The organism is Kitasatospora purpeofusca, assembly GCF_034043715.1.
GTDB classification, from domain to species: domain Bacteria; phylum Actinomycetota; class Actinomycetes; order Streptomycetales; family Streptomycetaceae; genus Kitasatospora; species Kitasatospora purpeofusca_A.
Window position 1 is genome coordinate 55,915 of record NZ_JAXCLC010000027.1, and the last position, 44,561, is coordinate 100,475.

At 73.9% G+C, this 44,561-nt stretch carries 43 protein-coding genes and 3 tRNA genes (1 of these 46 running past the window's edge); 27 read left to right on the top strand and 19 right to left on the bottom strand.

Going from position 1 to position 44,561, the window contains the following annotated elements:
- Positions 1–294 carry the end of a hypothetical protein gene (locus tag SM793_RS16195; protein ID WP_320438880.1) on the top strand. The gene continues 840 nt to the left of window position 1, outside the view, so only the last 294 of its 1,134 coding nucleotides appear in the window; its start codon lies off the left edge, out of view; the stop codon is at positions 292–294.
- 69 nt (positions 295–363) lie between these two features.
- Here SM793_RS16195 and SM793_RS16200 read toward each other — a convergent pair whose 3' ends face one another.
- From SM793_RS16200 to SM793_RS16225, 6 genes are all read right to left on the bottom strand, one after another.
- Positions 364–789 carry a cytotoxic translational repressor of toxin-antitoxin stability system gene (locus tag SM793_RS16200; protein WP_320438881.1) on the bottom strand — a complete coding sequence of 142 codons (426 nt, stop codon included), beginning with the start codon at positions 787–789 and terminating at the stop codon, positions 364–366.
- On the bottom strand, positions 786–1,202 hold the full coding sequence (locus SM793_RS16205) for a prevent-host-death protein (protein ID WP_320438882.1): 417 nt from the start codon (positions 1,200–1,202) through the stop codon (positions 786–788). Before SM793_RS16205 ends, SM793_RS16200 begins: the two co-directional genes overlap by 4 nt.
- A gap of 174 nt (positions 1,203–1,376) precedes the next feature.
- Positions 1,377–1,453: transfer RNA gene (locus SM793_RS16210), tRNA-Phe, on the bottom strand.
- A gap of 27 nt (positions 1,454–1,480) precedes the next feature.
- Positions 1,481–1,554, bottom strand: a tRNA-Asp gene (locus SM793_RS16215).
- Positions 1,555–1,619: 65 nt separating this feature from the next.
- Positions 1,620–1,692 (bottom strand) — tRNA-Glu (locus SM793_RS16220).
- 128 nt (positions 1,693–1,820) lie between these two features.
- Positions 1,821–2,162, bottom strand: a complete 342-nt coding sequence (locus SM793_RS16225; RefSeq protein WP_320438923.1) for a metallopeptidase family protein — start codon at positions 2,160–2,162, stop codon at positions 1,821–1,823.
- An 80-nt stretch (positions 2,163–2,242) separates the two neighbouring features.
- Here SM793_RS16225 and SM793_RS16230 point away from each other — a divergent pair, with 80 nt between their 5' ends.
- From SM793_RS16230 to SM793_RS16255, 6 genes are all read left to right on the top strand, one after another.
- On the top strand, positions 2,243–2,722 hold the full coding sequence (locus SM793_RS16230) for a fluoride efflux transporter FluC (RefSeq protein ID WP_413815972.1): 480 nt from the start codon (positions 2,243–2,245) through the stop codon (positions 2,720–2,722).
- Positions 2,719–3,174: a DUF190 domain-containing protein gene (locus SM793_RS16235; RefSeq protein ID WP_320438883.1), complete on the top strand. Its 456-nt coding sequence runs from the start codon at positions 2,719–2,721 to the stop codon at positions 3,172–3,174. Before SM793_RS16230 ends, SM793_RS16235 begins: the two co-directional genes overlap by 4 nt.
- Positions 3,171–3,545, top strand: a complete 375-nt coding sequence (gene crcB, locus SM793_RS16240; RefSeq protein WP_320438884.1) for a fluoride efflux transporter CrcB — start codon at positions 3,171–3,173, stop codon at positions 3,543–3,545. The genes SM793_RS16235 and crcB overlap by 4 nt, the downstream gene beginning before the upstream one ends.
- 224 nt (positions 3,546–3,769) lie before the next feature.
- Complete coding sequence (locus tag SM793_RS16245) at positions 3,770–4,573, top strand: hypothetical protein (protein ID WP_320438885.1); 804 nt, start codon at positions 3,770–3,772, stop codon at positions 4,571–4,573.
- 209 nt (positions 4,574–4,782) lie between these two features.
- Positions 4,783–7,008: a DEAD/DEAH box helicase gene (locus SM793_RS16250; protein WP_320438886.1), complete on the top strand. Its 2,226-nt coding sequence runs from the start codon at positions 4,783–4,785 to the stop codon at positions 7,006–7,008.
- A gap of 207 nt (positions 7,009–7,215) precedes the next feature.
- On the top strand, positions 7,216–8,058 hold the full coding sequence (locus tag SM793_RS16255) for a TIGR02452 family protein (RefSeq protein ID WP_320438887.1): 843 nt from the start codon (positions 7,216–7,218) through the stop codon (positions 8,056–8,058).
- Between the two features lie 56 nt (positions 8,059–8,114).
- On the opposite strand, the gene SM793_RS16260 is transcribed toward SM793_RS16255, so the two are convergent.
- Positions 8,115–8,450 carry a hypothetical protein gene (locus tag SM793_RS16260; protein WP_320438888.1) on the bottom strand — a complete coding sequence of 112 codons (336 nt, stop codon included), beginning with the start codon at positions 8,448–8,450 and terminating at the stop codon, positions 8,115–8,117.
- Positions 8,451–8,642: 192 nt separating this feature from the next.
- Positions 8,643–9,863, bottom strand: a complete 1,221-nt coding sequence (locus tag SM793_RS16265; RefSeq protein WP_320438889.1) for a hypothetical protein — start codon at positions 9,861–9,863, stop codon at positions 8,643–8,645.
- Positions 9,864–10,094: 231 nt separating this feature from the next.
- On the opposite strand from SM793_RS16265, the gene SM793_RS16270 reads away from it, so the two are divergent.
- Both SM793_RS16270 and SM793_RS16275 read left to right on the top strand, forming a co-directional pair.
- Positions 10,095–11,303, top strand: coding sequence for a low temperature requirement protein A (locus SM793_RS16270; RefSeq protein WP_320438890.1), 1,209 nt, complete (start codon positions 10,095–10,097; stop codon positions 11,301–11,303).
- Positions 11,300–11,746, top strand: a complete 447-nt coding sequence (locus tag SM793_RS16275) for an RICIN domain-containing protein (RefSeq protein WP_320438891.1) — start codon at positions 11,300–11,302, stop codon at positions 11,744–11,746. The genes SM793_RS16270 and SM793_RS16275 overlap by 4 nt, the downstream gene beginning before the upstream one ends.
- A 55-nt stretch (positions 11,747–11,801) precedes the next feature.
- On the opposite strand, the gene SM793_RS16280 is transcribed toward SM793_RS16275, so the two are convergent.
- From SM793_RS16280 to SM793_RS16290, 3 genes are all read right to left on the bottom strand, one after another.
- On the bottom strand, positions 11,802–12,530 hold the full coding sequence (locus SM793_RS16280; RefSeq protein ID WP_320438892.1) for a tyrosine-protein phosphatase: 729 nt from the start codon (positions 12,528–12,530) through the stop codon (positions 11,802–11,804).
- Between the two features lie 154 nt (positions 12,531–12,684).
- Positions 12,685–13,473, bottom strand: a complete 789-nt coding sequence (locus tag SM793_RS16285) for an SDR family oxidoreductase (protein WP_320438893.1) — start codon at positions 13,471–13,473, stop codon at positions 12,685–12,687.
- 43 nt (positions 13,474–13,516) lie between these two features.
- Positions 13,517–14,734: a DNA glycosylase AlkZ-like family protein gene (locus SM793_RS16290; RefSeq protein ID WP_320438894.1), complete on the bottom strand. Its 1,218-nt coding sequence runs from the start codon at positions 14,732–14,734 to the stop codon at positions 13,517–13,519.
- Between the two features lie 103 nt (positions 14,735–14,837).
- Between SM793_RS16290 and SM793_RS16295 the strand changes: the two genes are divergently transcribed.
- A complete protein-coding gene (locus SM793_RS16295) occupies positions 14,838–15,599 on the top strand; it encodes a DNA polymerase beta superfamily protein (RefSeq protein ID WP_320438895.1) in 762 nt (253 codons plus the stop codon).
- A 402-nt stretch (positions 15,600–16,001) separates the two neighbouring features.
- On the opposite strand, the gene SM793_RS16300 is transcribed toward SM793_RS16295, so the two are convergent.
- Complete coding sequence (locus tag SM793_RS16300) at positions 16,002–16,445, bottom strand: hypothetical protein (RefSeq protein WP_320438896.1); 444 nt, start codon at positions 16,443–16,445, stop codon at positions 16,002–16,004.
- A gap of 34 nt (positions 16,446–16,479) precedes the next feature.
- Between SM793_RS16300 and SM793_RS16305 the strand changes: the two genes are divergently transcribed.
- The 3 genes from SM793_RS16305 to SM793_RS16315 all read left to right on the top strand — a co-directional run bounded on the left by SM793_RS16305 (position 16,480) and on the right by SM793_RS16315 (position 19,256).
- Complete coding sequence (locus SM793_RS16305; RefSeq protein WP_320438897.1) at positions 16,480–16,752, top strand: hypothetical protein; 273 nt, start codon at positions 16,480–16,482, stop codon at positions 16,750–16,752.
- Between the two features lie 140 nt (positions 16,753–16,892).
- A complete protein-coding gene (locus SM793_RS16310; protein ID WP_320438898.1) occupies positions 16,893–18,479 on the top strand; it encodes a hypothetical protein in 1,587 nt (528 codons plus the stop codon).
- A 75-nt stretch (positions 18,480–18,554) separates the two neighbouring features.
- A complete protein-coding gene (locus SM793_RS16315; RefSeq protein WP_320438899.1) occupies positions 18,555–19,256 on the top strand; it encodes a nucleotide-binding protein in 702 nt (233 codons plus the stop codon).
- 118 nt (positions 19,257–19,374) lie between these two features.
- Here the strand turns inward: SM793_RS16315 and SM793_RS16320 are convergent, their stop codons facing one another.
- Positions 19,375–20,262 (bottom strand): macro domain-containing protein, encoded by an 888-nt coding sequence (locus tag SM793_RS16320; RefSeq protein ID WP_320438900.1) that lies wholly within the window; start codon positions 20,260–20,262, stop codon positions 19,375–19,377.
- Between the two features lie 107 nt (positions 20,263–20,369).
- Between SM793_RS16320 and SM793_RS16325 the strand changes: the two genes are divergently transcribed.
- On the top strand, positions 20,370–21,722 hold the full coding sequence (locus SM793_RS16325) for a macro domain-containing protein (RefSeq protein WP_320438901.1): 1,353 nt from the start codon (positions 20,370–20,372) through the stop codon (positions 21,720–21,722).
- A 290-nt stretch (positions 21,723–22,012) separates the two neighbouring features.
- Here SM793_RS16325 and SM793_RS16330 read toward each other — a convergent pair whose 3' ends face one another.
- Complete coding sequence (locus SM793_RS16330) at positions 22,013–25,393, bottom strand: SdrD B-like domain-containing protein (protein ID WP_320438902.1); 3,381 nt, start codon at positions 25,391–25,393, stop codon at positions 22,013–22,015.
- A gap of 82 nt (positions 25,394–25,475) precedes the next feature.
- A complete protein-coding gene (locus tag SM793_RS16335) occupies positions 25,476–26,288 on the bottom strand; it encodes a GbsR/MarR family transcriptional regulator (RefSeq protein ID WP_320438903.1) in 813 nt (270 codons plus the stop codon).
- Between the two features lie 237 nt (positions 26,289–26,525).
- Between SM793_RS16335 and SM793_RS16340 the strand changes: the two genes are divergently transcribed.
- Positions 26,526–27,185 (top strand): DUF4097 family beta strand repeat-containing protein, encoded by a 660-nt coding sequence (locus tag SM793_RS16340; RefSeq protein WP_320438904.1) that lies wholly within the window; start codon positions 26,526–26,528, stop codon positions 27,183–27,185.
- An 86-nt stretch (positions 27,186–27,271) separates the two neighbouring features.
- Here SM793_RS16340 and cydC read toward each other — a convergent pair whose 3' ends face one another.
- The 4 genes from cydC to SM793_RS16360 all read right to left on the bottom strand — a co-directional run bounded on the left by cydC (position 27,272) and on the right by SM793_RS16360 (position 33,439).
- On the bottom strand, positions 27,272–28,981 hold the full coding sequence (cydC, locus tag SM793_RS16345; RefSeq protein ID WP_320438905.1) for a thiol reductant ABC exporter subunit CydC: 1,710 nt from the start codon (positions 28,979–28,981) through the stop codon (positions 27,272–27,274).
- A gap of 104 nt (positions 28,982–29,085) precedes the next feature.
- Positions 29,086–30,912: an ABC transporter ATP-binding protein/permease gene (locus SM793_RS16350; protein ID WP_320438906.1), complete on the bottom strand. Its 1,827-nt coding sequence runs from the start codon at positions 30,910–30,912 to the stop codon at positions 29,086–29,088.
- 82 nt (positions 30,913–30,994) lie between these two features.
- Positions 30,995–32,083, bottom strand: coding sequence for a cytochrome d ubiquinol oxidase subunit II (locus SM793_RS16355; RefSeq protein ID WP_320438907.1), 1,089 nt, complete (start codon positions 32,081–32,083; stop codon positions 30,995–30,997).
- Positions 32,084–32,143: 60 nt separating this feature from the next.
- Positions 32,144–33,439, bottom strand: a complete 1,296-nt coding sequence (locus SM793_RS16360) for a cytochrome ubiquinol oxidase subunit I (protein WP_320438908.1) — start codon at positions 33,437–33,439, stop codon at positions 32,144–32,146.
- A 248-nt stretch (positions 33,440–33,687) separates the two neighbouring features.
- Between SM793_RS16360 and SM793_RS16365 the strand changes: the two genes are divergently transcribed.
- The 12 genes from SM793_RS16365 to SM793_RS16420 all read left to right on the top strand — a co-directional run bounded on the left by SM793_RS16365 (position 33,688) and on the right by SM793_RS16420 (position 44,399).
- On the top strand, positions 33,688–34,611 hold the full coding sequence (locus SM793_RS16365; protein WP_320438909.1) for a LysR family transcriptional regulator: 924 nt from the start codon (positions 33,688–33,690) through the stop codon (positions 34,609–34,611).
- A 250-nt stretch (positions 34,612–34,861) separates the two neighbouring features.
- Positions 34,862–35,185, top strand: coding sequence for a 2Fe-2S iron-sulfur cluster-binding protein (locus SM793_RS16370; protein ID WP_320438910.1), 324 nt, complete (start codon positions 34,862–34,864; stop codon positions 35,183–35,185).
- Positions 35,185–36,450, top strand: a complete 1,266-nt coding sequence (locus SM793_RS16375) for an FAD-dependent oxidoreductase (RefSeq protein ID WP_320438911.1) — start codon at positions 35,185–35,187, stop codon at positions 36,448–36,450. The genes SM793_RS16370 and SM793_RS16375 overlap by 1 nt, the downstream gene beginning before the upstream one ends.
- 320 nt (positions 36,451–36,770) lie before the next feature.
- On the top strand, positions 36,771–37,259 hold the full coding sequence (locus SM793_RS16380; protein ID WP_266311902.1) for a PhzA/PhzB family protein: 489 nt from the start codon (positions 36,771–36,773) through the stop codon (positions 37,257–37,259).
- A gap of 36 nt (positions 37,260–37,295) precedes the next feature.
- Entirely contained in the window at positions 37,296–38,471 is a 1,176-nt protein-coding gene (locus SM793_RS16385; RefSeq protein WP_320438912.1) for a 3-deoxy-7-phosphoheptulonate synthase, read from the top strand.
- Positions 38,472–38,568: 97 nt separating this feature from the next.
- The gene (locus tag SM793_RS16390) at positions 38,569–39,192 is read left to right on the top strand and encodes an isochorismatase family protein (RefSeq protein ID WP_320438913.1); all 624 of its coding nucleotides are present in this window, start codon (positions 38,569–38,571) and stop codon (positions 39,190–39,192) included.
- Entirely contained in the window at positions 39,189–41,153 is a 1,965-nt protein-coding gene (locus SM793_RS16395; RefSeq protein ID WP_320438914.1) for an anthranilate synthase family protein, read from the top strand. The genes SM793_RS16390 and SM793_RS16395 overlap by 4 nt, the downstream gene beginning before the upstream one ends.
- A gap of 321 nt (positions 41,154–41,474) precedes the next feature.
- Positions 41,475–42,311: a PhzF family phenazine biosynthesis isomerase gene (locus SM793_RS16400; RefSeq protein WP_320438915.1), complete on the top strand. Its 837-nt coding sequence runs from the start codon at positions 41,475–41,477 to the stop codon at positions 42,309–42,311.
- Positions 42,304–42,999, top strand: coding sequence for a phenazine biosynthesis FMN-dependent oxidase PhzG (phzG, locus tag SM793_RS16405; RefSeq protein ID WP_320438916.1), 696 nt, complete (start codon positions 42,304–42,306; stop codon positions 42,997–42,999). Before SM793_RS16400 ends, phzG begins: the two co-directional genes overlap by 8 nt.
- 55 nt (positions 43,000–43,054) lie before the next feature.
- The gene (locus SM793_RS16410; protein WP_320438917.1) at positions 43,055–43,546 is read left to right on the top strand and encodes a PhzA/PhzB family protein; all 492 of its coding nucleotides are present in this window, start codon (positions 43,055–43,057) and stop codon (positions 43,544–43,546) included.
- Positions 43,547–43,683: 137 nt separating this feature from the next.
- Positions 43,684–44,220 carry a hypothetical protein gene (locus tag SM793_RS16415; RefSeq protein WP_320438918.1) on the top strand — a complete coding sequence of 179 codons (537 nt, stop codon included), beginning with the start codon at positions 43,684–43,686 and terminating at the stop codon, positions 44,218–44,220.
- Between the two features lie 23 nt (positions 44,221–44,243).
- Positions 44,244–44,399 carry a hypothetical protein gene (locus SM793_RS16420; protein ID WP_157855447.1) on the top strand — a complete coding sequence of 52 codons (156 nt, stop codon included), beginning with the start codon at positions 44,244–44,246 and terminating at the stop codon, positions 44,397–44,399.
- The last annotated feature ends 162 nt before the right edge of the window (positions 44,400–44,561 follow it).

Below are 44,561 nucleotides of genomic sequence, written 5' to 3' on the forward strand. Positions count from 1 at the left end.
GCTACCGAGCGCCGGCGGGGTGCCGAGCGGGTTCGAATCGAGGCACGGGCCAAGAAGCTGACCGCCCTGGCTACCAACGAGGAAGCGATCTGGCGCGAGGTCGAGAACCATGTCGCGCGTAAGCAGACGGCCCGCTACGACACCGCCGTGGCCCTCTTGGTCGAGCTCCGAGACGCCTGTGACCACGTCGGCCGCAGCCTTGAGTTCCGGCAGCGGCTCGCAGCACTCCGCGACCGGCACCAGCGCCTGCCCGGCCTGCTGCGTCGGCTCGACGACCGGGCTCTGCGGGGCTGACGCCCGTCCTTGCCGCGTTCGCGCGCCGAGGGACAGGGGTGAGCCACGGCTGCAATTCGGCAGCCGGGGTCAGTGCCCCTCGGTCCAGAACTGCTGGAGTCGCGCGATCGCCTGGGCCTTGTCCAGCTCGGCGACCTGCTCCTCGGTGAGTCCGACGCGGTTGATCAGCATGTAGACCAGGTCTACGGGAAGCGCCTCGCGTGGCGGCTCGGGCGAGCCTCGATCGGGAAGCGTGCCGTCCAGGACGCAGGGCCAGAAGACATCCTCCGTCACGTCCAGCTGATCGCGGAGGATGTGCGCCCACATGCTCGCGCCGTACGCGGTGCGGTCGATCGGATGCGATACCCGAGTACGCAGGATCCGCCCATCGGGGAGCCCGAACTCGTAGGTGATGTGGTGGGTGCCGGTGCGACCGCGCGCGTCACGTACGCGGTCCCAGCCTTCGACCTTGCAGAACTGCTCGTGTCGTTCGCGGGTCGGCTGAGGCCAGGTCACTTCGCGACTCCGAGAAGCCAATCGCGAAGCTGCGCGTCGTCGCTGATGCCGATCAACTGGACCAGGCCCCAGTTGTCGCGATGGTTGGGCGCGTTCAGGAGCCGGTTCTGCCAGTCCTCTGCGTACTCACGCAGCGCGTCGATCATCTCGTCGATGGCCTCGTCGAACGTGTCGCCATCCGCAGCGACCGGAAGGCCAGGGAAGAATATCGACCAGCCGCCGCCCTCGGCGACCACCTCGGCCTTGGACGGGCACAGCAGCGTGAGGGCATGACGGAGCCGTCCCGCGTCCACCACCGCCGCGTACCCGGTGTCCCGGCGAACGGTCGCGACCCGGCCCTGCCCGGCTGCGTCCAGTAGATCCTTCAGGTGCGCGCGGGCTTCGGTGTAGCTCTTGTAGTGGACCGCTGTCATGGGGAGCCTCCTCGTCCATGAACCAGGATGGCGCTCGCAAGGAAGTACGTCAAGTACGTCACGTACTTCGATCCGGTCGGAGGGATGGTGACCGTCCGCTGTGCCGTTGGCGTCGAACAACGCGAAAATGCCTCCGAAGCGAGCTGCTTCGGGGGCATCGTGCCTGGTCAGGCGTGGTGGCCAGGGCCGGGGTCGAACCGGCGACCTTCCGCTTTTCAGGCGGACGCTCGTACCAACTGAGCTACCTGGCCGTACTGCACCGTCTCTTGCGAGACGAGCGATCCCGACGGGACTTGAACCCGCGACCTCCACCTTGACAGGGTGGCGAGCTAACCAACTGCTCCACGGGACCTTGAAGTGGCGAACCACTCAGGCCTTACTGGGTCTTGCTTCACTGCACTGTACTACGGTACTGCGTGCCCCCAACGGGATTCGAACCCGTGCTACCGCCTTGAAAGGGCGGCGTCCTGGGCCACTAGACGATGAGGGCTTGCGGCCTGTCCCGCCGTTTCCGGCGTTCGGGGACGTCGAGAAGCATATGGGATGTCGGGCCGATCGCCAAAACGGGTTTCGGGCAGGTCGTCGGGCAGGTCGTCGAGCCGGGTTCCGGGGCGGGGTTCAGGACCAGCCGAGTTCGTCGAGCTCGTGGTCGTCGAAGCCGAAGTGGTGGGCGACCTCGTGGATCACCGTGGTGCGGACCTCCTCGACGACCTGCTCGCGCTCCTCGCACAGCCGCAGGGTCGGGCCCCGGTAGACGGTGATCCGGTCGGGGAGGACGCCCGCGTACCACTCGCCGCGCTCGGTGAGCGGGGTGCCCTCGTAGAGGCCGAGGAGTTCCGGATCGGCCGGGTCGGGCTCGTCCTCGACGAAGACGGCGACGTTGTCCATCATCGCGGCGAGCTGCGGGGGGATCAGGTCGAGCGCGTCCGCGACCAGTACCTCGAACTCTTCCGGGGTCATCTCCACCGGATCATTGTCGGGTCTGCGGTGACGGTGTGCCAGGTGGTCGGCGCCGGTGTCCGCCGGTGTTTGATGGGGCCGTGGCGACTTCGGAGGACTTGGTGGCGGACGGTGCCGCGCCCGGCCCGGCGGCGCGGCGACGCCCGCCGGTGCTGCGCGGGCAGGGGCCGACGGTGGCGGTGGTCGCGGCCGGCGGGGCCCTGGGGGCGGCGGCCAGGTACGGGGCGGGGCTGCTGCGGCCGACCGGCCCCTCGGCCTTCCCGTGGACGACCCTGCTGGTGAACGTGGCGGGGTGCGCCGTGATCGGGGTCTTCCTGGTGGTGATCACCGAGGGGCGCCCGGCCCATCCGCTGGTGCGGCCGTTCTTCGGGACCGGTGTGCTGGGCGGGTTCACGACCTTCTCGACGTACGAGGCGGACTTCCGCCGGCTGGTGGCGGAGGGGCGGCCCGGACCGGCCGCGGCGTACCTGGCGCTGACGCTGCTGGCGGCGCTGACGGCGGTCTGGGCGGCGGCCGGGCTGACGCGCGGGCTGCTGCGCCGGACCGGGGCGCGGGCATGACGGCCGGAACGCCCGGGGCTGCCGGCGCGCCCGGAGCAGCCCGGGGGGCCGGCCGGCTGGGCGGGCCCGCGCTGCGGCTGACCGTGCTGGTGGGCGAGAACGACCGCCGGCACCACCGTCCGCTGTACAGCGAGATCGTGCACCGGGCGCGGGCCGCCGGGCTGGCCGGGGCGAGCGTGTTCCGGGGGATCGAGGGCTTCGGCGCGTCCTCGCTGGTGCACACAGCGCGGCTGCTGTCGCTGAGCGAGGATCTGCCGGTGGCGGTGGTGATCGTGGACACGGAGGAGCGGGTGCGGGCCTTCCTGCCCGAGCTGGACGGGCTGCGGCCGGCGGGGCTGGTGACCCTGGAGTGGTGCGAGGTGCTGCGGTACGCGGGGCCCGACGCCGGCGACGGGCTCGGCACCGGCGGGAGCGGTGTCGACGGGAGCGGCGCGGCGGGGGCCGGGGCGTGAACTGGCTGCTGGTGGTGCTCGGCGCGGCGGTGGGCGCGCCGCTGCGGTACCTGACCGACCGGGCCGTGCAGTCCCGGCACGACTCGGTCTTCCCCTGGGGGACCTTCACCGTGAACGCGGTCGGCTGCCTGGCCCTCGGGCTGGTGACGGGGGCGGTGGCGGCCGGTGCGGCGTCCTCGAAGGTCCAACTGCTGCTGGGGACGGGGCTGTGCGGCGCGCTGACCACGTACTCGACGTTCTCGTACGAGACGCTGCGGCTGGTCCAGGGCGGAGCCGGGCGCTACGCCCTGGTGAACGTCCTGGGCAGCGTCCTGACGGGCCTGGCGGCGGTGTACGCGGGTGCCGGGCTGGCCGGGGTCCTCTGGGGCTGACCCGCGCCCGCCTCCGCCCTCGGCCCCCGGGCCTCCGTCGAACCCCTGAGCCCCGAGCGGTCGAATCCCCGAGCGAAGGAGCCCCGCCCGGCGCTCGTTCGAGTGCTCCCGGTGCGTCCACCCGTGTCCGTGCGCCGGGGGCGCGCGTTGGGCACCCGCAAGGGTGGCCGTGCGCGTGTGGTGGGCGGCCCGGGCGGGGCGGGAGAGGGAGCTCGGTGGCGGCGATGCGTGCGATGCGTGCGGTGGCGGAGCGGGAGACGGCGGTGGACCGAGGCGGCCCGGTGCGTCCCGGTGCGGTGCGGACCGGAGCGGTGCGGGCGGTGGCGGCCCTGGCGGTGGCCGGGCTGGGTCTGACCGGATGCATGTCGGTCGGGCCGGGCGCGGACGAGAAGCACCGCACGGTGCCGGTCGGCCAGGCCGGGACGCCGACCAGGCCGGGGCCGACCGCCTCGGCCTCGCCGAGCGGTGGCGGACACCAGGGCGGCGCGGTCGGGCGGTCGGAGCGGACGGGGGGCGCGCAGGCCCAGAGCGCCTCGGCCGGCGGCATGAACGCGGCCCCCGGGGAGTCGGCCGTCGGCGCGAACGGCGCGAACGGTGCGGCGGGCGGCGGGGGCGGAAACGGCGCGGGCGGCGTCAACGGCGCACCCGCCGACGCGGAGCCCGTACCGGCGGCGGCCCTTGGTGAACCCGCGCCCGGCGCGAGCGGCACTGCTGGGGGCGCGAGCGCCAGCCCCGCACCTCGTCCGGGTGGCGTCGCGGCGGGCGGGGCGGCCGGAGGAACGGCGGGCACGGGCGCCGCCGCCGGCGGTACCGGCCACCCCACGGGCGGCACGGGGGCCACCACCGGCACCGGCGACGGCCGCGCCGGGGGAGCCACGGCTTCCGCCCCGGCGGCCAGCCCGTCCGGCCATCCGTCCTCGCCGGAGCCCGGCCACACCACACCCGCCCCGACCGCCAGCCCGGCCCCGGAGCCGACGGTCGCGCCCAGCGCCACGGCGGCTCCCAGTGCCGGACCGGGCGCACACTGAAGGGACCTGAGTCACAGCCTGGGCTCGGCATTTGCCTCCGGTCCCCAGGCTCGTCTATGGTGGTAGATCGTTCGTTTGATTCATTTGTCTGGCGCCCTACATCCATCTGGCGCCCTTGGCGCGTTCCGGCGATCCGTGGCTGACCGCATAGAGGCGGTTGTGAAACAGAACCCCGGACTTTGGCGCGTGCCACTTCCGGAAGGTTTTGCATGTCTCTCGTTGACGACGCCCGCTTCGCCATGCCCGCGAGCGAGTCCGCCGCCGATGTCACCACCACCGCCCCCGAGGCCGACGCCGAGCTGATCGCCGCCGTCGACGCCGTCGAGGACACCGCCGCCGAGGTCGTCGCGGACGACGCAGTCGAGGCGGACGACACCACCGACACCACCGACAGCACCGACGCCGTCGAGGGCGCCCCCGAGGCCGAGGCCGAGCCGACCCTCACCTTCGGCGACCTGGGCCTGCCGGACGACATCGTCCGCGCCCTCGCCAAGCGCGACGTCACCACCCCGTTCCCGATCCAGGCCGCGACCATCCCGGACGCCCTGGCCGGCAAGGACGTGCTGGGCCGCGGCCGCACCGGCTCCGGCAAGACCCTCAGCTTCGGCCTGCCGCTGCTGACCCGCCTCGCCGCCGGCGAGCGCACCCGCGCCAAGCAGCCGCGCGGTCTGATCCTCGTCCCGACCCGCGAGCTGGCCATGCAGGTCGCCGACGCCCTGGAGCCCTTCGGCTCGGTGCTCGGCCTGCGCCTCAAGGTCGTCTGCGGCGGTACCTCGATGTCGAACCAGATCTACGCGCTGGAGCGCGGCGTCGACGTCCTGGTGGCCACCCCCGGCCGTCTGCGCGACCTGATCAACCGCGGTTCCGCCAAGCTCGACGACGTCCAGGTCGCCGTGCTCGACGAGGCCGACCAGATGGCCGACATGGGCTTCCTGCCCGAGGTCACCGAGATCCTCGACCAGGTCCCGGTCGGCGGCCAGCGCCTGCTGTTCTCCGCCACCCTGGAGAACGAGATCGACTCCCTGGTCCGGCGCTACCTGAACAACCCGGTCACCCACGAGGTCGACCCGTCGGCCGGCGCCGTGACCACCATGACCCACCACATCCTCGTGGTGAAGCCCAAGGACAAGGCGCCGATCACCAACGCGATCGCCGCCCGCAAGGGCCGCACGATCATCTTCGTCCGCACCCAGATGGGCGCCGACCGCGTCGCCGAGCAGCTCCTCGAGGCCGGTGTGAAGGCCGACGCGCTGCACGGCGGCATGACCCAGGGCGCCCGCACCCGGGTGCTCGGCGACTTCAAGGACGGCTACGTCAACGTCGTCGTCGCGACCGACGTCGCCGCGCGCGGCATCCACGTCGACGGCATCGACCTGGTGCTGAACGTCGACCCGGCCGGCGACCACAAGGACTACCTGCACCGTTCCGGCCGTACCGCCCGGGCCGGCCGTTCCGGCACCGTCGTCACCCTGGTGCTGCCGCACCAGCGCCGCGGCGTCTTCCGCCTGATGGAGGACGCGGGCGTCGACGCCGGCCGCCACATCCTCGACCACGCCTTCGACCCCGAGGTGGCCCGGATCACCGGTGCCCGCTCGCTGGTCGAGGTCCAGGCGGAGAGCGCGGCGAACATCGCGGGCGCCGCCGAGCGCGAGATCGCCGACATGACCCGTCAGCTGGAGCGCGCGCAGCGCCGCGCCACCGAGCTGCGCGAGGAGGCCGACCGGCTGGCCTCGCGGGCCGCGCGCGAGCGGGCCGAGCTGGGCATCGTGGACGAGGCCCCGGCCGCCGAGGCCGAGGAGACCGCTGCCGCGACCGTGACCGAGCCGGCGGCCGCCGCCGAGCCGACCGAGGAGCGCACGCCGGCGTACCGCGAGGCGCGCACCGAGCGTCCGCCGTTCAACCGCGACCGTGACCGTGGCGAGCGCGGCGGTTCCAGCCGTGACCGTGACGACCGTGGTGGCCGTTCCTTCGGCGACCGTGACCGCGGCCAGGGTGGCGGCTTCAACCGCGGCGGTGGCTTCAACCGTGACGACCGTCCGGCCCGTTCCTTCGGTGACCGTGACCGTGGCCAGGGTGGCGGCTTCAACCGTGACCGTGACGACCGTGGTGGCCGTTCCTTCGGCGACCGTGACCGCGGCCAGGGCGGCGGCTTCAACCGCGGCGGTGGCGACGACCGTGGCGCCCGCTCCTTCGGCGACCGTCCGGCCCGCTCCTTCGGTGACCGTCCGGCCCGTTCTTTCGGTGACCGCGACGAGCGCGGCGGCAGCAGCACCAACCGTCCGTTCGCCCGCCGTGACGACCACCGCTCCGGTGGCCGTCCGCAGTCCGGCGGTGGCTTCAACCGTGACCGCGGCGACGAGCGCGGTGGCCGCTCCTCCGGTGGCTACAACTCCGGCTTCAACCGCGACGACCGCAAGCCGCGCTGGAAGAACTGACGTCGCCTAGCGCCTAGCGCCTAGCCGCTTAGCCGCTTAGCCGCGCACAGCACAGCACCACGGCCACGGGCCCGCTCCGCACCCTCGGAGCGGGCCCGTGGCCGTTCGGCGTTCCCCGGCGGCTACCGTCGGGCGCCCGCAGTCGTTGTTCTGCTGCTGAGAATAACCAGTGGCGCGGCGCCCGCCCCGTCGCCTACGGTCGGTCGCATGAGCAGCAGACTGCGTGATGTGGCGGCGGTGAACGAGGGCATCGCCGAGCGGGGGAGCTACCGCGCGTCCGGGGGCGAACCCGTGGATCTGACCGAGCGCTTGGCGGCGGCCAGGGCCGGGACGGTGTCGTACGACCCGGCCGGTCTCGACGCGCTGGTCGCGCCGGGCGGCCCGGGGCCGACGGCGGGGTCCGGCACCGTCGAGGTCACGGCCGAGGGGAGCGTCCAGGCGGCCCGTCGGCTGGTCGGGGCGGGGGCGGGGCCGGTCGGAGTGCTGAACTTCGCGTCCGCGCGGAACCCGGGCGGCGGCTATCTGCGCGGAGCCCGGGCCCAGGAGGAGGACCTCTGCCGCAGCGCCCTCCTCTACACCTGCCTGCTGGAGGCGCCGGACTACTACGAGGCGCACCGTGCCTCCGGCGACCTCCGGTACAGCCACCGGGTGATCGTCTCGCCCGGGGTGCCGGTGATCCGGGGCGAGGACGGCGGGCTGCTGGCGCGGCCGTACCCGGTGACGTTCCTGACTTCGCCCGCGCCGAACGCCGGCCAGCTCGCCCTGCGGGCCGAGGACGGCGGGGTGGACGTCCGGGGCGTGCTCGCCGAGCGGGCCGAGCGGGTGCTCGCGGCGGCGGCCCGGCACGGGATCCGCGCGCTGGTGCTGGGGGCGTGGGGCTGCGGGGTGTTCCGCAACGACCCGGCCGAGGTCGCGGAGGCCTTCGAGCTGGCGCTGGCCCGGTACGGGGCGGCCTTCGACCGGGTGGTCTTCGCGGTCTGGGACCGGACGCCGGTCTCGCCGAACCGGGCCGCGTTCGAGGCCCGGTTCAGCGGCGGGGAGCAGGGATGAGGGGAGAGGGGTGAGGGGAGAGGGGTGAGGGGGTGAGCGGGTAAGGGCGGTGCCGCTCAGCTCTTCCGGGTGACGAGCAGCGTGGTGGCGGCCGAGGCGGCGGCGACCACCCCGGTGACGGCGAGGACGGCGGGCCAGGCGCCGATCCGCTTCGCCAGCGGGTGCGAGCCGCCGAAGGCCACCACGTAGAGCCCGGTCAGGGCTGCCGCGGCGGGCGCGCCCGAGCGGCGGTGCCACTGCGCGGCGGCGCCCGCGCCGGCCACGGCCAGGACGGCGCCGCCGAGCTGCCGCTTGCCGCTCCACCGGGCGGCGCCGTAGCCGCCGACCAGACCGCCCGCCGCCGTCAGTGCGGCTGGTGCGGTGGCCGTGAGCGTGTTCGGGATCCTCGCCATCGTCGGTTCCACTCCTCGACTCCAGGCGGATCCGGTGCGGATCCGCGGCGGATTCCTCGGGACTCCGGGGCGTCCGGCCCGGACTCCCCGGAGCTCCGACCATAACCCGGCACCTCCGGCGGCCCGCCGGTCGGGCGCCACTCCGCCGACCGCTCCGCCGCTCGCCCCGCTGGGCGGCTACCGCACCGCCGGCTACCGCACGGCCTGCTCGAAGGGGAGTGCGGGCGCGGCCGCCGCCAGCCGCGCCGCCGCCTCGGCCGGCGCCAGCACCCGTTCCAGCCGCAGGTCACCGGGCACCTGCTCGACGAACCGCCCGGCGGCCCAGCTCCGTTCGTACGGCTGCGGGTCCAGCACCAGCGTCCGCACGCCGTCCACCACCGGGATGTCCGCCGGCATGCCCTCGTTCCAGATCCATCCGCCGTCCGGCGCCACCAGGTTGAACGCGCCTGTCGCGATGAACCGGCGACCGTCCAGCCACCGGGTGCGGCTGAGCGCGACCACCTCGGGGTCAGGCCGGGTGCCCGGCAGGTGGCCGCCGCCGACCAGGACCTCGATCAGCAGTGTGTGCAACTGGAAGTTGTCGGTCAGGCCGTCCATCCGGAGCAGGTAGCCGGTGCCGCTCGCGCGGTGCAGGACGAGCAGCGGCTCGTCGTCGAGGGTGGCGGCCAGGTGCCGCAGGCCCTTGAGGTCGTGCCGGCCGGAGCGCTCGCGGTACCGGTCGATCAGCTCGGTGAGGACGCCGCCCACGCCGGAGTCGCGGGCCGCCCGGCGGACGGCGGCGTGCGTGCAGAGTGCGAAAGCGGCCTGCTGCCACAGCTGGAGCGTCCACCAGCCGGCCACGGCCCGGTGGGCGTGCCACCCGTCCGTCCGCCCGGGCTCGGTGATCCGCGCGTGGGCGCGACCGGGGTCCTCCCGGTCCGGATCCGGCAGCGGGTCCTCGTCCTCGTCCCCGTCCTCGTCCCCGTCCCCGTGGTCCCCCGCCGCGCTCCCGGCCGACCTCCCGTCCGCGTCCGCTCCGGTCTCCGCCCACCGCTCGATCAGCAGCAGGGCCCCGCTCAGGGCCTCGCGCAGTCCGGCGAGGACGCCGTCGGCGCAGGCCACCGGGTCGGCCCCGCGCTCCACACAGGCGCCGACCATCATCGCCAGGTGCGCCCGGGGGAACAGCGGGGTGTCCTGGAGCAGCGCGGCCAGCCGGGGGCCGACGGCCGCCGACTCCGCCTCCCCAGCGGGCCCGAACAACCCGCCCAACCGGCGCAGCGCCGCGTCGAAGCGCTCACCACCGCCGTCCGGATCCTCCGCCAGACCGGTCACGGCGGCCTCCAGGGCGGCCACCGCCCCGAGGAGAGCGGACTGCTGACTGTCCGACGGCCCGGTGGGGCGGCCGTCCTGCGCGGAATGAGGGTCGAACACCATTCGCGGCAGCATAGAGGCCCGCCGTCCCCCGGCCTCGCCCGGGTCACCGCTGCCCTGGTCGCCGCCCCGGCCCGCCCCCGCCCCGGCCGGCCCCGCCCCGCCCCGCCCCGCCCCCGCTCCCGCCCGCCGGTGGCCGGACGGCGTCCGGCCGGTGTCGACCGGGCGTCGGACCGCCGCCCGACTGGCGGAAACCCCGGCGGGAACGGGCCGTCGTCCCCCATACTCGCGCGGGTGATCGCGACCAGTACCTCCGCCGCCGGGGGAGCCACCGCCCCCGTTCCCGCCCCCGTCCTCCTCGAAGCCACCGCCGAGCCGTCGCTCCGGGCGGCGCCCTTGGAGCTCTTCCTCGATCTCGTCTTCGTCTTCACCATCACCCAGCTGACCGGCAGTCTGGCCCACCACCTCACCCCGGGCGGCCTCACCCAGGTGGTGGTGATGCTGGCGGTGATCTGGTGGATGTACGACGCCTTCATCTGGCTGACCAACGCCATGCCGCCGCGCACCCACGGCCGGCGCGGCCTGCTGATGCTGGCGATGGCCGGCTTCCTGGTGATCTCGCTCTCCGTGCCGCACGCCTTCGAGGGCAGCGGCGTCGTCTTCGGCTGGGCGTACCTGCTGGTGGTGGCCGTGCACACGGGCATGTTCGCGGTGTCGGGGGTGGCACTGGGCCCGGTGCTCCGGATGGGCGGGCTCAACCTGCTCAACACCGGGCTGGTGGTGGCCGGCGGCTACCTCACCGGCTCGCTCCAGCTGACCTTCTGGACGGCCGCCTTCGCCCTGCAGATCGCGATACCCCGGCTGGTCGACCTGCCCAGCTTCCAACTGCGCGCGGATCACTTCGTCGAGCGCCACGGCCTGGTGGTGATCATCGCGTTCGGCGAGTCGGTGATCGCGATCGGCGTCGGCGCGGGCACCGCCGAGCTGAGCGCCTCCCTGGTCGGTGTCGCGCTGCTGAGCCTGGCCGTCTGTGTGGGGCTCTGGTGGGCGTACTTCGGCCACGACGACGACGCCCGCGCCGAGCACCACATGGCCGCGCTGCCCTCCGACCGGCGCAACCGGCTCGCCGTCAGCGTCTACAACCTGGGCCACTACGGACTGCTGCTCGGGGTACTGCTGTTCGCGGCCGGGGTGAAGTCGGCGGTCGCGCACCCGGCGGCGCCGATCACCGCCGCCCAGGCGGCCGCCCTGGGCGGCGGAGTGGCGGTCTTCCTGGCCGTCAACACCGCCGTCCGCCGTACCTTCGCCCTCGGGCCCAACCTGCCGCGGCTGCTGGCCGCCACCGGCGCGGTCGCGGTCGGCACGCTGCTCGGCACCACGGTCTCGGCCCTGGCGGAGGTCGCCGCGGTGGTGCTGGCCCTGGCCGTGGCCTTCGGCTGGGAGCAGCGGAACCCGGCGCGGCGGGCGGGGCTGTCGGTGCCCGGTGGGACACTCCACGGGTGACCGAGCACAAGATCACCGAAGGCCGCTACCGGATCCGGAACGTCGCGACCGGCCTGCTGCTGGAGGTCCCCGGCGGCAGCCGGCGCAGCGGCGTCAAAGTCCTGCTCGCCCCCGAGGACGGCTCGGACGCCCAGCTCTGGCGGCTGACCGCCGTCCACCCGGGCGGCGCGCTGTTCCACGTCGAGAACGTCGCCGGCGGCAAGCGTCTTGACGTCACCGGCGCCGCGACCGACAACGGCGTGCCCGTCCAGCAGTGGTCCGCCAACGCCTTCGGCGCGCAGGAGTGGCTGGTCGAGCACCACCTCGACGCCCCCGGCACCTGCACCCTCACCAGCTTCATCAGCGGCAGGGCCCTCACCGCCCCGTCCGACCGGTCCGACCCGGTCCACCAGTGGGAGGACACCGACTCCCCGGCCCAGTGGTGGCACCTGGAACGCGAGTAGGCCCCGGCCGGCCGCGTCGCCGCGTGCCGTCCGGGGCCGGGACCGAGGGCGGACCCTACGCGGAGAGGTTGGCCCGGAGGGCGGCGAGGTCCTCGTCGGTGCTGCCGTGGGCGCGCAGGTAGGCGGGAACGGTGCCGTGGTGGTCCCGGATCCAGGCGAAGGAGGAGGCGAGCAGTTCCTCCGAGATCGGGCGGGAGACCCGCTCGGCACCGGTCTCGTCGATGTACGGGGACGGGCCGTCCAGCAGGCCGAGGCCGGTGTTGGAGAGCAGGTAGTCGGCGGTGATGTCGTCCTCGGAGGCGCCCAGCAGGGTCTGGACGATCGCGATGGTGAGACCGGTGCGGTCCTTGCCGACGGCGCAGTGGACGACGGCCGGAAGCGCGCCCGGGGTGCCGAGCCGGCGGATCGCGGCGACCAGCGACGGGCCGGCCGTGAAGGGCATGAACGGGTACAGCTCCTCCTGGCTCGCGGGCCACGGCCGGTCGGTGTCCTCCCGGTCGGCGGGCAGGGTGGGAAGGCTGAGCGTCTCGTGGTCGAGGCCGTGCCGCAGGTCCGGCCAGACCTCCGTCTCCGCCGGGCTGCGCAGGTCGATCACGGTGCGCAGGCCCAGGGCCTTCAAACGCAGGGCGCCCTCCGGGGCGAGCGTGTGGAAGGAGCCGGAGCGGAACAGCACGCCCCGGCGGAGCGCACCGACACCTCCGGCGTCGCGGAAGTTGCGTACGCCGGGGATGTCGATGAAGGAGGACGGCAGGTCGGCTTCACGGTCCGGCAGGTCGTCGGTCATGGCCCCCACCGTAAGGTCGCGGACCGCGCCAGGGGAAGGAATCCCTGGCGCGGTCCGCGACCGCCCGCGCCACCGACTCGCCCGCGCCACCGAACCGCCCGCGCCACCGAACCGCCCGCGCCACCGAACCGCCCGCGCCACCGAACCGCCCGCTTCAGCGCCCGCCGGCGACGTCCAGGAAGGCGCCCGTGGTGTACGAGGAGGCCGGCGACAGCAGGAAGAGGATCGCCTCCGCGACCTCCTCCGGCTGCCCGCCGCGCCGCATCGGCAGGTCCGGCGCGACCCGGTCGACCCGCCCGGGCTCCCCGCCCAGGGCGTGGATGCCGGTGCGGATCAGGCCGGGTCGGACGGCGTTGACCCGGATGCCCTCGTCGGCGACCTCCAGGGCCAGCCCCCGGGTCATCGAGTCGACGGCCCCCTTGGCCGCCGCGTAGTCCACGTACTCGTTGGGCGAGCCCAGCCGGGAGGCGGCGGAGGAGACGTTGACGATCGTGCCGCCCTGTCCGCCGTGCCGGGTGGACATCCGGCGGACGGCCTGCGCGGCGCACAGGAACGGTCCGGTGATGTTGGCGGCCCAGATCCGGTTGAGCCGCTCCTCGTCGATGTCCTCCAGCCGGCTCTGCCGCTCCAGCGTCCCGGCGTTGTTCACCAGAGCGGTGAGCGGCCCCAGTTCGGCGTCGACGGTGGTGAACAGCCGGGCCACCTCGGCACTGCGGCTGACATCGGCGCGGACGGCGAGCGCGACCCCGCCCTCGGCGCGGACGGCGTCCACCACCGAGGCCGCGGCGGCCTCGTCCGACCGGTAGTTGACGCAGACCCGGTAGCCCCGCAGCCCGGCCAGCAGGGCGGTCGCGGCGCCGATGCCGCGACCGGCGCCGGTGATCAGCAGTACGCCGGCCGGGTCGGGCCGGTGCGGCTGGGCGAACTCGTTCGAAGTCGACATGGTTCGTACTGTATGCCGACCCCCGGTGCCCGGCGGGAACTCCTCATTCGCCCGAATTCGCCCGCAACGCCGCGATCTTGGGCGCCCGGCTCTTCGGCGAGTCGAGGCTGAAGCCGCGCGCGTCCCCCAGCTCCGCCCGGACGAACTCCTCCGTCCGGGCCACCGCCGACCGCAGCCCGGCGTTCGACGGCACGAAGGACAGGTGGACGATCTCGGCGCGCTCGGTGTCGTACTCCCAGAAGCCGACGATCCGCCCCCGGTCCAGCACGATGTGCGTCTGCGGGTCGGCCTCGCCGCCGAAGCTCCGCCCGGCCCGGCCGGCCGGCAGCGGCCGGGCCGCGTCGGCCGGGTCGACCAGCCGGGCCAGCTCGCGGTGCAGCAGGTGGATGCCGTCGATCCCGGCCAGCAGCGTGTAGTGCGGTTCGGCCGGCACCGTGAACCCGGCGAAGGCGTCCACGAGTTCGGGCAGCATCAGCAGCTCCGAGCCGGGCGCCACCGGTACCGCGCCCGCTTCCGCGAACGCCTGCCGGGCGGTGGCGGCGCCGAAACCGGAGAACCACCGGAAGTGTTTCAGCGAGGCCGGGCCGGCCCAGGTCAGGTAGCGCCGGGCCAGGTCCGCCGTTCCGCCGCCGACCGGTTGGTCCCACCGCGCGTAGCCGTACCGCTGCTGGTCCAGACGGCCGTTGGCCGGCACCCGGCGCAGCTGCCCGCGCGACTGCATCAGCCCGAGGGCCAGCGGCAGGGTGGTGGACAGCCCGCGCTTGCGCCCCGGCTCGCCGAGCGGCCGGACGGCCTCGCCGACCGCCGCCCGGATCGCCGCCGGGTCCAGCGGCCCCGGTGCTTCGGCGAGCGCGCGGTCCACCGCCAGGCAGAGCCGCTCGACCTCGCCCGCGGTCACCCCCAGGTGCCTCGAGGCCGCCGCCACCTCGCCCTCGGGCACCGCCGCGCCGGCCGCCAGGGCGAGCGCGAAGTCCTCGGCCGGGACGATGTAGGTGCAGCCGCGCGCGGCGGGCAGCTCCTGCGCCTCCAGCCGGGACACCGCCGCGTCCACGGCCGCCCGGCCCAGCCCGGCCCGGGCGAACAGGCCCAGGTAGGGCGCCGCCCCGCCCACCGACCGGGCCCACCCGGTGGCCGCCAGCACCTCGCCGGCCGACGCCTCCGGGTGCGCGCCGTCCAGCCACTGCCGGTGCGACCACCAGGCCCGCAGCTTCGTCGTGCCGATCCCCGCCCCCGCCGCCGGACCGCCGTTCGCCCTCGCCATGCGGCCCAGTATCGGCCCGCGGGCCCGCTCGTCCCCGGAATTCGCTGGCCCGGCGCGGCCCGACCCGGCAGACTCCTGCGGACCGGCCGACGAGAGGAGCCCGATGACCACCCGGCCCACCTCCCCGTCCGTTTCCCCGCCTGCTTCCCCGCCTGCTTCCCCGGCCGTTTCCCCGCCCGGCACCGTCCTGCTGTCCGGCATCGTCGGCTCGACCGCCTACGGACTGGCGCACGCCGGTTCCGACATCGACCGGCTCGGCCTGTTCGCCGCCCCGACCACGGGCTTCCACGGCCTGCACCGCCCTGCGGAGTCGCACGTCTCCACCAAGCCGGACCGCACCCTGCACGAGGCCGCCAAGTGGTGCCGCCTCGCGCTCAGCTGCAATCCCACCGCGACGGAGCTGGTCTGGCTGCCCGACGAGCTCTACGAGGTACGCGGCCCGCTCGGCGAGGAACTGATAGCGATCCGCCGCTCCTTCCTGAGCGCCCGAGGTGTCCGCAACGCCTATCTCGGTTACGCCACCCAGCAGTTCCGCAAGCTGCTGACCCGCGACACCTCCGACCCGGCCGCCCGGGCCCGGGCCGCCAAGCACGCCCGGCACCTGGTCCGGCTGCTCGAACAGGCCGTCCACCTGCACGAGGCCGGCCACAACCTGGTCCGGCTGCCCGATCCGGAGCGCGTCCGCGCCCTCGGCGAGCGGATCGCCGACGACCCCGCCCACGCCGAACGCCTGCTCGCCGCCGCCACCGACCGCCTGGACCTCCCCGGCGTCCTCCCCGACCACCCCGACGAGCGCCCCGCCGAAGCCTGGCTGCACCGCGTCCGCGCCGCCCACTGGACACCCGCCCCGGCCGCCGCCGCGTAGCGGTCCCTGGGTTCAGGGTTCCGACCCTGGTGGCCCGCCTCGAGGGCCCGCGTCGGCACAGGCCGGCGCGGGCCCCTTCGTCGTGCGCGGGCGCCGCCGGAGGAGTGCGGCGCCGCACCCGGCGCCGCACCTGTCACCGGGTCCACCAGCGCATCGGAAGCGGATCGGAAGAGCTCCGGTTGTGGCCGCAGAAGCAGGGGGTCTGGTCGGATCGACCCGAGGGGCGGCGACCGTCGGGTCCGCGGGCCGGGGCAGGACGGCCGGGCGCACGGCCGGACGTGCCGGGTCCCGCCTCCCGATCCGTCGGTGACCGCACAGGAGGTCCGCGTTGAACGACAAGATCCCGGAGCCGTCGGTCCCGGCGGACGCACGGATCCGGGTACCGGGTGCGGCCCGGACCGTTCACCCGCCGCCGTCGCTGCTGCCTCCGCCCGGGACCGTTCGCACGGGGGTGCTGGCCGTCGCGGGGGGTTCGCTGGCGGTGCTCGTGCTGCTGCTCGGGCTGGGCGGCGGCATCTCGTTCGGGACGGACGACGGGGGCGGCATCGACACGAGCCGGCTCACCGGTGGTCCGGGCGTGGGTTCCGGGGGGTGGGACGAGCCGCCGCCGTCGCCCTCGCGGACGGTTCCCACACCCACACCCACACCCACCCGCACTCGCACACCCTCGTCCTCGTCCTCGTCCTCGTCCTCGTCCTCGTTCTCGGCCACGGCCACGGCCACGGCCACGGCCACGGCCTCGGTCACCCGGACGCCTTCGCCCTCGGTCTCGCCGTCGTCGTTCTGGTTCGACGGGTCGCCGTCATCTTCGCGGTCCGCTTCCGCGACGGCGACAACGACGGCCACGACCGCACCGACCGGGGCCGCCCGACCCGACGCGGTGCTGAGCGACTACTTCGCGGCGGTCAACACCGGGGCCTTCCGCACGGCTTGGCAGCTCGGCGGGCGCAACCTCGGCGGCGACTACGACACCTTCGTCGCCGGCTTCGACGGGACCACCTCCACCACGGTGAGTGTGCTCTCGGTCGACGGCGCCGCGGTCACCGCGACGCTGGAGGCCCGGCAGACGGACGGCACGGTCCGGCGCTTCCGCGGCGTCTACACCGTCACCGACGGTGCCATCGCCAAGGCGACCGTCACCCGGACGGGATGACGGCGGACCGGTACACAGGCGCGACGACTCCCCGGCCGCCCGCCGCCCGCCGCCCGCCGCCCGCCGCCCGCCGCCCGCCGTCCACTGGCCGCGGCAGGACCGGACCCCTCCACGACAGCGACAGGAGCTCTGAACGACGGATGACCATCCACGGCGCCTCCCTCGCCGCGCCGCCGCCACCCCCGCCCCCGGGCCAGGACCGGCCCGCCGGCCCGCCGGGGGTGGACGCCCGTAGCCGGGCCACCAGGCTGCTCGCGGCGGGTACCTACCTCTCCCCGGACTACCGCCGTGCGGTGATCAGGGAGCTGCTGACCAACCGGGCCCGGACGGTCGCCCCGTCGTTCGGCTACGACGCCGTCCCGGTGCTCGCGCACGCGCTCGCGGCCCGCGCGCTGCAGCGCAACGCCTGGGTGTACCTCGGGGTCGGGGCCGTCCTCCTGTTCGTCCTCGCCGGCACCGGCGTGATCGGCGTCCTCTCCTTCCTCCTGCTCGTCCTCTGGCTGTGCTGGTCGGCCGACTACCTGCGACGGGTGGCCACCCTGCACACCCTGATCACCAGGCTCAAGGACGGCGGGCCGGGCGGGTTCGACGGCGGCCGTCCGTCGGCCGCCCTCCTCGACGACGAGCTCGTCGGGAAGATCGACCGTGAGCAGTCGGCCCGGGACGGCCTCGCCTACTTCGGCGGCTACCGGCCGTTCGTCGGGGCGGGCGGGCGACTGCGCCGGTGGTCGAGCGCGCAGTTGCTGCTCGGTGCCCCGGAGGACGGGGACGACCTGTCGGAACTGGTCGCCCGGCTCGCCGGCCGGACGGACCCGGCCGGACCCCAGGAGCCTCCCGGTCCGGTCGCCACCAGGCGCCGGTCCGTCGTACCGTTCGACGTCGCGGAGCTGGCCGCCTTCGTCCAGCACCATATCGCCGCCGAACTGCGGGACGAGGCGAGGGAGTCCGAGCGGATCGCGACGCTGGTCGTGGAACGCCGCAGCTACGCCCGGGCGGTCACCGTGCACGACCGGTCCGCGGGAACGGGCTGGACCCCGCTGCCCGCGATCGACGAGGAAGGGCGCGACCACTGGGCGGAGGGCTACCGCGCGTCCCGCGAGTACCTGTGCGCCCGGATCGGTTCCTGGGAGGAGGAGTTGGTCACCTCCGTGTTCGTAGGCTTCGACATCCGCGGCAACACCCTGCACACCGAGTTCCACAGCCACGTGCTGACCCCGGTGATCTCCGAGTTCCACCTGGTCGACCGGCTCCCGGAGCGGCTGGACGGGCGGCTGCTGCTGCGGGCGGCCCGGGACTCCCTGCGCCACGTGCTGGGCAGGTCCTGGCAGGTCCTGCTGCCCCTGCGCCCGCTGGTCTCGGGCTTCGCCCGGCTCCGGCGGCACTACCGGGAGGGCCGGCGCTTCGAGGTCGAACTCGTCGCGGTCGCGGACAGCAGCGAGTTCCACCTCGGCCGGTACGCGACGCTCGCGGTGAACCGCGGCGCGCGCACCAGCATCCGCGAACTGGCCTGCAGCAACGCCTACCACCACTACTTCCAGGAGTCGGACGCCGACAAGTACACCCGGATCGTGGAGCGCCGGCTGCTGCACCTCGTCGAGCGCTTCCTGCGCGAGCACCAGGTCGACCTGGCGGACCACCGGCGGAACCAGACCACCGTCCTGGCCGGCAACCACTTCGGCACCGGTGACATCGACTTCTCGCGCGACAAGCAGGTCAACCACAACTGATCCCCGCACCGCCGCCACCGGGCCGGCCGCGACGACGGCTGCCGCACGAAGACCGAGGACAAGGACACCCGACCCATGACGGATCAGGAAACGGACCGCGGCGCAGCCGTGTACGGCAACCACTTCGGCACCGGGAACATCGACTTCTCCACTGGCAAGACCGTCAACCGGGGCGCCCCCCGGCAGGCCACCGAGGGGGCGACGGAAGCGCAGGCGCCGGTCGGGCCCGAGCGGAGCCGCAACGTGTTCGTGGTCCACGGCCGCGACGAGCAGGTCCGGCGTGAGATGTTCGGGCTGCTGCGCAGACTGGGACTGAACCCCCTGGAGTGGGAGCACTTGGTGGGGGCGACCGGCCTGGCCTCCCCGTTCATCGGCGAGGTGGTGGCCCACGCGCCCTCGGTGGCCGGGGCCGCGCTCGTGCTGCTCACCCCGGACGACGTTGCCGTGCTCCACGACGACCTGAAGGGGCCCGCCGAGCCGCCGCACGAGCGGGCCCCCTCCGGCCAGCCGCGGCAGAACGTGCTGATCGAACTGGGCATGGTGCTGATGGCCTATCCGGAGCGGACCGTGATGGTCGAGTTCGGGGACGTCCGGCCGGCCTCCGACCTGGCGGGCCGCAACGTGATCCGGTTCACCGCGGACGGGAACCCCGTCCTCGCGCTGCGGAAGGTGGCGCAGCGGTTGGAGGTGGCCGGCTGTCCGGTGGACGACCGGGGCGGTGACTGGCTGGACACCGAGCCGTTCCGGGACCTCGGGGCCTACCGCCGCAGGGGCTGACCCCGCGCGGGACGGACCGGCCCGGCCGCGGCGCCCCACTGCGGTCGGGCCGGTGCCGGTCGCCGCGGTCGCCGGTCGGTGCCGTCACCCACCGTCCCCGTCCCCGTGTCCGGCGCCGTCACCGGCCGGCCAGGCCCTCGGCCATGCTCCGCAGGAACGCCCGGACTTCCGGCACGGAGACGTTCGCCAGGTCCGCCGGGCGCAGAACGACCCGTAGCTCCCGGCAGACCGCGCCCTCCCGGGACCGTGCGACGAAAGACATCAGGATCAGCCGCAGCAGGCTGTCCTGGTCCAGGTAGTCCATCCTCGCCAGCCCGGACCCCACCAGCGGCATCGCCACGCAGTCGGTCCGGGCCCGCCGGTCGACGGCGTCCCAGAGCCGGTTGAGGCCGAACCAGAGGTCCTCCACACCGGAGGACGCCACCAGGTCGCGGCCCAGCCTGCTGTAGGCGGTGGCGAAGACCAGCCGGGGCGGCCCGCCGAGGACGGCCACGGTGCCGAGAGGGTAGCGGTCGAGTTTGCCGAGCGGCTTGTCCGCCCTGAGCTCGCGGGACCGCGGGGCGACCGCGGCCAGGGCGGCGGAGAGTTCCGCGTCCAGCCGGTCGAGGTCCCCGTCGTAGCGCCGCCGCAGCAACTGGGCCTGCACGCTGTCCTGGTGGATCAGCCGCCCGTCCGCCGGAGCGGTGTCGAAGGTGTCGCAGAAGCCGACCACGAGGTGCCCCGGAGCGGCGAAGAGGTCACCGGCCTCCACCACCACCGTGGTGTCGGGCCGCCGGAACTCCTGCCGCACCACCGGGACCGGACGCGCCCGGTACGCACCCCAGAGCACGCAGACCCCGGCCGAGCCCGTGGTCACCCAACCGGGAGCGGGCAGGCCGTGGGGAAAGAGCGGTCCGGCGAGCTGGCCGGCCACCGCCACCCCACCGAAGGCGGTCGCGGTGCTGCGCAGGAAGGCGGACGCGGTGCGCCGGGACACCCGCGCAGCGCCCGGCAGTCGGCGGATCATACAACTCGCCGATCATCAACCAGCCTGCCCAGCAAGGTGGTTGCTATCCTGCTCGGTGCTTCGAGGGAGGCGGCTCCCGGCCGCGCCCGAGGCAGGTGGGGGTTCCGATGACGGGTGTCCGGGTGAGCGTGCTGGGGCCGGTGCGGGTGGAGTCCGACGGGGTGCCGGTCCGGCTCACCCCGCTGACCAGGCGGTTGCTGGTCCGGCTGGTGGCGGCGGACGGCGAGGCGGTGCCGGTCCACCGGCTGCGCCGGGACGTCTGGGGCGGGCAGGCCGACCTCCCGGGCCAGGGCGCACGGGGCCGCAACGAGGTGCACAAGAGGGTGGTCGAACTGCGGCGCGCATTCAGCGGGGGCGACCCGGTGTCCGGTGCGCGGCTCCTGCGCACCGAGCAGCTGTCGACCGCGCGCGGCTCGGAAACCGCCTACCGGCTCAGCCTCGCGCCGGCGGAGCTCGACTGCGCCCGCTTCACCGAACTGGTCAACGAGTCCTTCCGGGTCGGACCGGCGATGGCGGCCTGGCAACTGGAGGAGGCGCTGGGCATGGTCCGGGGCAGACCGCTGGCCGAGGCCGCCGACGAGGAGTTCGCCGAACCTCTGATCCGCCGGCTCACCGGCCTCCAGGACACCGCCCGCCGAGAGTTGATCTCCTGCCGGGTCAGACTCGGCCGGCCGGAGCTCGCGCTGCCGGTCGCCGAGGCGGCGGTCCGGGAACGTCCGGACGACCCGTCCTGGGTTTCCGAACTCGGCCGGCTGCGCACCAGGCTGCGCGGCCGCTGGGACGACGAACTGCTGCGCGCCGCACTGCCCGACCGGGCGGTCGAGGTCGTGGTGGTCTGCGGCGACCTCTTCGACCAGGAGGACGCCAACCTGGTGGCGGGCTTCACCGACACCTTCGACACCGAGATCGACCAGGACGTCGTGATCAGCCGGTCGAGCATCCAGGGGCAGCTCGTTGAACGGCTGTTCGACGGTCGCAGCGAGCGGCTGGACGCCGAGCTGGAGCGGGCGTTGAGGCCGGTGTCGGCGGTCGAACGGGAGCGGAGCCGGGACAAGCCCCGCGGGCGCCGACTGCGCTATCCGATCGGGACCACGGTGGCGGTGCCGCACGGCCGCCGGCAGGTCTTCGCGACCGCGTACTCGCGGCTGGGCAACGACATGGTGGCCCGGTCGCGTCCGGAGCACCTCGGGTCGGCCCTGGACCGGCTCTGGGAGGCGGTCGCCCTGCACGGGCGGTACCGCCCGGTCGCGGTGCCGATGCTCGGCTCCGGCCTCGCGCGGATCGTGGACCTCGACCGGGGCCGGCTCGCCAGGATGATCGTGGAGTCCTTCGTCCGGGCCTGTGCGGACGGCACCCCGGTCGCGCCCGAGCTGCGGCTCGTCGTGCACCCGGACGATCTGCGCCGCACGGACCTGCTGGAGCTGGAGCGCTTCCTGCGGGACCCGTACGGGCGGGGTTGACGACCGGGCCGGTACGGCGGCGTTCCGCGGCCTGCGCCTTCGCATGCTGCTCCTCCCGCCGGGGTGGTGGGCGGGAGCGGACCTCGCCGTCCCCCTGCGTGGTCGCGGTCCGCCCCGCCTCCGGGTGACAGCACACCAGTCCGGCCGCTTCCGGGGAAAGACGCCGCCGCTTCCGGCCCGCTTCCGAAGCGGTGCCCACCGCCGTTCCGGTCGCGGGCGGACGCGCCAGTGGCGCCGCCCGGGGGGGCGACGCCACTGGTGGTGCTGCTGTTCAGTTGTTCACCGGTGGATCAGCTGTGCCGTCCCGGGCGGCGGTAGGCGACCAGGCACAGGAGCAGGCCGCCGAGGACGGCGAGGCCGCCGAGCGCCGCGATCAGGCCGTCGGCGGCCGGGCTGCCGGTGTTCGGCAGCGGCTCACCGGTCGGCTTGTGGTGGGTCGGCCGGTGGGTCGGGCTCGGGACCGTGGACGCGGTGGTCGTGGTCGTGGCGGACGGGGAGGTGGCGGACGGGGACGAGGACGTCGGGGACGCGGTCGGCGACGGCGAGGCGGTCGGCGAGGGCGAGGACGTCGGCGAGGGCGAGGCGGTCGGGCTGGGCGAAGAGGTGGGCGACGGCGAGGACGTCGGGCTCGGCGAGGAGGTCGGGCTCGGCGAGGAGGTCGGCGACGGCGAGGACGTCGGGGACGGCGACGGCGACGGGGACGAGCTCTGGAGGACGATGCCCATGTCGAGGTCGAGGTCGCGCTGGCCGCCGGAGACGGTGACGGACTGGGTCACGCCGGTGGTGGGGTCGGCGTCGGAGTCCTTGGTGGGGTCGGTGCCGGCTGCCCGGACGGTGACCTTGGCGCCCTGGGGGAGGGTGGTGAGGTCGAACTGCACCTGGTAGGTGCCGTCGGGGAGCTTGTCGAAGAGGTAGAGGCCGTTGGCGTCGGTGGTGGTGGTGACCGGTTGGCCGTCCTTGTCACGGACCGGCTGGCCGTTGCCGTCGAGGAGGTTGACCTTGACGCCGGGGACGCCGGTGTCGCCGGGCTTCTGGATGCCGGAGCCGTCCTTGTCGACCCAGACGAAGTCACCGATCGCGTTGTTCGGCTCGGTGACCTGCTTCACCGCCACGCCGACCTTGGCCGGCTCGGCGGGCAGCAGCTGCCGGCCCTCGTTGTCGGTGGCGGTGAAGGCGAAGCTGTTCCACGCGTACTCGGTGTCCGGCGCGTCGAACGGGGCGATCATCGGCCAGGTCAGGGTGAACGACTCCCCTGAGGCCACGGCGCCGGCGCGGTGGACGCGGAACCAGGTCGCCGTCCCCGGGGCGGGGAAGGCGGTGGTCCAGACCGCGTTCGGGTTGCAGCCCGTCCGGTCGACGAGCACGCTCTCGACACAGGGGTTGGGGTCGGTGGTGTACTCGATCACCACGCTCGGGTCGCTGCTGACGATCGGCTCGCTGAGCGAGGGCATCCAGGTGCTGCCGCGCTGCGCGTCCTGGGTGAGGACGTAGTTGTCGCCCGGGGCGGGCAGCTTGTCGTAGGCGATGAAGTCGGTGACCGGGTCCGGCGAGTCGTTGCGGACGGTCATCCGGTAGGAGATGCGACCGCCGGGGGTGGTGCTCCCGATGCTCACGTAGTCGGAGTCGAGGTCGCCCTTCACCTCCTTGAACGAGCGCAGCACGCTCGGCACGTCCACCAGGATGTTGGAGGAGGCGTGGCAGAGCAGCTCGGTGGTGTTGCCGTTGCCGTTGAGGTCGAGCACGTCCGGGGTGCTGCCGCTGTCGGAGCCGGAGAACAGGCAGGCGACCGGGCTGGTCGGCTGGTCGACGGTGACGTAGACGTCGTTGGTCAGCTCACCGGAGCGGATGCTGCTGGCGACCTGGACGTCGAAGAGCATCCGGTAGGCCAGCTGGTCGTGCAGGTAGGTCGAGTCGGGCGCGCCGGCCGGCCACTGCATCTTCAGCAGCTGGCGGCCGTCGGGGCCGGGGGTGACGGTGATCGACTCGGGGGCCTTGGCGTCGGGGTAGTTCGGGTCCGGCCGGGCGGAGCCGTCGATGTAGACGACGCCGGGCGGCAGCAGGTCGAACAGGACGAGCGGGCGGTCCAGGTCGTGGGCGCTGCGGTTGTAGGGGATGACCTGGAAGGTGGCCCTGCCGCCGGGGGCGGACAGCTCGCCGGCGACGGTGGTCTTGGCCGCGCCGAGGTTGGTGGCCTCGGTGATGGTGGTGCTGGCGCAGGCGTTGGCGGTGGCGTTGTTGGTGCCGTCGGTCGCGGAGGTGTCGACACAGTTGGTCAGCGGGACGGGGGCGGCGCGCCCGTCGTGGCCGGGAGTGGCGACCTGGGTGACCAGCTGGACCGCGTTGCCGGGGCTCCAGCCGGTGGGGATGGGGCCGTTCCAGACGAACTGGAGGCCGTCGAGCCAGCGGCCGGCGGGGATGCCGAGGATGTCGTTGGCGGGGTCACCGGCGCCCTCCTCGAAGGTGATCCGGCGGGCGGTGGCGCCGTTGAGCGCGGTGCCCGGGGTGAAGGTCAGCCAGGTCGGGTCACCGTTGAGCCGGTACTGGAGGGTCAGCTGGATGCTGGTGGGGTTCCAGGCCTCCAGCTGGAGGGACTGGGGGAAGATCCAGTTGTAGAGGCCCTCGGTGGTGCCGGCGCCCGGGTCGGTGATGGTGAGGCTGGTGGCCGGGCCGGAGGTGTTGGTGGCCGACAGGCTGAAGCTGTTGATGTCACCGGAGACGACGGTGTCGCGCCACACCTTGCTGGCGGTCACCACGACGCCGGTGGCCGGGGGCTGGAACTGGCCGGTGGTGGCACTGGCGGAGTCCAGCGTGGTCTCGGGGTCGGCGCCGAGCGGGTCACCCAGCAGGTCCACGTTGTTGGTGGAGGTGGTGCCGCTGGGGAAGTCGGCCTCCGGGTAGTACACGACCAGCGCGCCGGGGGTGCGGCAGCCGCCGCGGCCGTTGCCGGAGACGAACGGGCCGATGTCGAAGCCCCAGGTGTTGGGGCCGGGGGCGACCTGGGCCCAGCCGGGCGAGCGGCCGGTGTCGACCACCGCGCCGGGCGGCAGGGTGTCGAGCAGGCGGCTGGTGTCCAGGTCGACGTTGGGCACGTTGTCGGTGGCGCAGGAGCTGAACTGGTAGGTGACGGTGCGCCCGTCCTGGCTGCTGGTCTGGATGCCCTTGGTCACCGTGTACTGCGGCTGGACCTCGGCCTGGGTGTTGGCGCTCGCGTTCTGCGAGGTCTCACCGGTGGCGCTCATGGTGGCCGAGTTGGTGGAGGTGGCGCCGTTGGGGGTGGAGAAGTTGGGGTACTTCATGACCACCGTGATGGTGGCGGTGGTGCCGGGGCTGAGGTTCTGCAGCTTGATGTCCATCGTGCCGCCCATCGCGCCCGTCGCGGGCACGGTGGAGGCGGCCTGGTCGACCGAGGAGGGGTCGGGGGTCCAGCCGACGAACTGCATGTTCGAGGGCAGGGTGTCGAGGATCTGGCCGCCGGTGCACTCGTTGATCGAGCACGTGTACCGGAGGGTGTAGGTGACGTTCTCCCCCGGGGAGGCGGTCGCCTTGTCCACGCTCTTGGTGAAGGAGATCGCGGCCTGCGCCGGTGGGGCGATCAGGCCACTGCCCAGGAGGGTTCCTCCTAGGAGGGCGAGAACCGAGGCGATCCGCCCGGTCCGGAAGGGAATACGCATACCGGACAGTTGATCCGACCGTTCATCACACGACCGGGCGACGCGAGGGCAGGTGACGGCGTTTCACCTTGTAGGACGAACGTCAGATCCCACCGTTCGAGTCGATCGGGTCGGAGGGCGGGTCGGTGGCCAGGCCGGACCTCGGGTCGGACACCGGGTTCGAGGCCGGGGCCGAGGCCGGGTTCGCGCCGGTGTGGAGGACGTCGCGGGCCTGCTCGGCGGCGCGGCTGATGCTCTCGCCGACGAAGTCCATGAAGCGCGCGATGTTCTCCAGGCGAACGGCCGCCGGGGTGCCGGTGCCGAGGACGTCGACGCCCTCCCGGGCGGTCTCGGCGAACCGGGCGTGGGCCTGGGCGGCGGCGATCATCGACTGGTACCAGACGTCGCCGTCGACGACATAGCGCTCGCGGCGGCGCTCGTCGCGTTCGCGGCGGACGAGGCCGTGGGCCTCCAGGAACGCGATCGCCTTGGAGACGGACGCCGGGCTCACCTGGAGGCGCTGGACGAGTTCGGCCGCGGTGACGCTGCCCTCGTCGGTGGTGAACACGCAGGTCAGGACCCGGGCCATCATCCTGGGCAGGCCCTGCTGCATCACCAGGGCGGTGAACACCTCCTCGTACGCGCGCACGGCCTCCGGATCGCGCCCGTGGGCGGCCGGCTCGGTCGGCTGCGGTCCGCGGGGGGCGGCCTGCCGGCTCCGGTGGGCGCGGCGCTCGGTGGCGCGGTGGGCCACGTCGGCGCGGTAGGCGGTGGGGCCGCCGTTGCGCATCACCTCGCGGGTGACCGTCGAGGTGGGGCGGTCGAGGCGCCTGGCGATCTCCGCGTAGGCGAGGCCGTCGGCCACCCCCAATGCGATCTGCTGGCGTTCCTGCTGGGTGAGTCTGCCTCCCGGCACCGCGGTCTCCCTTCGTGTCGTCTCCGGCTCGCAGCATAGCGTTCATGCACCGTCAATGCAACGACCGGACGTGCTGACGTTGCGTTGAAAGTAGATTCGTTGCAACGATATCTGGGCTTCCACCTGCGGGAATGGCAGTTCTGCGCAACAAGGCTATTGATGGATAGGCGAACGCAACGTAGCGTTCGTGATGTCAGAAAGCAGCGGGACCACAGCGACCAACAGGAGAGCAGCATCATGGAGAAGTTCGCCACCACCGCCCCGATCACCGCCGTCGTCGACCTGCCGGCCGGCCGGGTCCAGGTGATCGCCGCCGACCGCGCCGACGCCACCGTCGAGGTGCTGCCGGCCGAGTCCGGCCGCGGCCGCGACGTCCGGACCGCCGAGCAGACCGTCGTCGGTTTCCAGGACGGCGTCCTGCGGATCAACACCGTGCCCGGCGGCCGGCTGGCCGGCGCCGGCGCCGTGGAGGTCACCCTCCAGGTGCCCGTCGGCTCCCGGATCGAGGTGACCTCCGAGAGCACCGAGCTGCGGGCCGTCGGCCGCCTCGGTGACGTCGTCGTCGAGGGCGCCTACCGCCGGATCAAGATCGACGAGGCCGACAGCGTGCGGCTCACCGCGGTCGACGGCGACGTCGAGGTCGGCCGGCTCAACGGCCCGGCCGAGATCAGCACCTCCCGGGGCGCCATCCGGATCGCCCAGGCGGTGCGCGGCGCGCTGGTGCTCCGCACCGAGTCCGGCGACATCGAGGTGGCCGCCGCGGCCGGGGTCTCCGCGGCCCTGGACGCCGGTACCGGCCACGGCCGGATCAGCAACAGCCTGCGCAACGACGGCGCCGCGGTCCTCGACATCCGCGCCACCACCTCCTACGGCGACATCGCCGCCCGGAGCCTGTGACCGGCCCGGGTGCGCGGTGCCCGGGTGTGCGCGGGAGCCGGGTGCCGCCGGCGGCGCCCCACCCGCCCCCCGGCGGGCGGGGCGGGTCAGGACGCGGCCGCGGCCGGAGCGGCGGCCGGCACGAGCCGGCCGGCGGCGAGGGTGAACACCTCGTCGACGGCGTCCAGGGCGGCGTGGTCGTGGGTGACCAGCAGCGTGGTGCGGCCGCGGGTCGCGTCGAGGACGTCGGCGAGGACGGCGGCGGCGGTGTCCGGGTCGAGGCCCTCGGTCGGCTCGTCCAGGACCAGCACCGGCGGGTCCGCGAGCAGTGCGCGGGCGAGCAGCAGCCTTCGGCGCTGACCGCCGGAGACGGTGGCACCGTCCCCGCCGAGCATGGTCTCCCAGCCCTCGGGGAGGGAGTCGATCCAGTCGAGCAGCCGGGCCCGGCGGGCCGCGTCGCGGAGCTCCTCGTCGGTGGCGTCGGGGCGGGCCAGCCGCAGATTGGCCCGGACGGTGGTGTGGAAGACGTGGGCGTCCTGGGTCATGCCGGTGATCACCCGGCGGACGTCGGCGCCCGCGCAGTCCCGCAGCTCCCGCCCGCCGACCCGGATGCTGCCGCCCTCGTAGGGGAGGAACCGCATCAGCGCCGCGATCAGGGTGGACTTGCCGGAGCCGCTGGCGCCGACCAGGGCGACCCGGTGGCCGGGCGGCAGCCGCAGGCTCACACCGTCGAGGACGGCCGGGCCGTCGGGGCGGTGCCGCACCCGCAGGCCGGTGATCTCCACGCCGAGCGGTCCGTCGAGGGGGAGCGGGGCCGGGTCGGCCGGGTCGGTGACCGGCAGCGGGGTGTCCATCAGGTCGGCGAGGCGGCGGGCGGAGGCCCAGACGTCGGCCAGCCGGCGGGCGGCGGTGGGCAGGCCGGCGAGGGCGTCGAAGGAGACCAGGGCGAGCACCGCCAGGACGGTGAGCTGGACGGCGGGCAGCCGGCCGTCGGCGTGCGCGCGCAGGCCGAGCCAGGTGACCCCGACCGTGGCCGCCGCCTGGAGCAGCAGGACCACGGCGGAGGCGAGCGAGGTGGTGAGCGCCCGGCGCTCCTCCAGGGCGGCGATCCGGGCGGTGGCCGCCGAGGTCCGCGCGTGGGCGCGGCCCCGGGCGCCGTACGCGGCGAGGTCGGCCGCACCGCGGGTCAGGTCGACGGTGAGTGCGGCGAGTTCGGCCCGCGCGGCCTTCTCGGCGCGGCCGTCCCGGCGGGACAGCGTGAGCACCAGGGCGGGCACCACGAGCCCGGCGAGGACGAGCAGCAGGCCGAGCAGCAGCCCGGCCGGCGGGAGCAGTGCCAGCGCGGTGCCGGCGGCGGCCGCCGCGACCAGGACGGCGGCGGTGACCGGGATCAGCACCCGCAGCAGCAGGTCCTGTGCGGCGTCGACGTCGTCGACCAGGCGGGTCAGCAGGTCGCCGCCGCGGAAGGCGGGGGTGCCGGCCGGGGCGAGCGGGACGAGCGCCTCGTACACCCCGGCGCGGAAGTCGGCCACGGCGCGCAGCACGCCGTCGTGCCCGAGCAGGCGGTCGGCGTAGCGCAGGGTGCCCCGGCCGAGGGCGAGGGCGCGGACGGCGACGATCGCGACGGCGACGGCGGCGATCGGCGGCTGTTCGGCGGCGCGGGTGATCAGCCAGGCGGCGGTGGCCATCAGCGCGGCGCCGCTGAGTTCGCTGCCGGTGGCGGCGAGCACGGCGGGCAGCAGCCGGCGCCAGTGCGGCAGCAACTGGCGCAGCAGCCGGAGGGTGGGGTGGGAGCCGGGGGCGGCGGGGTCGGGCATCGGAGCTCCGGTGGCGAGCGGGCGGGGCGCGGGGAGGCCGGCCGGGGGGTGGGCGTCCGTGCCGAGGGCAGCCGTACTGAGGGCAGCCGTGGGGGCCGGGCGGGTCATGAGCGGACCAGCCCGGTGAGGTCCGCGGCGGCCGGGCGGGACGGCGCGGGGCCGACGGTCCCGGCCCGGACGGTGAGGATCCGGTCGGCGTGCGGCAGCAGGCCGGTCCGGTGGGCGACCACGATCGCGGTGCGTCCGCGCATCAGCTCGGCGGTGGCCCGGGTGACGGCGGCCTCGCTCTCCGGGTCCAGGTGGGCGGTGGGCTCGTCGAGCAGCAGGACGGGCGCGTCCTTGAGGAAGGCGCGGGCCAGGGCGGTGCGCTGGCGCTGGCCGGCGGAGAGCCCGGCGCCGTGCTCGCCGAGGACGGTGTCGTAGCCCTGCGGCAGTGCCGCTATGAAGCCGTCGGCGCAGGCGGCCCGGGCGGCGGCCCGGACCTCGGCGTCGGTGGCGTCCGGGCGGCCGAGGCGGATGTTGTCGGCGACGGAGGTGGCGAACAGGTGCGGGCGCTGCGGGACCCAGGCCACCTGGGCGAGCCAGGCGTCGGGGTCGAGCGCGGCGAGGTCGGTGCCGTCGACCAGGACCCGGCCCGCGCCGGGGGTGACGAAGCCGAGGAGGAGGGCGAGCAGGGTGGACTTGCCCGCGCCGCTCGGGCCGATCAGGGCCAGGTGCTCGCCGGGGTGGACGGTGAGCGAGACGTCGGCGAGGGCGGGTTCGGCGCGGTCGGGGTGGTGGACGGTGACGCCGTCGAGGCGCAGCCGCGCGGCGCGGGCCTCGGGGACGGGCGCCGGGCCGGGCGCCGGGTCGGGGGTCGGGGCCGGGGCCTTGACCAGGAGCCGGGCGCTCGGTGCGGTGGCGGAGTCCGGGTCGCGCGCGCCGTCCGCGTCGCCCGCGCCGTCCGCGTCGCCCGCGCCGTCCGTGCGGCCCGCGCCGTCCGCGCGGTCCTCGTCCAGGAGCGCGAAGACCCGCTCGGCCACCGCGATGCCCTCGGCGCTGTCGTGGAAGGCCGCGCCCGCCGCGCGCAGCGGCAGATAGGCCTCCGGCGCGAGGAAGAGCACGACCAGGGCGGTGCGCAGGTCGAGCGCGCCGTCCAGCAGCCGCAGGCCGACCGGGACGGCGACCAGCGCCACCGACAGGGTGGCGACCGTCTCCAGGACGAGGGAGGAGAGGAAGGCGACCCGCAGGGTGCGCATGGTGGCCCGCCGGTGCGCGTCGGCCATCTCCCGCACCACCGCGGCCTGGTGCCGCTCACGGCCGAACGCGCGCAGGGTGGGCAGCCCGGCGACGACGTCCAGGAAGTGGCCGCCCAGCCGGGCCAGCAGCCGCCACTGCCGGGCGGTGCGCTGGGCGGTGTGCAGGCCGACGAGCGCGCCGAACACCGGGATCAGCGGAAGGGTGACCACCACGATCAGTGCGGAGGTCCAGTCGGCGAGGCCGAGCCGGACGACCACCACCAGCGGGACGACGGCGGTGGCGGCCATGGTGGGCAGGTAGCCCGTGAGATAGGGGTCCAGGGCGTCGAGGCCGCGGGTGAGCAGGGTGGCGGTCTCGCCGTGCCGGCCGGCGGCCAGCCGCCGGGGGCCGGTGTCCCGCAGGTGGGCGGTGAGGCGGTCGCGCAGTTCCCGCTTGGTCGCGGCGGCGGCGCGCTGGGCGAGGGCGCCCCGGCCCCAGGCCAGCAGGGCGCGCAGGGCGAGGACGGCGCCGAGCGCGACGAGCGGGCCGGTCCACCGGCCGCGCCCGGCGAAGCCGTCGGCGAGCAGGCCGGCCAGCAGTTCGGCCTGGCCGAGGACGAGCCCGGCGCCCAGCAGGGCGAGTGCGGTGGAGCTGGTCAAGTGGCGCCGGAGCGCCGGGATCTCGCGCCGCAGGCGGCGTTCGGCCGGCTTCATCCCGTGGTCCTTCCGTGGTCCGCCAGGCGGTCGGACGCCGCCGGCCGGCAGCCGCGGTGGGCTGCCGGCCGACGGCGGTCGGTCAGAAGTAGCTGGGGTGGCGCCGGCCGGTCCGGCCGCGGAACGCCCACCAGCTCCAGCCCTGGTAGAGCAGGATCAGCGGGACGACCACCACGCCGAACCCGATCAGCACCTTCAGCGTGGCCCCGTCGGCGACGGCGTCGTCGACGGTGATCCCGCCGCCGGCGGAGGCCGACAGCAGGTAGGGGTACTGGCCGGCCCCGATCAGCAGCACCGGCAGCGCGGTCGCCAGGCAGGTGGCGGTGAAGGCGAGCGTGTCGAGGCCCTGGCCGAGGTACCACCACCCGGCCGCGAGGGCCGCCACGATCAGGGCGAACAGGACCACCGAGGTCCCCGTCCTGGTCATCGAGGCCCCGGCCCCGAACAGCGAGAGCAGCAGCGCCAGGCCTCCGGCGGCACCCGCCGCGGCGAGCAGCTTGGCGCCCAGCAGCCGTGCGGTGGCGGCGGTCGCGGGCTCCGAGCGGAGCGCGACGAAGGCCGCGCCGTGCCCGGCGAAGAGCAGGGCGGTGGCCACCCCGCAGGTCAGCGCGAACGGCCCGAACACCTCGCCGGCGCCGATGTGGAAGGAGCCGTCCGCCCGGCGGGGCACGCCGTGCAGCAGCAGTCCGACCACGATGCCCCAGCACACGGCGGGCAGTACGCCGCCGAGGACCACCAGGGCGTTCCACACCTTGGCCGCCCGCGGGCCGCGGGAGCGGCCGCGCAGCTGGATGGCGGCGTTGCCGAGCACCAGGCCAGCCAGGATCGCCACGATCAGCGGGTAGAGGCCGGACAGCAGGCTGCCCTCCAGGTGCGGGAAGGCGCCGAACATCACCCCGGCGAAGGCGACCAGCCAGACCTCGTTGCCGAGGAAGAACGGCGCGATCGCGTCGAGCGCGGCGTTCCGCCCGCCCGGTCCGGCATCCGGTCCGGCATCCGGTCCGGCATCCGGTCCGGGGCCGGGGCCAGCGCCGGCGTCCGGTCGGGGCGCCGCGTCGGCGGAGCGGAGGAACGGGGACAGCATCTGGGCGCCGTAGTCGTAGCCGCCCAGTACGAAGTAGCCGGCGAGCAGCAGGCCGAGGAGGGCCAGCCAGAAAGTCTCCAGGCTCATTTAGCCCAACCTTCCGTCACATCAGAGGAGTTCGTCTCGGTGCGGGAGCGGTCGGCCCGCTCAGAAGGCCGGGACCGGCTGCTTCTCGTCGGCACCGCCCGCACCGGGCACGTCGTCGGGCAGCGGGTCGCCGGCGCCGAGCTGGGCGCCGTCCGGGCCGCGGCGGGCGAAGCGGGTGATCAGCGTCCAGTTGGTCACCGCGAGGGCGAGGAAGATGGCGACGAACACCGCGCAGGACACGATCAGGGAGCCCTTGCCGACGTTCGAGACGGCGTCGTCGACGGTCAACTGGCCGTAGACGAGCCACGGCTGGCGGCCGATCTCGCGCACCACCCAGCCGCCGACGGAGGCGATGAACGGCAGCGGGATGATCGCGGTCATCAGGTAGGCGAGCCAGCGCTTGCGTACCAGCAGGTCCTTCAGCAGCAGGAAGACGGCGATGAAGGTGATGGTCGAGACCGTGTTGCCGAGGATGGTCATCAGGTCCATCGAGTTCTTCACCCAGGAGGTCCAGGGCAGGTAGTCCCCGGGACCGTGTCGGGCGACCTCCTGGGCCTGCGCCGCGGCGAGGTCGCCGCCGCTCAGGATGGCGGCCTTGACCGGCTGGGTCCGCTCGATCACCGGGACCTGGAGGTTGCCCACGATGATGACGAAGAAGGAGGAGAGCATGCTCACCCAGACGCCCAGGCGCAGCGAGCTCCGGAAGAGCTCGGTCTCCTTGGTGCCCTTGGCGAAGTGCCAGGCGCTGATGCCGGCCACGAAGATGCCGCCGGTGGTGAGCGCGGCCAGCGCGATGTGGGCGAGGGCCACCTGGGCGTTGGCGTTGGTGACCAGGGCCCAGAAGTCGGTCAGGTAGGCGACGCCGTCGCGGACCTCGTAGCCCACCGGGTGCTGGAGGAAGCCGTTGGCGACCAGGATCCAGAACGCCGAGAGGTAGGCGGTCAGCGCGACCAGCCAGATCAGCGCGACGTGCACACTGCGCCGCATCCGGCCCCAGCCGAAGATCCACATGCCGAGGAAGGTGGACTCGGCGAAGAAGGCGATCAGGGTCTCCAGGGCCAGTGGCGCGCCGAAGACATTGCCCGCGAACTTGCTCAGTCCGCTCCAGCTGAGGCCGAACTGGAACTCCATGACGAGGCCGGTCACGATGCCGACCGCGTAGTTGATGACGTAGAGCTGGCCCCAGAAGCGAGTCATGCGCTCCCGGACCGCGCGTTTGGCGAGGTCGCGGGTGTACGCGGCCCGGGTGTGCATGATCGCCACGATGGGGACCAGCCCCATGGTGAGGATGACGAACAGCCAGTGCACGCTGGTGGTGGCCGCGAACTGGAGTCGGGCCAGATCCGCAGCGCTCATGATGCGACCTTCCTGGGGGGCGGTTGGCCTCCGGGTCGGCGGACGGATGAGGGTGTCGGGGAAGCGGACGCGGGGAGCGGACGCTGGGAAGGGGAGGGTTCCTCGCTCGCGTGTGCAGGTGGCGGGCATCGCTGCCCGCCACCTGCGCGACGAACCCCGCCGCTGACGTTAGGCGAGGATTGCTTATGCCTTCCAAGACCGGTTTTGCTATGTATGGATGACTCGTTGGACATGAGCAGAGGTGAACCGTGGATTTGCTGCAACTGCGCCACTTCCAGGCCGTCGCCCGTTTCGAGCACATCAGCCGGGCCGCCGAGGAGCTGAACGTCGCCCAGCCCTCGCTCAGCCGCACCATCGCCCGGCTGGAGGCCGAGCTGGGCTCGCCGCTCTTCGACCGGCAGGGCCGGCGGATCCGGCTCAACCAGTACGGCGCGGTGTTCCTGCGGCACGTCGACCGGGCGCTGAGCGAACTCGACGACGGGCGCCGGGCGCTGCGCGAGGCCAGGGAGACCGGGCTCGGCCGGGTCGGTGTCGCCTCCGAGACGCTGCTGACCGTCGCCCATCTGATGGGCAGCTTCCGGGCCGCCTTCCCCGGGGCCGAGGTGCGGCTCTTCCAGTCGAACGTCGAGGAGATGGACCGGCAGCTGCGGGCCGGCGAGGTGGACTTCTGCGTCGCCTCGCAGCCGCTGACCGCCGCCAACCTGGACTCGGTCGAGCTGCTGCGGGAGGAGGTGCTGCTGGCCGTCCCGCGCGGGCACTGGCTGGACGGCCGGGAGAGCGTGACGATCGCCGAGATCGCCGACGAGCCGTTCGTCACCACCCGCCGGGGCAACTGGCAACGCGCCCTGCTGGAGCGGCTGTTCGCCACCGAGGGGCTCACTCCGAGGCTGTCCTGCGAGGGTGACGAGCCGGGGGCCAGCCAGGACATGATCAGCACCGGGCTCGGTATCGGCCTGATCCCGGCGATGTCCCGGCTGGCGGGCACCGACTCGCACGTCCCGGTGGCCTGGGTGCACGTGGCCGCGCCGAACTGCTACCGGGTGCTCAACCTGGTCTGGAACCGGGACGCCTACCAGTCCGAGGCGGCCCGCCGGTTCCGTGAATTCACGATCAGCAGGCCGCTCATGACGCACCGTCGGCCCGATCCGCAAGTGGGCCGGGAGTCGGTCTGAGCCTCGTCGGCGCCCCGAAGATCGATCCTGGCGTGCCCCGGACTCCTTTGCTACGCTCAAAAGCGCTGCCGTGTCCTGGCCGAGGGCTTCGCGTGTCCGAATGGCCGGTATGAGATGGCGGGTTGGCAGGATCGACGTTTCCTGCGGCAACCACCGGCGGCGCCGTCCTCCCTCCATTCACCCACTTGACCGGTGCCCTGTGCCGACGTGCCCATGTGCGCGCGCCCGGGCGCCATCGAGGAGTTCCGTCATGCCCAAGATCACGTATGTCGCCGTGGACGCGGCCGAGCGCACGATCGACGTCCCGGCCGGCACCAGCGTCATGCGCGGGGCCGTCTTCAACGACATCGACGGCATCGTCGCCCAGTGCGGCGGGAATCTGCAGTGCGCCACCTGCCACGTCTACGTCGACGAGTCGACGCTCGACAAGCCGGAGCCGATCCGCCCGGACGAGAACGACATGCTGGACTTCACCGCCTGCCCGCGCCGCCCCAACAGCCGCCTGAGCTGCCAGCTCACGGTGACCGAGGCGCTGGACGGCCTGATCGTGCACCTGCCCGAGCGGCAGAAGTGATGGCCGAGGGATCCCACCCCGACCCGGTCGTCGTCGTCGGCGCCGGCCAGGGCGGCTACCAGACGGCGGCCTCGCTGCGTGAGCACGGCTACCGCGGACGGCTCGTCCTCATCGACGCCGAGGACGAGCTCCCCTACGAGAAACCGCCACTGTCCAAGGCCTACCTCAAGGGGGAGGCGGACGAGGCACAGCTCTGGCTGCGGCCGGTGAGCTACTACGCGCGCCAGTCGATCGAGCTGGTCGCGGGTTCGGTGACGGCGGTCGACCCGGCCGCCCGCACGGTCCGGCTGGCCGACGGCTCGGTGTACGAGTACGGCCACCTGGTACTGGCCACCGGGGCGACCCCGCGGACGCTCGGCGTACCGGGGGCCGGGCTGCGCGGTGTGCACACCCTGCGCACCGCGCAGGACGCCGCCGCCCTGCGCGCCTCGCTCGGGAAGGCCCGGCGCGCGGTGGTGGTCGGGGCCGGGTTCATCGGCCTGGAGTTCGCCGCGGCGGCCCGCGGGGCGGGGTGCGAGGTGACGGTGGTCGAGGCCCTCGACCGCCCGCTGGCCAGGGTGGTCTCGGCCCGCACGGCCGAGCACTTCACCCGGCTGCACCGGCGGGAGGGCTCCCGGCTGGTCTTCGGCCAGGGGGTCGCCGCCCTGCACGGCGACGAGCGGGGCGCGGTCGCGGCGGTGGAGCTGGCCGACGGCGCCCGGCTGCCGGCCGACCTGGTGCTGGCGGGGATCGGGGTGATCCCGCGGACCGGACTCGCGGCCGCGGCCGGGCTGCGGGTGAGCGGCGGCATCGTGGTCGACGCCCACCTGCTGACCAGTGATCCGCACATCTCGGCGATCGGCGACTGCGCGGCGTTCCCGCAGGTGCGCTCGGGCAACCGGCTGCGGCTGGAGTCCGTGCAGAACGCGGTGGGGCACGCCGAGCTGGTGGCCGCGCGGCTGACCGGCGAGAGCCGGGGCTACCGCGAGCTGCCGTGGTTCTGGAGCGACCAGTTCGCGACGACCGTGCAGATCGCCGGCCTGGACGAGGGCCACGACACGGAGGTGGTGGTCGGCGAGGACCCGGACGCCTTCTCGGTGCTGCTGTTCCGGGGCGGCGAGCTGCAGGCGGTGGAGTCGGTCAACCGGCCCAGCGACCACCTCGCGTCCCGGCAGCTGCTGGACCGGGGGGTGCCGCTGAACCCGGTCGAGGCCGCCACGCCCGGCTTCACGCTCCGGGGCCACCTCGCGAGCCACCGGGGGGAGCCCGCCGTGCCCGTGGGCTGACCGGACGTCCGGTTGGCCGATACTCGCCGGACCGCGCCCGGACCGCGCCCGCGCCGCCGCACCTCGGCGCGGGCGCCCGGCAACGGAACAAAGGATTCCGAAAACATTGGCCCCACTGCTTTCAAAAGTGCGGCCGAAGAACAACCGTTTTTTTATCCCCGGACGGTTTTCGGCCATGCCCGGGGCGGGCCCGCCGGGCCCGAACCTTCACAGTTAGTTCATAAGCCGCTGTTGCGGAAACATCTGCCGGTGAGGCAGGATTCAAACAAGATCGCTTGCTTGCTCATTCACTCGCCCGAATAACAAACAGGGGATACACCGTGCCTGAATCCGTCAGCCCGCAGGGATTCACCGACGAGGCCGAGCTGCGCCGCCTCAACCGGGCCGTCGTCGAGCGGTACATGAAGACCCTCGGCCAGGACCGGCTGAGCCGGCACGAGCTCTTCACCGAGGACGGCGTGGGCGGCCTGTGGACCACCGACACCGGGTCCCCGGTGGCCACGCACGGCCGGGACCGCCTCGGCGAGCACGCCGTCTGGTCGCTCAAGTGCTTCCCGGACTGGGAGTGGTACAACGTCGAGATCTTCGAGACCCAGGATCCGAACCGCTTCTGGGTCGAGTGCGACGGCCGCGGGAAGATCCTCTTCGGCGATTATCCCGAGGGCTGGTACGAGAACCACTTCATCCACTCGTTCGAACTGGAGAACGGGCGGATCACGCTGCAGCGGGAGTTCATGAATCCGTTCCAGCAGCTGCGCGCCCTGGGTATTCCCGTTCCGGAGATCAAGCGGACCGGAATACCCACCTGAAAAATCAATAATTAGACCGCCGGATCGGAGTACGTCGTGGAAGACGTTATACGGGAGATTCGTATCCGCGGGGCGTTGCAACAACCCGAATGGAGCGACCTACCCCAGGTCAATCGGGTGGGCGAGGCACTGGCCTCTCGTCCCGCCCTGGTCCAGCCGGACGACCTTGCGACCTTGCGAACCCTGCTGGGAAAAGTCGCGCTCGGAGAAGCGCTCGTGCTGCAGTCCGGGGACTGCGCCGAGGATCCGCAGGAATGCACACGTCAACAGGTGGCGCGGAAGTCCGCGCTGCTCGACCTGCTCGCGGGAACGCTCGGTCTGCGGACCGGAAAGCCGGTCCTGCGCGCGGGCCGTATCGCGGGGCAGTTCGCCAAGCCCCGTTCCAAGCCCACCGAAGTCATCGACGGGGTCGAACTTCCGGTTTTCCGCGGGCACATGGTGAATGGACCGGAGCCCGACCCGGAGGTCCGCCGGCCCGATCCGCTGCGCATCCTCACCGGCTACATGGCGGCCGGTGACATCGTCGAGCACCTCGGCTGGCGCGACCGCGCGGCCGGCCGCGACGTGGTCGAGCCCCTCGTGTGGACCAGCCACGAGGCACTGCTGCTCGACTACGAGATGCCGATGCTGCGCGTCGACGACAAGGGCCGGCTGTTCCTCGGCTCCACACACTGGCCGTGGATCGGCGAGCGCACCCGGCAGGTCGAGGGCGCCCACGTCGCACTGCTGTCGCAGGTGGCCAACCCGGTGGCGTGCAAGGTCGGCCCCGGCATGGAGCCGGACGAACTGCTCGCACTGTGCGAGAAGCTCGACCCGTGGCGCGATCCGGGCCGGCTCACGCTCATCGCGCGGATGGGCGCCGAGAACGTGGCGGACCGGCTGCCGAAGCTCGTCGACGCGGTCCGCGGCGCGGGCCACCCCGTGGTCTGGCTCAGCGACCCGGTGCACGGCAACACCGTCACGGCGCCCGGCGGGTACAAGACGCGCCTGGTGGAGACGGTGGCGCTGGAGGTGTCGCGGTTCGTCGAGGCCGTGCGCGGCGCGGGCGGCGTGGCCGGCGGGCTGCACCTGGAGACCACTCCGGACGACGTGACCGAGTGCGCCTCGACCGAGGCCGACCTCGGCTCCGTCGGCGAGCGGTACACCTCGTGCTGCGACCCCCGGCTCAACCCGGCCCAGGCCGTCGACGTGGTGTCGGCCTGGACCGTCTGACCGGTCGGCCGTCCCCGCGCCACTCCTCCGCGCCACGTCCTCCGCCCCGCTCTGCGCGCCCCACTCACGCCCGCGCATCAAGCAAAGAACCGGAGCCATGACCGGCATACCCCCCATCCAGTCGTACCCGTTACCGGCCGAGGGCGAGCTGCCGCCGGCCACCGTGTCCTGGACCGCCGAGGCGGACCGCGCGGTCCTCCTCGTCCACGACATGCAGCGGTACTTCCTCGAGTCCATCCCCGAGAGCACCAGGAACGAACTCGTCGGCAACGCGGCGCGGTTGCGCGACCGCTGCGCCGGCCTGGGCATCCCGGTCGCCTACACCGCCCAGCCGGGCGGCATGACCGACGAGCAGCGCGGCCTCCTCAAGGACTTCTGGGGCCCCGGCATGCGCCCCGCCCCGGAGGACCGCCAGGTGGTCGACGCGCTGGCGCCGGCCCCGCAGGACTGGCTGCTCACCAAGTGGCGCTACAGCGCCTTCTTCCGGACCGACCTGCTGGAGCGGATGCGCGACACCCGCCGCGACCAGCTCGTGCTGTGCGGCGTCTACGCCCACGTGGGCGTGCTGGCCACCGCGATCGAGGCCTTCACCAACGACATCCAGGTGTTCCTCGTCGCCGACGCCACGGCGGACTTCTCCGCCGAGTACCACCGGTCCGCGCTGAAGTACGCCGCCGAGCGGTGTGCCCGGGTCACCACCGTCAAGGGGCTGTTCGGATGACCCGCGACCTGCCCGGGACACCCGGGCCCGACAGTGGTGCCGACAGCGGTCCCGACCTGCTCGCCGAGGTGCTGGCGGGCCGGCCGGAGGCCTTCGCGCTGCTGCACCGGCCCGGTGCGGCCGGCGGGACCGGTCCGGTGGTGGAGGTGCTGACCGGCTCGGTCGCGCTGCCCGCCACGCTGGCCGACATCCCGCTGCCCGGTGCGGAGGCGGCCGCCGCCGCACCGCCCGTCGTCGGGGACCGGCACGAGGTGCTCGTGGTGGTCCCCTACCGGCAGCTCGCCGAGCGCGGCTTCGAGGCCGCCGACGACGGGACCCCGCTGGTGGCGATGACCGTCACCGGCCAGCAGCGGCTGCCGCTGGAACGGGCGCTGGCCCGGATCCCGGACGTGCCGACGCCGCTGGCCGGCGGTGCCTTCGACGTCGACGACGAGGCGTACGGCGAGGTCGTGGGCCGCATCGTCAAGGAGATGATCGGCACCGGCGAGGGCGCGAACTTCGTCATCAAGCGCACCTTCGTCGCCGACATCACCGACTTCGGGCCGCTGAGCGCGCCGGCGCTGTTCCGCCGGCTGCTGGAGCGCGAGAGCGGCGCCTACTGGACCTTCCTGGTGCACACCGGGGAACGGACCCTGGTCGGCGCCTCGCCGGAGCGGCACGTCAGCCTCCGCGACGGCACCGCGGTGATGAACCCGATCAGCGGCACCTACCGCTACCCGCCGTCCGGGCCGACCCTCGCCGGCGTGCTGGAGTTCCTGGCGGACCGCAAGGAGACCGACGAGCTCTACATGGTGCTCGACGAGGAACTCAAGATGATGGCCCGGATCTGCCCGGACGGCGGCCGGGCGGTGGGTCCCTACCTCAAGGAGATGGCCCGGCTCGCGCACACCGAGTACCTGATCGAGGGCCGGACCGATCGCGACGTGCGGGACATCCTGCGCGAGACGATGTTCGCGCCCACCGTGACGGGCAGCCCGGTGGAGAGCGCCTGCCGGATCATCCACCGGTACGAGCCGGGCGGCCGCGGCTACTACAGCGGGGTGGCCGCGCTGATCGGCCGAGACGCGGCGGGGGAGCGGGTCATGGACACCGCGATCCTGATCCGCACCGCGGACATCTCCGAGCAGGGGCGGATCGGCATCGCCGTGGGCTCCACCATCGTGCGGCACTCCGACCCGGCGTCGGAGGCGGCGGAGACCCGGGCCAAGGCGGCCGGGCTGGTCGCCGCGCTCGACGGCGGGCAGCAGCAGCGTTTCGCCGGCCACCCGAGCGTGCTCAGGGCGCTGGAGTCGCGCAACGACTCCATCGCCGACTTCTGGCTCGCCGACACCGCGTCCCGGCTCTCCTCCCGGCCCGAACTGGCCGGGCGCAGCGTGCTGGTGATCGACGCGGAGGACACCTTCACCTCGATGATCGACCAGGAGCTGCGCTCCCTGGGCCTGCGGGTCACGGTCCGCCGGTTCGACGAGGAGTACGCCTTCGAGGGCCACGACCTGGTCGTGATGGGGCCGGGGCCGGGCGATCCGCAGGAGGCCGCGCATCCCAAGATGCGCCATCTGCGGGCGGCGCTCGACACCCTGCTGGCCGAGCGCCGGCCGTTCCTCGCGGTGTGCCTCAGCCACCAGCTGCTCGGACTGCGGCTCGGGCTGCCGATCCGCCGCCGTGCGGTGCCCAACCAGGGCGTGCAGAAGGAGATCGACCTGTTCGGCGGGGCCGAGCGGGTCGGGTTCTACAACACCTTCGCCCTGGTCGCCGAGGCGGCGGAGTTCACCGCCGAGGGCGTGGGCCGGGTCCTGGTGAGCCGGGACCCGGAGAGCGGAGAGGTCCACGCGCTGCGCGGTCCCGGCTTCGCCTCGCTCCAGTTCCACCCCGAGTCCGTCCTCACCAGGGAGGGGCCGCGGATCGTGGCCACCGCCCTGTCCGGACTGCTCGGTCCGGCGCGGGTCCCCGACCCCGCCTGAGCCGCCCGCCGCCCGGCACCGCCGGGCGGCCGGGCCGCCCCAGGACCGCCGGGCCGGCGCTCTCCCCCGTGAGTGCCGGTCCGGCTCCCCCTGCCCGTGGCCGCGTCGCGATCCGGCGCGCGGCCCGGCGCACCGCGCTGTCCGAACGAGGCGCACCCGCGCTGTCCGAACGAGGCGCACCCGCGCTGTCCGAACGAGGCGCACCCGCGTGCTCCGGCCGGGGCCCACCCGTGCGCCCCGGCGCCGAGGTGCGGCACATCCCCGCCGCCGAGCCGCGGCCCGCAGTCCCAATGACGAGAAACGACGAGAGCGGGAGGACCCATGCACAAGTACGTCGTCGTCGACGCGTTCGCGCGCCGGCCCCTCACCGGCAACCCGGTGGCGGTCTTCTTCGGGGCCGACGACCTGTCCGGCGAGCAGATGCAGCGCATCGCCCGGGAGATGAACCTCTCCGAGAGCACCTTCGTCCTCACCCCCAAGCAGGGCGGGGACCACCATGTGCGGATCTTCACCCCGGTGAACGAACTCCCCTTCGCCGGGCACCCGTTGCTCGGCACGGCGATCGCGCTGGGCGGGCACACCGAGGCCGACAGCCTGCGGATCGAGACCGCGATGGGCGTCATCCCGTTCGACCTGGAGCGGGAGGACGGCCGGACCGTCGCCACCAGCATGCGCCAGCCGGTGCCGGTCTGGGAGCCGTTCGAGCGGGCCGAGGAACTGCTGTGGGCGCTCGGGGTGGGCGCGTCGACGCTGCCGGTGGAGATCTACCGCAACGGCCCGCGGCACGTCCTGGTCGGCTTCGAGAGCGTCGAGGCGCTGTCCAAGGTTGACCCGGACCACCGCGCGCTGGCCCGGTTCCCGGACATGGCCACCAACTGCATCGCCGGCTCCGGGACCACCTGGCGCAACCGCATGTTCTCGCCCGCGTACGGGGTCGTGGAGGACGCCGCGACCGGCTCCGCCGCCGGGCCCATCGCCATCCACCTGGCCCGGCACGGCCTGGGCGCCTACGGGCGTCGCATCGAGATCACCCAGGGCGTCGAGATCGGCCGCCCCTCGCCGATGGGCGCGCTGGTGCACGGAGAGGGCGACCGCGTCGACAGCGTCGAGGTGTCGGGCCACGGTGTCGTCACCATCGAAGGAGTGCTGCATGTCTGACCAGTCCGTCCAGTCCGTCCAGGCTGTCCGGCCGGCACCGGCCGACCGGAAGCGGTCCGAGTCGCTGAGCGGGACCGTCGCGCTCGAGTTCCCGGAGTTCCGCACCCCGCCGGCCGAGCCGATGGGCCTGCTGGACTCCTGGCTGGCGGCCGCGGTCGAGCACGGGGTGCGGGAGCCCCGCGCGCTCGCGCTGGCCACCGCCGACGCCCGGGGCCGCAGTTCGTCCCGGATCCTGGTGATCAACCGGATCACCGAGACCGGGATCGTCTTCGCCACCCACGCCGACAGCCAGAAGGGCCGGGAGCTGGCGGAGAACCCGTGGGCGTCCGGGGTCCTGTACTGGCGCGAGACCAGCCAGCAGATCGTGCTGGCCGGCCCGGTGCGGCAGCTGCCCGACGCCACGGCGGAGGAGCTGTGGGCGGCCAGGGCGGTGTTCACCCACCCGATGACCACGGTGTCCCGGCAGAGCCGCCCGGTGGCGGACCTCGAGCACTTCGAGGAGCTGCGGGCGCAGGCGCTGGAGCTGGGCCGGCCGGGGCAGCCGCTGCCCCGGCCCGCGTCCTACGTGGCCTTCGAACTCGTCCCCGACGCGCTGGAGTTCTGGGCCGACGGCACCGACCGGCTGCACGAGCGGCTGCGCTACGACCGCACCGCCGACGGCTGGGGGATCAGCCGGCTCCAGCCCTGACCCCCCGCGCGGCCCGCCGCGCACCCCGACCGGCCCTACCTCCCGAGGAGATGTCATGACCTCGCCACAGATCTTCGCCGACCAGCACGACCAGCACGACCTGCGCGCCCGCAACCGCCGGGCCGTCGAGCAGTACCTGGAGACCGGCCCGGAGGCCCGGCTGCGCCGCTACACCCTCTACACCGAGGACGGCACCGCCGCGCTCTTCTACACCGACATCGGCCGGCCGATCGTCGTCACCGGCCGGGAGAAGCTCAAGCGGCACAACGAGCTCTCGCTCGAAGTCCTGCCCGACTGGCGGTGGTTCGACGTCCACCTGTACGAGACCCAGGACCCGGGCCTGGTCATGGTCGAGTGCGAAGGCGAGGGCACCATCCGCTTCCCCGGCTACCCGGAGGGCCACTACCGCAACCACTTCATCCACGGATTCACGCTCCGGGACGGCCTCATCGCCGCCAGCCGCGAGTACACCAACCCGATCGAGCACATGAAGTCGCTCGGTATCGAGACCCCGCGCATCAGGCGGGACTGGATTCCCACCGACTGACCCGTCGGGCAGGGAGTCCGGGTGCCGGACGCGCGCACGAAGGAGATTCGATGGAGTTCCACTCGTGTCCCAGGAACCACGGACGGGAGGTCCCCGCGGCCGCGGGGTCCGTCCTCTGCGGCCCGTGCATCAGGCAGTTGGAACACACCCTGCGGGCCCTCCCGGAGCTGCACCAGGAGTGCCTGCACCACATCCAGACCGAGCCCCGGCGGCGCAACCCGACCCGGGTCTCCGGGAGTCGTCGCCGGGACCGGCTGAACCTGTCCGCGATCGACGCCCGCAACAACATCGTGGCGATCCTGGAGTCCTGGTCGCGCTTCGCCGCCGAGCGGCTCGGCACCACCGCGGTGATCCGCTCGGTGCCGCACCTGGCCCGGTTCCTCGGACGCCACCTGGACTGGCTCACCGCGCAGCCGCCGGCCGCCGACTTCGCCGACGAGATCGAGGACCTGCGGCTCGAACTGCTCAACGCGATCGACCCCGAGGCCGGCGACCGCGCGGTGCCCACCCGGGCCTGCGTGGTGGACGGCTGCCCCGGGACGATCGACGCCTCACCGCAGCACCACAACGGGGGACGGACCAGCGTCGGCTGCTCGTCCGGACATTCATGGGGGATACGCGAATGGCTCACGCTACGGCACCTCTTGGACCAACCGCGAACGGCGGCCGTCTGACCCGGCCGCCCCGGCACCGGCTCGTGCCGACGAACGTCGCCGCGCTCGCCGCGGGCGTCTCGGAGGCGACCATCCGCAAGTGGGTCAGCCGCGGCAAGATCACCCGCTACGGCACACCGGGCCGCTCGGAGTTCGACATCCAGGAACTCACCGAGATCGCGCTGCGCCGCCGGTCCTGACCGGCCGCCGGTGCCGACCCGGCGCGACAACCCCGCGGATCCATTGCCGGGCGGGCGGGAACACCGCCCGTCAACGGATCCGCGGGAGCTCCGGGACCGGCCGCGCACGGCGGCCGGGGCGCCGACGAGAAGGCCGGGGCTCTCCGCCGCGGCGGCGCGCCC

Excerpts from the sequence above, each read along its gene's own strand:
- SM793_RS16205 (WP_320438882.1), bottom strand. The coding sequence starts at position 1,202 with ATGACAGCGGTCCACTACAAGAGCTACACCGAAGCCCGCGCGCACCTG.
- SM793_RS16225 (WP_320438923.1), bottom strand. The coding sequence starts at position 2,162 with ATGACCCCGGAAGAGTTCGAGGTACTGGTCGCGGACGCGCTCGACCTG.
- SM793_RS16235 (WP_320438883.1), top strand. The coding sequence starts at position 2,719 with ATGACGGCCGGAACGCCCGGGGCTGCCGGCGCGCCCGGAGCAGCCCGG.
- SM793_RS16245 (WP_320438885.1), top strand. The coding sequence starts at position 3,770 with ATGCGTGCGATGCGTGCGGTGGCGGAGCGGGAGACGGCGGTGGACCGA.
- SM793_RS16250 (WP_320438886.1), top strand. The coding sequence starts at position 4,783 with ATGTCTCTCGTTGACGACGCCCGCTTCGCCATGCCCGCGAGCGAGTCC.
- SM793_RS16255 (WP_320438887.1), top strand. The coding sequence starts at position 7,216 with ATGAGCAGCAGACTGCGTGATGTGGCGGCGGTGAACGAGGGCATCGCC.
- SM793_RS16260 (WP_320438888.1), bottom strand. The coding sequence starts at position 8,450 with ATGGCGAGGATCCCGAACACGCTCACGGCCACCGCACCAGCCGCACTG.
- SM793_RS16265 (WP_320438889.1), bottom strand. The coding sequence starts at position 9,863 with ATGGTGTTCGACCCTCATTCCGCGCAGGACGGCCGCCCCACCGGGCCG.
- SM793_RS16280 (WP_320438892.1), bottom strand. The coding sequence starts at position 12,530 with ATGACCGACGACCTGCCGGACCGTGAAGCCGACCTGCCGTCCTCCTTC.
- SM793_RS16285 (WP_320438893.1), bottom strand. The coding sequence starts at position 13,473 with ATGTCGACTTCGAACGAGTTCGCCCAGCCGCACCGGCCCGACCCGGCC.
- SM793_RS16290 (WP_320438894.1), bottom strand. The coding sequence starts at position 14,734 with ATGGCGAGGGCGAACGGCGGTCCGGCGGCGGGGGCGGGGATCGGCACG.
- SM793_RS16295 (WP_320438895.1), top strand. The coding sequence starts at position 14,838 with ATGACCACCCGGCCCACCTCCCCGTCCGTTTCCCCGCCTGCTTCCCCG.
- SM793_RS16310 (WP_320438898.1), top strand. The coding sequence starts at position 16,893 with ATGACCATCCACGGCGCCTCCCTCGCCGCGCCGCCGCCACCCCCGCCC.
- SM793_RS16315 (WP_320438899.1), top strand. The coding sequence starts at position 18,555 with ATGACGGATCAGGAAACGGACCGCGGCGCAGCCGTGTACGGCAACCAC.
- SM793_RS16320 (WP_320438900.1), bottom strand. The coding sequence starts at position 20,262 with ATGATCCGCCGACTGCCGGGCGCTGCGCGGGTGTCCCGGCGCACCGCG.
- SM793_RS16325 (WP_320438901.1), top strand. The coding sequence starts at position 20,370 with ATGACGGGTGTCCGGGTGAGCGTGCTGGGGCCGGTGCGGGTGGAGTCC.
- SM793_RS16330 (WP_320438902.1), bottom strand. The coding sequence starts at position 25,393 with ATGCGTATTCCCTTCCGGACCGGGCGGATCGCCTCGGTTCTCGCCCTC.
- SM793_RS16340 (WP_320438904.1), top strand. The coding sequence starts at position 26,526 with ATGGAGAAGTTCGCCACCACCGCCCCGATCACCGCCGTCGTCGACCTG.
- cydC (WP_320438905.1), bottom strand. The coding sequence starts at position 28,981 with ATGCCCGACCCCGCCGCCCCCGGCTCCCACCCCACCCTCCGGCTGCTG.
- SM793_RS16350 (WP_320438906.1), bottom strand. The coding sequence starts at position 30,912 with ATGAAGCCGGCCGAACGCCGCCTGCGGCGCGAGATCCCGGCGCTCCGG.
- SM793_RS16355 (WP_320438907.1), bottom strand. The coding sequence starts at position 32,083 with ATGAGCCTGGAGACTTTCTGGCTGGCCCTCCTCGGCCTGCTGCTCGCC.
- SM793_RS16360 (WP_320438908.1), bottom strand. The coding sequence starts at position 33,439 with ATGAGCGCTGCGGATCTGGCCCGACTCCAGTTCGCGGCCACCACCAGC.
- SM793_RS16370 (WP_320438910.1), top strand. The coding sequence starts at position 34,862 with ATGCCCAAGATCACGTATGTCGCCGTGGACGCGGCCGAGCGCACGATC.
- SM793_RS16375 (WP_320438911.1), top strand. The coding sequence starts at position 35,185 with ATGGCCGAGGGATCCCACCCCGACCCGGTCGTCGTCGTCGGCGCCGGC.
- SM793_RS16390 (WP_320438913.1), top strand. The coding sequence starts at position 38,569 with ATGACCGGCATACCCCCCATCCAGTCGTACCCGTTACCGGCCGAGGGC.
- SM793_RS16395 (WP_320438914.1), top strand. The coding sequence starts at position 39,189 with ATGACCCGCGACCTGCCCGGGACACCCGGGCCCGACAGTGGTGCCGAC.
- SM793_RS16400 (WP_320438915.1), top strand. The coding sequence starts at position 41,475 with ATGCACAAGTACGTCGTCGTCGACGCGTTCGCGCGCCGGCCCCTCACC.
- phzG (WP_320438916.1), top strand. The coding sequence starts at position 42,304 with ATGTCTGACCAGTCCGTCCAGTCCGTCCAGGCTGTCCGGCCGGCACCG.
- SM793_RS16410 (WP_320438917.1), top strand. The coding sequence starts at position 43,055 with ATGACCTCGCCACAGATCTTCGCCGACCAGCACGACCAGCACGACCTG.